Here is a 56234-nt window from a genome sequence, read left to right on the forward strand (position 1 = left end):
TGTTCCACTGCTTGAGCACCGGCGCCACCACGTCCTCCAGGTGTTGACGCAGGTCGTAGATGCCGTGCTTGGCCATCATCACGCCGTTGCGGCGGAAGTTGGGCATGCCCGCGCCCGGCATGACGAAGTGGGTCAGGATCTTGGTGATCGCCATCATCGCCTGATCCGGCACCAGGTCCAGGCCCGCGCCGCACAGGGTGCGATAGAAGATCATGTGCAGGTTCTCGTCGGCGGCGATGCGCTGCAGCATGCGATCGGCGACGGGATCGTTGCACACCCGGCCCGTGTTGCGGTGGGAAACCCGGGTGGCCAGCTCCTGGAAGGTCACGTAGGCAACGTTTTCCAGGAACCCGCCCCAGTTGTCGGGGGAATGCGCGCCATTGGTCATGTGGATCATCCGCGCCTCTTCCAGGGCGACCGGATCGACGCCGCGGGTAACCACCAGGTAGTCCCGCATCACGATGCCGTGCCGGTTCTCCTCGGCGGTCCAGCGGCCCACCCAGGTACGCCACGCGCCGTCGTTGGAGAAGTTCTCCGAGATCTCGCGATGGTAAGAGGGCAGATTGTCCTCGGTGAGCAGGTTGGTGATCATCGCGATCTTGGCCACCTCACTCAGCTTCGACTGCTCCGGCGCCCAGTCCTGTCCGCCCATCGCGGCGAAATTGCGGCCCTGGTCCCACGGGATGTAGTCGTGCGGGTGCCAGTCCTTCGCCAACGCCAGGTGCCGGTTCAGATTCTGCTCGGCCACCGGCTCGAGTTCGGTCAGGATTTCCAGCTGAGTCAGATCCTTGGTCACACATGCCTCCACGGTCGTATTCGGCGACTTTGTACGAGCAGAGCTGCTTACGGACTACAGCTTCGAGCCAGATCGAGCGGAGAACTCCATGCGCGGTTGCGACACACGCAGGCAGACGATTGTGCAGCACGACGCGCTTCGGTGTCAGGCAATTCGGCATCTTCGCGCGGTAGTGTTCCGGCCATGGGTTATCCGGAGGACGTGCTTGCGCCGGAAGAGCAGCTGATTCTTCATCGTCATCCGCATTGGAAAATGCTGTTCTGGCCGATCGTGACGCTGATCGTCGGCACCGCGCTCGCGGGTTTCGCCGGGGGACTCGCTTCGCGCAAAGCTCCCGAGGGCACCGCGCGGACGGCACTGCTGATCGCGGTGCTCGTCATCTGGCTGATCATCGTCGGATGGCGTTGTGTCGCACCGATGCTCAGCTGGAAGTCGACGCATTTCATCATCACCGACCGCCGCGTGCTGGTCCGGCAGGGCGTGCTCACGCACACCGGCATCGACATTCCGATGAGCCGCATTTCCAGCGTGCAGTTCCGGCACGGGATCTTCGACCGGATGCTCGGCACCGGAACGCTGATCATCGAGTCGTCCTCCTCGGAGCCGCTCGAGTTCGACGACATCCCGGCCGTGCAGCAGGTGCACGCGTTGCTCTATCACCAAGTCTTCGACGTCGAACAGGCCGGTAACGGCCGGGACGAGCGCTGGGACGAGCGCGGCGACTACCGATGAACGTTAACCTGGTCATATGACGGCCGTACTGCTTGCAGAAGACGACGAGGCGATTGCCGCGCCGTTGTCGCGCGCACTGGGGCGCGAGGGCTACTCGGTCACCGTCGAGCGGTTCGGCCCCGCCGTGCTCGAGCGGGCCCTGGAGGGCCATCACGATTTGCTCATTCTCGACCTCGGCCTGCCCGGCATGGACGGGCTGGAGGTGTGTCGTCAGGTCCGGGCCCGCGGCGCCGACCTGGCCGTGCTGATGCTCACCGCGCGCACCGACGAGGTCGATTTCGTGGTCGGACTGGACGCGGGCGCCGACGATTACGTCGGTAAGCCGTTCCGGCTCGCCGAGCTGCTGGCCCGGGTACGAGCCTTGTTGCGGCGCAGCGGCATCGGCGACGACACCGTGGAGGTCGGCGGCATCCGGCTCGAGCCCGCCGCGCGGCGGGTGCTGGTGAACGGCGTCGAGATCGGCCTGGCCAACAAGGAGTACGAGCTGCTGAAGGTGCTGATCGACCGCGCAGGCCAGGTGGTGCCGCGAGAGACCATCCTGCGCGAGGTCTGGGGCGACGCCGAGTTGCGCGGCTCCAAGACGCTGGATATGCACATGTCCTGGTTGCGTCGCAAGATCGGGGACGAGGGCCCGATGGCCGAGCGGCGCATCGTCACCGTGCGCGGTGTCGGCTTCCGGCTGAACACCGACTGACGTGCGACGCAGAATCCTGCGGTCCATGCTCACCGTGCTGACCCTCACCACGGTGGTGCTCGGGGTGCCGCTGATCTACACGGCCTGGCTGTGGGTGGAGGACATCACTCGCGACGACCTGCAGAGCAAACTCGAGCGGATCGCGGCCGCGATCATCGTCCAGGAACACGGCGACGGCATGGTGCTCGGCGAACTCGACACCCGAGCGGTGGAACCGCTGATACCGACGGACGGCAAGCTCACCATCATCTATCCGGCCCCGCACGACAACGCCTCGCGCGCGGACGTCGGCGTGGATCAGGTGTCCGACCCGCTGGTGGAGTCACTGTCGATGGGCACAAAGGGCTCACTCCGGCTGGAGGTGCCCGCCGCGCCGATGCACGCCAGGCAGCGTCAGGCCGTCGGCGTGGTAGCGCTGGCGGTGCTCGCCTCACTGGGGGCCGCGGTATCGGTCGCGGTGATCACCGCGCGCCGGGTCGCCGATCCGCTGCGTGATGTGGCGGCCAGGGCGGCCCGGCTGGCCATGGGCGACTTCCGGCCGGATCCGCGCAGGCACGGGATCTCCGAACTCGATCGGGTCTCCGACGTGCTCGACTCGGCCACCGTCGAGATCGCCGGGCGACTGCAACGCGAGCACGCCCTGGTGGCGGATGTCTCACATCAGCTGCGCAGCCGGCTCACCGCGGTCCGGCTGCGGCTGGACGAGTTGTCCACGCACGCCGACCCCGAGGTGGTGCACGAGGCCGAGGAGGCCATGGCGCAGGTGGATCGGCTCACCGAGGCGATCGACGACCTGGTCCGCGCCTCCCGCGACGAGGACGCCGCCGATCTCGATCCGGTGCCGGTGATGGAGGAGTTGCGCGGTGTCGTGGCCGAGTGGACGCATCCGTTCAGCGAGGCGGGCCGCGAGCTGACCCTTATCGGGGACGAGTCGTTGCTCGCACCGATCACCGGATCGCGCCTGCGCGAGGCGGTCGCGGTGCTCGTGGACAACGCGCTCATGCACGGCGGCGGGACCTGCACGGTGTCGGTGCGTACCGTGCGGCCCGGGGTCGATCGGGAACCGCTGGTGTGTGTCGAGGTCGCCGACGAGGGCGACGGGGTGCGTGACGAACTCGCGCCGCACATCTTCGATCGCGGCTTCTCCGCGGGCGGCTCGACCGGGGTCGGGCTGGCGCTGGCCCGAGCGCTGGTGGAGGCCGACGGCGGACGGCTCGAATTGCAGCGGCGCAGGCCCGCGCTGTTCGCGGTGTTCCTCGGCTCGTCCGCGTCGCGCTCGCAGAATTCGGTGGCCGCGGAGCCGCGCTGAGCGGGCCGCTCAATTGCGGCCGAATTCCTCTTCGACCAGGTCTTCGAATTCGGCGGCGATTTCGTTCATCTCATCGGGAAACACCCAGCGGCGCATCGCCCAGAATCGGAACGTCATCTGCAGCAAATTACCGATGATGAAGGCGCTGATGAAGTCCGCGATGTTCTCGACGGTGAAGCTGACGTCGGGCTGGCGCAGATCGAAGACGTAGCTCGAGATCCACAGCGGGATAAAGGCGAGAACCACGCCGACGCCGCTGACCGCGAAGAAAAGCAAGGCCTCGTGATGCCGTTCCCGGCCACCCCGGTTCCGGAACGACCATTCGCGATTCAGGATGTAGGACGCGATAACCGCGATGACACCGGAGATGATCTTCGCGGTGACCGGCTTCTCGGAAAGTACCGTCCATTTCAGCGCGTAGAAGATGCCGCTATCGATCACAAAGGTGGTCGCGCCGACGATGGCGAACTTGATCAGTTCCCGATGCCGGAGCGCGATCCTCGCGAGAGGCTTGGGAAGGACGCTCACCACGTCGTCGACGAATGACACGCGGCCGAGTGTACCGGTACGCGGTCGGCCTGCCCGCGCTCGTCCGAGCGCACGCGGCCCGGAACGGAAGCCTGCTGGCCGCGCCCGCCTGGGGGCATTCGCGCCGGACATGACAATATTGTCCGACGTGAGCAGCGCTCGTTCTTTCGATCCTTCCGCTATGCCCACCGTCACAATGATCGGTGGCGGCCAACTGGCGCGCATGACGCATCAGGCGGCCATCGCGCTCGGCCAACGGCTACGCGTACTCGCCGAGAATCCCGACGACCCGGCCGCACAGGTCAGCCCGGAGGTCGTGCTGGGTAGTCACACCGATCTGACGGCGCTGCGTAAGGCCGCCGTCGGGTCGCACGCGCTGACCTTCGACCATGAGGGCGTGCCGACCGAGCATCTGGCGGCGCTGGTCGCCGAGGGCGTGAACGTGCAGCCGCCGCCGAGCGCGCTGGTCTTCGCGCAGGACAAGCTGGCCATGCGCGTCAAGCTGTCCGAGCTGGGCCTGCCGGTGCCCGCGTTCGCGCCGGTCGCCGCGGTGGCCGACGCGGTGCGGTTCGGCGAGGAGCACGGCTGGCGGATCGTGCTCAAGGCGGTGCGTGGCGGTTATGACGGCCGCGGCGTCTGGATGCCGGAGTCGGCGGACGAGGCCACGGCGATCGTGGCCGAACAACTCGCGCGCGGCGGCCAACTGCTCGCCGAGGCGAAGGTGGATCTGAAGCGTGAGCTGTCGGCGATGGTGGCGCGCTCGCCATTCGGCCAGGCCGCGACCTGGCCGGTGGTGCAGACCGTGCAGCGCAACGGTCAGTGCGCCGTGGTGATCGCGCCCGCGCCGGACCTCGACGACGATCTGGCCGCGGCAGCGGAGACACTGGCGCTGAACCTGGCCAGGCAGCTCGGTGTGGTCGGCGCGATGGCGGTGGAACTGTTCGAGACCCACGACGGCACGCTGCTGGTGAACGAGCTGGCGATGCGGCCGCACAACTCCGGGCACTGGGGCATGGACGGCGCCCGCACCGGGCAGTTCGAACAGCACCTGCGCGCTGTGCTGGACTATCCGCTCGGCGATACCAGCCCGCTGGCCCCGGTGACCGTGATGGCCAATATTCTCGGCGCGGCCGAGGCGCCCGCGATGTCGATGGACGAGCGGCTGCACCACCTGTTCGCGCGGATGCCCGACGCCAAGGTGCACATGTACGGCAAGGGTGAACGCCGGGACCGCAAGATCGGGCACGTCAACATCCTCGGTGACGAGGTCGCCGTGGTGCGGGAAAAGGCTGAGCGGGCGGCACATTGGATGTCGCACGCGGTATGGACCGACGGATGGGATCCCCATCAGTGAGCGAAGCGAGGCGCGGGAATGAGTAACCCACAGGTCGGCCTGATCATGGGCAGCGACTCCGACTGGCCGACCATGGAAGCCGCCGCGGAAGCACTGGCGGAGTTCGGCGTTCGCTTCGAGGTCGGCGTCGTCTCGGCGCACCGCACCCCTCAGCGCATGCTCGACTACGCCCGCGAAGCCGCAGGCCGCGGCCTCCAGGTCATCATCGCGGGCGCGGGCGGCGCCGCCCACCTCCCCGGCATGGTCGCCTCGGCCACCGCCCTCCCGGTCATCGGCGTCCCCGTCCCCCTCAAATACCTCGACGGCATGGACTCCCTGCTCTCCATCGTCCAAATGCCCGCGGGTGTCCCCGTCGCCACCGTCTCCATCGGCGGCGCCCGCAACGCCGGCCTGCTGGCGGTCCGCATCCTCGCCGCCCACGACCCCACCCTGCGCACCCGGATGGAACAGTTCCAGGCAGGCTTGGAAAAAATGGTCCTGGAAAAGGACAACGCCCTCCGCGCCAAACTCCTCGGCTGACCCCGGCCGCCGCTGTTGATCGCACAGAGCCTCCGTACGGTTCACAGCGGCTACAAGCCCGGTGGACCGTATGAAGGCTCTGTGCGACCTGCGCGAGAACGCATCGCCGTGGGCTGGCCCGGAGTGCTCGCGGGTCTCGCTACGGTGGGCGGGTGACTACTGGCGACACACGCCCGCGCAGCGGGGACGACAACACGCGGTTCCGGCTGACGGTTGTCGATCAGGCGTTGCGGTTGTTTGCCGAGAAGGGGTATGAGGCGACGACTGTCGACGAGATCGCGGAGGCGGCGGGGATTTCCCGGCGGACGTTCTTTCGGCAGTTCCGGTCGAAAGAGGATGTGATCTTCGCCGATCACGAGTCGCAGTTGGCGCAGGCGGCGGCGTTTCTCGCGGGGTCGCGGGCAGATCCGTGGGAGACGGTGTGCGAAGCGGTGGTTCAGGTGTTCGAGCGGTTCGCCCAGTGGCGGGAGATCGCGGCGCGGCGGTATCAGGTGGTGCGCCGGGTGCCCGCGCTGCGCGAGCGGGAGATCGTGACGGTGTTCCGGTATGAGCGGCTGTTCACCGACTATCTGCGCGATCAGTTGCCCGAGGTGCCGGATCTGGCGCGGGTGCAGTACACCGCCGCGGTGACCGCGACGCACAACTATCTGCTGCGCCGGATGGTGCGTGGCGAGTCCGATGCCGGTGCGGCAGATCTGCGCGTGGAACTCGCGGCGATTCCGCGCGGCACCGGACGGCGTCCCGGTGCCGACGACCTGGTGGTCGCGGTGTTTCCGCGAGATACCCCACCCCGGCAGGTCGCCGATCTGGTGGCCCGCAAACTCGGTAGTCTTTGATCTAGGTCAACTGCGACCAATCTGACACTGAGTGCCAGGAAGTATCCGCATGTAGCGGGCATTCCTGGGCGTATACTCAAGAACGGTGTGGCACTGAGTGCCGACATGTACCGACGACCAGGAGTGAGCCCCATGGCGGGAAACCCCGATTTCGACCTGTTCAAGCTCGAGGACTTCCACGACGAACTGCGTGCGGCCATCCGCGGTCTGGCGGAGAAGGAGATCGCGCCGCACGCCAAGGACGTCGACGGTAACTCCCGCTTCCCCGACGAGGCGCTGACCGCGCTCAACGCCGCGGGCTTCAACGCGGTGCACGTGCCGGAGGCCTACGGCGGCCAGGGCGCCGACTCGGTGGCCACCTGCATCGTGATCGAAGAGGTCGCCCGCGTCTGCGGTTCCTCCTCGCTCATTCCCGCGGTCAACAAGCTCGGCACCATGGGCCTGATCCTCAACGGTTCCGAGGAGCTCAAGCAGAAGGTGCTCGCCGACATCGTCAACGGTGAGATGGCCTCCTACGCGCTGTCCGAGCGCGAGGCCGGTTCCGACGCCGCCAGCATGCGCACCCGCGCGAAGCAGGAGGGCGACGACTGGATCCTCAACGGCTCCAAGTGCTGGATCACCAACGGCGGCAAGTCTTCCTGGTACACCGTCATGGCGGTGACCGATGCGGACAAGGGCGCCAACGGTATTTCGGCCTTCCTGGTGCACAAGGACGACGAGGGCTTCGTGGTCGGCCCGCTCGAGCACAAGCTCGGCATCAAGGGATCGCCCACCGCCGAACTGTATTTCGAGAACTGCCGGGTGCCGGGTGACCGCATCGTCGGCGAGCCGGGCACCGGCTTCAAGACCGCGCTGCAGACCCTCGACCACACCCGCCCGACCATCGGCGCACAGGCCGTCGGCCTCGCGCAGGGCGCGCTGGACGCGGCCATCGCCTACACCAAGGACCGCAAGCAGTTCGGCAAGCCGATCGCCGACTTCCAGAACACCCAGTTCATGCTCGCCGACATGGCGATGAAGATCGAGGCGGCCCGCCTCATGGTCTACACCTCGGCCGCCCGTGCCGAGCGCGGCGAGAAGAACCTCGGCTTTATCTCCGCCGCCGCCAAGTGTTTCGCCTCGGATGTCGCTATGGAGGTGACCACCAACGCCGTCCAGCTGTTCGGTGGCGCGGGCTACACCACCGACTTCCCGGTGGAGCGCATGATGCGCGACGCCAAGATCACCCAGATCTACGAGGGCACCAACCAGATCCAGCGCGTCGTCATGTCCCGCGCGCTGCTGCGCTGACTCGCGGAAGCTCGCGCGAACGGGTGGTCCGGGGTTCGCCTCGGGTCACCCGTTTTTGCGTGTGATCAGGAGACCAGGTCGGCGTATTCGCGGTGTTCGGCGATGTATTTGTCGACGTACCAGCAGGTGGGGATGACGGAGTAGCCGCCGTCGCGGGAATCCTTCAGCGCGTATTCGACCACTTCGGCCGCCACGCCACGGCCCCGAAATTCGGGGAAGGTCATGGTGTGGTGGAAATCGCGGACCTTCGGGTTGGTGCGCTCGGCGTAATCGGCGTAGCCGGCGAGGGTGTCGTCGATGTAGATCTCGAAGCGGGTGTCCTCGACGTTGTGCTCGATCCTGGTGGTCATGATCTGGTGAAACTCCTTCTCGGTGCGGGATGTTCCGTGCGGGCGGTCACAGGATCGCGCCCGGGTTGAGGATGCCGTGCGGGTCGAGCGCGTCCTTGATCCGGTGGGTCAATGCCATCACGTCGGCGCCGAGCTGATCGGGCAGCCACGCCTTCTTCAGCCGACCGACACCGTGCTCGCCGGTGATGGTGCCGCCGAGCGCGATCGCCAGGTCCATGATTTCGCCGAAGGCGCGATGCGCCCGCTCGGTCATGGCGGCGTCGTTCGGGTCGTGCACGATCAGCGGATGGGTGTTGCCGTCTCCGGCGTGCGCGATCACCGACACCGTCACGTCATTGCGGGCCGCGATCTCGGCGACGCCGGTGACCAGGTCGCCGAGTCGCGGCAGCGGAACACCGACATCCTCGAGCAGCAGCGCACCCAGCTTCTCCACCGCGGGAATCGCGAATCGCCTTGCCGCCGTGAAGGCTTCGCCTTCTTCGGGGTCCTCGGTATGGAAAACCTCTGTCGCGCTCGCTTTTTCGCACGCCGCCACCATGATTTCGGCTTCGCGTAGTGCATATTCGCCCGGTGCGTCCGACCGTGCCACCAGCAGCGCCGCCGCGCCGCGATCCAGCCCCATCCGCAACTCGTTCTCGACCGCGTTGATCGACACCGAATCCATGAATTCCAGCATGGAAGGCCGTAATTCGCCGGTGATCGCGAGGATCGCGTCGATGGCGGCGGGCAAGGTGGCGAAGGTCGCGACGACCGTGCTCTGCGGCGGTTGCGCGGGCAGCAGGCGCAGCGTCAGCTCGGTGATGATGCCGAGCGTGCCCTCGCTGCCGACGAACAGTTTGGTCAGGGAAAGCCCGGCCGAGTCCTTGAGCCGTGGTCCGCCGAGCCGCAGCACCGTCCCGTCGGCGAGCACGACTTCCATGCCGAGCACGTAATCGGTGGTCACGCCGTACTTCACGCAGCACAGCCCGCCCGCGTTGGTCGCGGCGTTCCCGCCGATCGAGCAGATCTCGAACGACGACGGATCCGGCGGATACCAGAGTCCGTGCTCGGCGACCGCGCGTTTCACCTCGGCGTTGAGCAGGCCGGGTTGCACCACCGCGGTCCTGGTGATCGGGTCGACCGTGATCGCCCGCATCCGTTCGGTACTCAGCACGAGCCCGCCGTCGACGGCGGTGGCGCCGCCGGACAGCCCGGAACCCGCGCCGCGCGGGACCACCGGCACCTTCCGCTCGTGCGCCCAGCGCAGCGTCGCCGCGACATCATCGGTACTGGTAGCGCGCACCACCGCGAGCGGCATACCCGCGTCGGGATCCCGCGCCCAGTCCTGCCGGTAAGTCGCGAGCAGGTCAGGGTCGGTAACGACCGCGCCATCGGGTAGCGCCTCGGTCAAGTCATGCAGGTCCACAACACTCCACGCTAGCGGGCACCGGCGGGGAGGCCGCGCAAGCCGCCGAATGCCAGCCGTCCGATTGTAACTTTGCTGATTGATCATCTGACGTACACCTGCCGCTGGCAGGCTCGTGCCGTGCACGAGCCGGCGAGGACCACCGATACCGTCGCGGACCGGTTCACCCGGTGGTGTGAGTCCGTGGTCGCCCGGCTGCCGTGGGGGCTGAATCGCCTTGTCCCGGCGACCTTCCTCGGCTTCGCGCTGATCAACAGCTTCACCTTCGGCGTCGATCTGGTCCTGCTCACCGTGTTCCACGGCTGGTGGGGCCTGCCGGTGTGGCTGTCGGTCACCATTGCCTATGTGTGCGCGTTCGGGCTGAGTTTCGTGCTCAATCGCACCTTCAACTTCCACTCGCACGCACCCGTCGGCAAGCAGGCCGCGGTGTACGGCGTGGTTGTCGTGATCAACTACGTCGCCTTCATCCTCGGTGTCGGCAGCGGCCTCACCGCGCTCGGCCTCGAATACCACCTGGCCAGGTTGCTGGCCGGTGCGTGCGAGGCGGTCTACATGTACAGCGCGATGCGCTGGGTGGTGTTCCGCCGCGACCCGAAGTCAGAACTCGCACCGCACGCGGCGTGAGGTTTTAGCGTCATAGGTGTGGCGAACGAGGTGGCCGCCGCGCACGACTACCTGACCACCGTGTTCGGCATGGAGCCGGGCCGGATCAGCAGGGGCGCGGACGGCACCGTCCACCACGCGGAGGTCACAGCGGCTGTGGTCGTTCATGACCCCGCTGGACTGATCAGCACCTCGGTCCGGTCACCGTCGACGACGATCGCGTCGTCGTCGGTGAGGGCCCAGTGGGCGATGCCCTCCGCGCGATAGAACTCGGCCAGCAGATCGCCTTGGCCGACCGGGTCGGTGGGGGAGTCGATGTGCGGCACGATCCGTCGATCGACCAACCCCAGTCCGTCCCAGAGGGGTTCGATCCCGCAGGTCGATACGACCTCGGCGGGATCGTCCGCCGATTCCAGACCGTGCAGATCGGGCGTCAGCACGCAGGCCCCCGCACTGTAGCCCGCGTACACCAGCGCGTCGGCGGCGAGCAGCCGCGGCAGCACGAGATCGGCGCCGCTGCGGGCGAATTGGGCCCGCAGCACGAAGGTGTTGCCGCCGCGCACCCAGACCATCGGGAAGCTCGCCAGCGTCCGCTCCAATTCCGCTGGACAGCCGATGAAGTCGCGCAGGTCGATCGTCTCCGGTGCGTATCCCAGTTTGCGCAGCGGCACCACATCGCTGGTCACCGCCGACTCCCAGACATCGGGCCAGGAGTCACAAGCGTTGGGGATCAACGCGACTCGGCCCGGCTCGCCGACCAGTGCGGCGAGCCGATCGTAGTGCGCGCCGAACCGGTAGCTGGACAGGAAGAGTCGCATGCTCAGATGGTGAAGGCCAGGTTGTGGACCAGTCGGCGCCCCAGCTCCTGGTCGCCGGTGATGGTGATCGCGTCCAGGTGCTCGTCCGCGGTCGCGCGTCCGCCGCCGAGCCGGACGAAAACCTCGGAGGGCAGCCGGATTTCGACGGTGGCGGGCTCGTCGAACGCGTCGACGTAGTTCGCGCGCCCGGCTACCTGGATGTGCAGGCTCCTGGCCAACGAGCCGGTCAGGGTGAAGGTGATCCGCGAACCGTCCGGTGCGCCACCCTTTTTCACCACCACGCGCGGCACACCACCGAGGAACTCGATGAACGCGAGCTCACCGCGCCGCCCGCCCTCGTCGACCCGGACGCCGAGCGCGTCGGCGAGGTCGAGTTCGTGCATCCAGCAGTCGAACAGCCGCACCCGCATGAACCGGCCGTAGCTGACCTGCCCGATCGGGGACTGGGTTTGCGCCTGCCATTCGTCGTCACCCAGGGCGGCGAGGGCTTTGCGCCTGCGGCCGATGACGTCGTGGAACATTTCCAGCAGCCGCGCGCCGGACAACGGTCGCAGCCGGTCCACCCAGATCTCGTTGAGTACCGCGGTTTCGTTGCGCACGTGCGGCAACGTACGCACGTCGGTTTTCGGCTTGGTCGGATCGTGCGCGGGCGGGCGTTCACCGAGCAGCCACGCTTCGGTACCGACCACGTGCGCCACCACATCGAACACGCTCCAGCCCGGCAGTGCTGTCGGTGCGCGCCACTGGTTTTCATCGATATCGACGACCAGTGCGGCGATCGCGTCCCACTGCTCGGACAATCGGGTCGGCAGCTCGGTCCGGTCCAGCGTCGGATCGGTCATTCCTGGGCTCCTTCTTCCGGGCTTTCCATGCCCAGTCTCGCATCGTGGCCCAGCTTTTCGTCGCGTTCGAGCGCCGCGATCCCGGCCTGGATGGCGGCCGCGGTGGATTGTGCGTCGTGTGGGCGCCGCAGCACGACTCCCGCCGCGAACCGGAACTTGTCGCCGTGCTTGCGCGGGATGACGTGCAGGTGGACGTGCGAGACCGTCTGAAATGCTGCGGTGCCGTCGTTGAGCAGCAGGTTCGCGCCGTCGGCGGCGAGGCTGCTGCGCCGCACGGCCAGCGCGAGCCGATGCCCGGCGCGGAACACGTAGGCGCCGAGTTCGGCATCCAGATCCTCGAGTTCGGCGGCGTGCTGTTTCGGGACCACCAGCATGTGGCCTCGGGCGATGGGCCGGATATCGAGGAAGGCGCAGAGAATGTCGTCCTCGTACACCTTCGTCGCCGGAGCTTCGCCCGCCACGATGCGGCAGAAGACGCAGTCGTTCACAAGGCAGGACCTTACGGCGTACGAGTGCCCCGGGTACACCCCAGCGGTGGAATCCCCATGATGCACGTCACTGTCCCGGCCCGAGACCGCGTCCTGACCTGGTGTCGAACCTGCGGGTAAGTAATGGACCTGCGGGTTCGCTCTTGTCCCGCTCACCTGCGACGACCACCATCAGAACCGGCGCCTTGACGAACAACCGACAGCGCGGGAGGTAACCAGATGTCTGCGAGGACCTTGCGAATCCGGCAAACCGGCGGAATCCGGCATGATCTTGTGACGGGCGTCTCAGCGGACTGCACAAAGCGCCGGGTACAGTTGCGAGGATTTGGGCGACCTTACTCTGAAGTAACATCGTCCGGCCGTCCATCTGATGCCTGAAGCTCAGCACGAGAAGGAACTGACATAGTGGAGACAACGCAGAGCGTAGGCGACGAGTCGCCACGCGGCGCGCGTGTCGGAGTCGTTCGCGAGTCCAACGCGGGCGAACGACGTGTCGCATTGGTGCCGAAGATCATTCCGTCCCTGCTGAAGCAGGGCGTGCAGGTGGTGGTCGAGTCCGGAGCCGGGCTCGGCGCGCTCATTCCCGACAGCGCCTACGAAGCGGCGGGCGCGACGATCGGCGATCCCTGGTCGGCCGAGGTCATCGCCAAGGTCGCGCCGCCCACCGACGCCGAGGTGGCGCGGCTGTCCGCCGGACAGACGCTGATCGGCTTCCTGGCCCCGCGCAACGCGGAAAACCAGATCGGCAAATTGAAATCCGCCGGCGTGCAAGCCTTCGCGGTGGAAGCCATTCCGCGCATCTCGCGCGCGCAGGTGATGGACGCCCTGTCGTCGCAGGCCAATGTCGCCGGTTACAAGGCCGTGCTGCTCGCCGCGTCCGAATCGACCCGCTTCTTCCCGATGCTCACCACCGCGGCGGGCACCGTGAAACCCGCGACTGTGTTGGTGCTCGGCGTCGGTGTGGCGGGCCTGCAGGCGCTGGCCACCGCCAAGCGTCTCGGCGGCCGCACTACCGGTTACGACGTGCGGCCCGAGGTCGCCGATCAGGTGCGTTCGGTCGGTGCGCAGTGGCTCGACCTAGGCATCGACGCCGCCGGTGAGGGTGGTTACGCCCGGGAACTCACCGATGCGGAAAAGGCTGAGCAGCAGCAGGCCTTGGAAGACGCGATCAAGGGCTTCGACGTGGTGATCACCACCGCGTTGGTGCCGGGGCGGCCCGCGCCGCGCCTGGTCACGGCCGCCGCGGTCGAGGGCATGAAGCCCGGCAGCGTGATCGTCGACCTGGCCGGCGAGACCGGCGGCAACTGCGAACTCACCGAGCCCGGCCAGACCGTGGTCAAGCATCAGGTGACCATCGCCGCACCGCTGAACCTGCCCGCGACCATGCCCGAGCACGCCTCCGAGCTGTACTCGAAAAACATTGCGGCGCTGCTGGAACTGATGCTGGTGGACGGGAAGCTCGCGCCCGACTTCAGCGATCAGGTGCTCGCCGATTCCTGCGTGACACGTGAGGTTGATGCCTGATGTATACGGAACTGCTTGCGAATATCGCGATCCTGGTGTTGTCGGGATTCGTCGGGTTCGCCGTCATCTCCAAGGTCCCCAATACCCTGCACACCCCACTCATGTCGGGCACCAACGCCATTCACGGCATCGTCGTGCTCGGCGCGCTCGTCGTGCTGGGTAATACGCAGGATCCCTCGATCTTGACCCAGATCATTCTGTTCGTCGCCGTCGTCTTCGGAACCCTGAACGTCATCGGTGGTTTCGTGGTGACCGACCGCATGCTCGGCATGTTCAAGGGCAAGAAGGCCACCGCGCCGGTTAAGGCGGAGAAGTGATGCATACCTTCGACAATGTGACCTACCTGGTCAACGGCCTCTACATCGTGGCCTTCGGCATGTTCATCTACGGCCTGATGGGCCTGACCGGTCCCAAGACCGCGGTGCGCGGCAACCTCATCGCCGCCGCCGGGATGGTGATCGCCGTTGTGGCGACGCTGATTTCGATCCGGCACACCAACAACTGGATTCTGATCGTCGCCGGTCTGGTCGTCGGTATCGCGCTCGGTGTGCCGCCGGCGAAGTTCACCAAGATGACCGCGATGCCGCAGCTGGTCGCCGCGTTCAACGGTGTCGGTGGTGGCACCGTCGCGCTCATCGCGTGGTCGGAATTCATCAATAGCGACGGCTTCTCACACTTCAAGCACGGCGAGGAACCTACGGTCCACATCGTCATCGGCTCGCTGTTCGCGGCGATCATCGGCTCGATCTCGTTCTGGGGCTCGCTGATCGCGTTCGGCAAGCTGCAGGAGATCCTGCCCGGCCGCCCGATCGGCCTCGGCAAGCTGCAGCAGCCGCTGAACCTGCTGCTGCTCATCGGTGCGATCGCCGCGGCCGTGGTGATCGGCATCGGCGCCACCGACGAGGGCGTCTCCCAGCTGTGGATGATCGCGGTGCTGGTGCTGGCCGGTGTGCTCGGCCTGGCCGTCGTGCTGCCGATCGGTGGCGCGGACATGCCCGTGGTCATCTCGCTGCTCAACGCGTTGACCGGATTGTCCGCCGCCGCAGCGGGCTTGGCGCTGAACAACACCGCGATGATCGTGGCGGGCATGATCGTCGGCGCGTCCGGCACCATCCTCACCAACCTGATGGCCAAGGCGATGAACCGGTCCATCCCGGCCATCGTGGCGGGCGGATTCGGCGGTGGCGGAACGGCTCCCGGCGCCGGTGACGGCGAGCAGAAGACGGCCAAGGCCACTTCCGCCGCGGACGCCGCGATCCAGATGGCCTACGCCAATCAGGTGATCGTGGTGCCCGGCTACGGCATGGCCGTCGCCCAGGCACAGCACGCGGTCAAGGAGATGGCCGCGCTGCTGGAGGCCAAGGGCGTCGAGGTCAAGTACGCCATCCACCCGGTCGCGGGCCGGATGCCCGGTCACATGAACGTGCTGCTCGCCGAGGCCGAGGTCTCCTACGACGCGCTCAAGGAGATGGACGACATCAACGGCGAGTTCTCCCGCACCGATGTCGCCCTGGTGATCGGCGCCAACGACGTCACCAACCCGGCCGCGCGCGAGGACGCCAGCAGCCCGATCTTCGGCATGCCGGTCCTCAACGTCGACCAGGCCAAAAGCGTCATCGTGCTCAAGCGCTCGATGAACTCCGGCTTCGCGGGTATCGACAACCCGTTGTTCTACGCCGACCACACTTCCATGCTGTTCGGCGACGCGAAGAAGTCCGTCGGCGCGGTCACCGAGGAACTGAAGGCGCTGTAGCTACCTGTGCGCCGGTGCCGGAGCGACGATTCCGGCATACCGGCAGCACACCAGCACCGCGATGAGCGGGACGGCCATGGCGGCGGTGAGCGGCACCAGCTCGGTGAGCCAGCCGATCACCGCCGGTCCGGCGAGCAGACCGAGATAGCCGATGCTGAAGACGCGGGACATGTCGGTCGCGGCCTTACCGGAACCGAGATTGCCCGCGGCGGTGAAGATCTGCGGGATGCTGCCGGACAGGCCGAGACCCGTCAAGGCCCACCCGAGCAAGGTCAACGGAACCCACGGCGACACCATGACCAGAGCCAGGCCGAGCGCCGAGACGAGCATGCCGTAGCGGACGACGGCCACCCGGCCGAAGGCGCCGCTCACCCGGTCGGCGGCGAGGCGGCCCGCGGTCATGGTGACCGAGAAGGCACCGAAAGCCAGTGCCGCGGTGGCCGCGTCGGCGCCGAGGTGCTCGCGCATCTGCAAGGTGCTCCAGTCCCCGGCCACGCCCTCGGCGAGCAGTACCGCGAACGCGATCACGGCCAGTGCCAGCACTTTTCGGCTGTGCGCTCGCTCGCCGGAGTTTTTGCCGGTGGCTGGTCGAGGCGCGGACTCGGGGTCGCCGGACGAATCCGCATCGGTTGAGCCGAGGTGTGGCTCCACGGCCTGCTCGGGGTGGGCGTCCCTGAGCAGTCTCGGCACTAGCGCGATGGTCAGCGCCACGCAGCCGAACGCCGCCAGCACCAACGTCATTCGGATATCCCAGCCGGCCCGCAGGGTCGCCGCGCCGAGCAGCGAGCCGAGCAGCCCACCGCCGGAGAACAGCGCGTGGAAGGCCGACATGATCGGGCGTGCATACGCTCGTTCCACATGCACCGCTTGGGTATTCATCGACACGTCCAGTGCGCCGTTGCCGAAACCGAAGCAGATCAACGCGAGCGCCAGCGTGGCCGGGCCGGTAGCCAGACCAGGCCCGACCACCGCCACCGACATGAGGATCGCGGCGGCGGCGACCAGTGTCCGGCTGCCGAACCGGTCGGCGAGCGGGCCCGCGATGCGCATGCCGACGACACCCGCCCCGGCCATCAGCAGGATGAACATGCCGAGCGTCGATTTCTCGATGCCGGTTCGATCGGTGATCACCGGAATGTGCACGACCCACATGGCCAGCAGCAACCCGTTCAACCCGAACACCGCGAACACGGCAGCACGGGCGACCCGGATGGGGCGATCGATGCTCGGACGCGACATCAGTCCGACGGTACCGATGATCGTTCCGGTGCGCCCACCCCCCTCCGTGCCGATGCGAGGCGTGGCCCCGCGGAATCCGGGCCAGGACATCGTCGGCCTGGTGCGTCCGGATAACCGGATCGCGTCGTTGCGATCGGTTCCCGCGGGTGGTCTGCACAGCCTCTGCTCGTTCCAACCGCGCACCGGCGCTAGATGTTCCAGACTTCCGAGGCGGCGGTCTCGCGTGCGTATTCGGTGAAATCCTTTGGCTCCCGGCCCAAGGCGCGTTGCACGCCGTCGGCGGTCTTGCTGTTCCTGCCGTCGAGCACCGTGCCGAAGAGATAGTCGAGCAGGCTCACCGCGTCGGCGGGCACCTGGTAATCGGTCAGTGCCGCAACGAATTCCGTCCGGGATATGGGAATGAAGGCGATGTCGCGCCCGGTCGCCTCGGCGATCTCCGCGACCGCCTCGGTGAAGGTGAGCGCACGCGGCCCGGTCAGCTCGTAGATCTCGCCGTGGTGCCCGTCCTCGGTGAGTGCGCGGGTGGCGACGTCGGCGATATCGTCGGCGTGCACGAACGGTTCCGGCACGTCACCATTGGGCAGCGCGACTTCTCCGGCCAGGATGTATTCGGTGAACGCGCCTTCGCTGAAGTTCTGCGCGAAGAAGCTGCACCGCAGGATGGTCCAGTCGAGGCCGGATTCCTGCACGATCTCCTCGCATTCCACCGCCTCCGGCTCGCCACGACCGGACAGCAGCACCAACCGGCGCACGCCGCTCCGCTTCGCCACGGCCGCGAACGCGCGCAGCGTTTCGGGAGCGCCGGGCACCGCGAGGTCGGGCTGGTACGCCAGGTAGGCGGCCTGCACGCCGGCCAGGGCCGCGGGCCAGGTGTCGCGGTCCGCCCAGCTGAACGGGATCTCCGCCGAGCGCGAGCCGAGGCGGATCGGGTAGCCCGCCGCGGTGAGCCGGGTAGCGACCCGGCTGCCGGTCTTGCCGGTGCCGCCGGTGACGAGGGTGAGGTGCTGGGCTGTGGTGCTGTTTGTCATGGTTCGAGTACACCGGGGTCAGCCGAGACGGAACATGGTTCAGCAGCTCATGACCATGCGTGATCGTCTACTGTTGGGGGCGTGGATGCGCTCGCCAGTCTGCTCGAAGGTCCACGTGCCCGGGGCGCGTTTCTGATGTGCTCGTTGCTGAAGCCGCCGTGGTCGCTGCGCGTTCAGGACGAGGCTCCGCTCACCGTGGTGGCGATGGTCCGTGGCGGCGCCTGGGTGATGATGGGCAAGAACGCCCCGCGGCAGTTGAGCGAGGGTGACGTCGCGATATTCCGCGGTCCCGATCACTACACGGTCGCCGACGCGCCGTCCACCGAGCCGCAGATCATCATCCATCCCGGCAATGTCACGAAGACGCCGGATGGCGAAGTCCTTTGCGAGACATTGAGTCTCGGCGTTCGCCAGTGGGGCACCGACGCCGACGGCGCCACCATGCTGGTCACCGGAACCTACGAGTCGGCCGGTGCGGCCAGCCAGCGCCTGCTGCGCGCCCTGCCGCCACTGATCGTATTGCAGCGCGGCGACTTCGACACCCGCCTGCTCGACATCCTGGTCGACGAAACCGTTCGGGACGAGCCCGCCCAGGGCGCCGTGCTCGACCGGCTGCTGGACATGGTGCTGATCGCCGCCCTGCGCGCCTGGTTCGCCCGCAACGACGCCCCCGCCTGGTACCACGCCTACAGCGACCCGCTGGTCGGTAAGGCGCTGCGGCTGCTGCAACACAATCCCGCGCACGGCTGGACCGTGGCAGGCCTGGCCGAGGCCGTCGGGGTGTCCAGGGCCGCGCTCGCCCGCCGGTTCACCGATCTGGTCGGCGAGCCGCCGATGTCCTTCCTCACCGAGTGGCGGCTCGCGCTGGCCGCCGATCTGCTCGCCGAATCCGACGCCACCATCGAATCCATCGCCCGCCAAGTCGGTTACGGCAGTGCCTTCGCCCTGAGCACCGCGTTCAAACGCCACTTCGGGGTGAGCCCGCGCGACCACCGGCAGGGCGCCACCCCGGCTGAGCTATCGTCGGCCGGGTGACGCAGCAGTATCCGGTGCTCTGGCCGATGCCGACCCGCTGGGCCGACAACGACCACTACGGGCACGTGAACAACGTGACGTACTACTCGTACTTCGACACCGCGGTCAACGCGTGGTTGATGCACGCCACCGGCACCGACATCCGTGAGCTGCCCGCACTCGGCGTCGTCGCGCAGACCTCGTGCCAGTACGTCGGGTCCCTCAGCTTCCCGGACCAGTTGCGGGTCGGCCTGCGCATCTCCCGCCTCGGCCGCTCCAGCATCACCTACGACCTGGCGATCTTCCGGGAGGCCGACGGCGACCTCGAACTCGCCGCCACCGGCACCTTCGTGCACGTCTACGTCGACGCCGAAACCCGCAAACCCGTCGAAATCCCCGACGTCATCCGCACCGCCGCCACCGCACTCGTCACCGACTGATCGCAATCAGATGCGGCTCAGCAGGGTGAGGGGGTCCTCGAGCAGGCTCGCGGCGGTGGCGAGGAAGCGGGCGGCGAGTTCGCCGTCGATCATCCGGTGATCGAAGCTGATGCCGAGCGTGGTGACCCAGCGGATCGCCAGTTCGTCGCGGAATACCCAGGGGCGCTTGCGAATCGAGCCCAGGCAGAGAATCGCCGCCTCGCCCGGATTGACCAGCGGCACGCCGGTGTCCACCCCGAATACGCCGACATTGGTAATGGTGAAGGTGCCGCCGCGCAGGTCGGTCGGGCTCGCGGCACCCGAGCGGGCGGTTTCGGCCAGCCAGCCGATCTCGCGGGTCAGGTCACGCAGGCTCAGTGACTGCGCCTCTTTGATGTTCGGCACCAGCAATCCACGATCGGACGCGACCGCGATGCCCAGATTCACATAGTGCTTGGTGACGATCTCCTGGTTCGCCTCGTCCCAGGAGGTATTGATGCCGGGGAATTCGGCGATTGCCGCCAGCGCGGACTTCGCCACCAGGGCCAGCGGTGTAAGTGTGAGTCCGGCAAAGGATTTGGTCGTTCGCAGGTGGTCGAGCAGCTCCATCGACGCGGTGCAATCAACGGTGACGAAGGTGCTCGCCTGCGGGATGGTGCGGGCACTGGCCAGCATGGCCGCCGCCGTGCGCTTGCGAATGCCGCTGACCGGTGTGCGCACCTCGCGCGCGGGTGGGCTGACACCGTCGCCGGAAGGGGTGACGGCGGATGGGGTTGCGGTCGACCCGGCCCGACTCGCCTTCGTGCGCGATTGCGATACCGGGACCGCGCCGCGCACGTCCTCGACGGTGACCGCACCGTCCGGCCCGGAGCCCGCGACGAACCAGAGATCGATGCCGAGCTCGCGCGCGAGCTTGCGGGCGGCGGGGGTCGCGGCTGGCCTGGTGGGGGACAGTTGCGGCCGCGCGTTTTCCGACATGGTCTCCGCGGCAGGGGATTCGGCGGGTTGCGGACTCTGACTGGACGCGGTCTCCGGTGAATCCGATGGCGCGGCAGCGGTTTCCGACGACAGCTCCGCCGATGTATCGGGTTTCGGAGCCGCGGGCTTGCGTCGCCGTGACGCGGTCTCGCCTTCCGGCCCATAGCCCACCAGCACCGCCGTTCGCCCGGTGCCGTTCGTCTCGTTCCCGTTGGCCGGGCTGTCCTGGCTCGTCGCCTGCGCCGTCCGGCTCACGTCCGGCTGCCCTGTAGCGGCAGGCGCTTCCCCGTTCTGCACCCGGATCAGCGGCGCCCCGACCAGCACGGTGTCCCCGGGTTGTGCGAGCAATTCGACCACCCGACCGGCGAACGGCGACGGCAGCGCCACCACCGCCTTCGCCGTCTCGACCTCGGCGATCGTCTGATTCAAGGCCACCTCGTCGCCGACGCCGACCGACCAGGACACCAACTCGGCGTCGGCCAGTCCTTCGCCGAGGTCGGGTAGCCGGAATTCCAGGACGTTCCCCTGGCTTTGCTGGGGTGCGCGATCTTCCACGGTGGAGCCTTTCCCTACGGCGGACCGGCGTCAGGCGGCGAGCGTTCGATCGACCGCGGCGAGGATGCGGTCGGGGTCGGGCAGATGGAACTTTTCCAGCTTGGCCGGGGGATACGGGATGTCGAACCCGCCGACGCGCAGCACCGGCGCCTCCAGGTAGTAGAAGCAGCGTTCGGTGATCCGCGCGGCGATTTCCGCGCCGAGACCGGCGAAAACGGGCGCCTCGTGGGTGATCACCAGTCTGCCGGTCTTGGCGACCGATTCCGCGATCGTGTCGAAATCGATCGGCGACAGGCTGCGCAGATCGATCACCTCGAGCGAATGCCCCTCCTCTCCAGCGATTTTCGCGGCGGAGAGCGCGGTGGCCACGGTGCCGCCATAGGCGACGATGGTGGCGTCGGTACCGGTGGCGCACACCCGGGCGCGGTCGGCGGGCAGTCCGCCGTCCCGGTCGAGTGCGACGAAGTCGACGTCCGCCTTGTCCCAGTAGCGCCGCTTGGGTTCGAAGAAGATCACCGGGTCGTCCAGCGCGATCGCCTGGCGGATCATCGAATACGCGTCGGCGGGCGTGCTCGGCGTCATCACCCGCAACCCGGCGGTGTGCGCGAAATAGGCTTCCGGCGATTCCGAGTGGTGCTCCACCGAGCCGATCCCGCCGCCGAACGGAATGCGAATCGTGATGGGCGCGGTCACCTTTCCCTGCGTCCGGTAGTGGATCTTCGCCACGTGCGAGACGATCTGATCGAAGGCCGGATAGACGAAACCGTCGAACTGGATCTCACACACCGGCCGGTATCCCCGCAGCGCCATGCCGAAAGCCGTTCCCACGATGCCGGATTCGGCAAGCGGGGTGTCGACGACCCGATTGTTGCCGAAGTCCTTCTGCAAGGCGTCGGTCACCCGGAACACACCACCGAGGCGGCCGATGTCCTCGCCCATGAGAATGACCTTGGGGTCGTCCTCCAGGGCGCGGCGCAGCCCGGTGTTCAGTGCGCCGGCGAAGGTCGTGATCATGAAGGGACTCCTTCCGGTCGCGCGGCAGCCTCGCTGGGATCGCCAGCCAAGTACTCCGCGTATGCCCGCCGCTCTTCGGTGATGAGCGCGTGCGGGGCGGTATAGACGTGCTCGAACAGGTCCATCGGTCCTGGGTCCGGCATTTCGATGGTCGAGGTGCGCACCTGGCGGGCCACCTCGTCGGCCCGGTCGGCGACCGCGCGTTCGAACGCGGAGTCGAACAGCGACTCGCGTTCCAGCAGCCGGCGCAGCCGGTCGATCGGATCGCGGCGCGCCCACTGCTCGGTCTCCGCGGACGAGCGGTAGCGGGTGGGGTCGTCGGCCGTGGTGTGCGGGCCCATCCGGTAGGTGATCGCCTCGATGAAGGACGGGCCGCCGCCGGAGCGGGCGCGCGCCACCGCCTGCCGCGTCACGGCGAGCACCGCGAGCGCGTCGTTGCCGTCGACCTGCACGCCGGGAATGCCGTAGCCGTACGCGCGGCGCACGATCGGCGTCTGACTCTGCACCCGGACCGGTTCGCTGATCGCCCAGTGATTGTTCTGGCACAGGAACACCACCGGGGCGCTCCAGCTCGACGCGAAGCCGAGCGCTTCGGCGATGTCGCCCTGGCTGCTCGCGCCGTCACCGAAGTAGGCGATGGTCGCGATCTCGGCGCCGTCCAGGTGGGCGGCATAGGCGTAGCCGGTCGCGTGCAGGCCCTGTGAGCCGACGATGATGTTCGGATTGGTCATATTGACCGCGCTCGGATCCCAGCAGGAATGTGCGACGCCGCGCCACAGCCGGGTGATCTCGCTGGGATTCACCCCGCGGCAGTAAGCGACGGCGGCCTCGCGATAGCTGCAGAACACGTAGTCGTCGGGGTGCAGGGCGTGCGCCGAACCCACCTGGGTGGCCTCCTGTCCGAGCAGCGGAGCCCATAGACCGAGTTGGCCCTGCCGCTGCAACGCGGTCGCCTCGGTGTCGATCCGCCGGGTGACGACCATGTCCTCGTACATCGTGCGTAGCAACTCGGGCCCGACGTCCGCGACCAGGGCGGCGTGCTCTCGATCGAGCACACGGCGACCGTCGGGCTGGACCAATTGCACCGGATAGTCGACCTTGTCTGGCATCGGTGACCGCCTCCTCACCTGACCCGCGAATACGCGTGTGTCCTACCTCACAGCATCCACGAGAATGCGATGTGCGCAAGTGATCGACGCGGAAATGCGCAGAATGCTCAATTCTTACCCGGACCCGAATGTCATACTGCGTTGTATGACCAGAGAGACGGTCGACGTGACCTTGGACGCCACCGACGCCAGGCTCTTGCTGGAATTGGTCGCCAATCCCAGAGCCACCGGCGTGGAACTGGCCGCCCGGCTGGGGCTGTCCCGCAACACCGTCCAGGCCCGGCTGGCGCGCTGGGAGGCGGGTGGGGTGCTCGGCAGTTTCGAGCGCCGGGTGCAGCCGCGCGCGCTGGGGTATCCGTTGGCCGCGTTCGTCGCGGTAGTCGTCGATCAACACCAATTGGATTCGGTGGTAGAGGAACTCGGCAAAGTGCCCGAGGTGACCGAGGTGTGCGGCATGACCGGACTCACCGATTTGACGGTCCGCGTGGTCGCCAGGGATGCCGACGATCTGTATCGAATCGCCGGGCAGATATTGAAGATTCCCGGGGTAGAGCGCACCAACATGGCGCTGGTGATGCGCGAGCTGGTCGGGCCGCGTACCGCGCCGCTGCTGGATCGACTATCCCGCGGCGGCTGATTTCCGCGGTGCGGTGGCGGTGCCTCGGTGCGGCGATAGGGTGCGGGAATGGAGATTTCGGGCAAGGTTGCGATCGTCACGGGGGCCGGAGCGGGGATCGGTGCGGCGTTGGCCCGCAAGCTGGTCGCCGACGGAGCACGGGTGGTGCTGGCCGATCTCGATGCCGACGGCGCGACGCGGGTTGCCGAATCCCTCGGCGGCGCAGCGGTCGCGGTCGGCGGAGACGTTGCCGACGAGCAGGTGATCCGCGGCTTGATCGAGCGCGCCGAGGCCGAATTCGGGCCGGTGGATCTGTATTTCGCGAACGCGGGCATCGGCGGAGGCGGCGGACTCGACAGCACTGATGCGCAATGGGCGGCGGCGTTGGAGGTCAATGTGCTCGCCCACGTCCGCGCCGCGCGGCTGCTGGTACCCGGCTGGCTGGCCCGGGGGACCGGCTACTTCGTGTCCACCGCCTCGGCGGCGGGTCTGCTCACCCAGCTCGGTTCCGCACCCTACGCGGTCGCCAAGCATGCCGCCGTCGGGTTCGCCGAATGGTTGTCGGTCACCTACGGGGACAAAGGTATTCGAGTGAGCTGCGTATGCCCGATGGGTGTGGACACGCAATTGCTGCACACCGGTCTCGTCCCGGCTGAGCAGGCCGCCGACGCGGAACTCGCGGTCAAGGCGGTGACCACCGCGGGCGCGGTGCTCTCCCCGGATCAGGTCGCCGAGGTCGTGGTCGCCGGTGTCGAAGCCGAACACTTCCTGATCCTGCCGCACCCCGAGGTCCTGAAGATGTACCGCTACAAGGGCTCCGACTACGACCGCTGGCTCGACGGCATGCGCCGCTTCCAAGCCGCGCTGCGCGGCTGAGTCGCGCACTGTCCGCTGTGATGTCACGCGGGCGAAACATTGCGGGGGTTGCGCGTAAAGAACGGCGGCTAGTTCTGTAGCTATGGCAGTTGTAGCGCATCCCGTCGATACCAGGTTGCCGTTCGGGCGGCAGCTCGCCTTCGGCATTCAGCACGTTCTGATCATGTACACCGGGTGCGTCACGGTGCCGCTGGTGTTCGGCGCCGCCGCGGGGCTGGACCGGGGCACCGTCGGGCTGCTGATCAGCGCGGATCTGCTGATCGCCGGGGTCATCACGCTGGTCCAGAGCCTCGGCGTGGCCAAGCTCGCCGGTGCGCGGTTGCCGATCGTCTGCGGCGCCACCTTCGTCGGGCTCAACCCGATGATCCTGATCGCCGAGGAGTACGGGTTGGCGGCGGTCTACGGGTCGATGCTGGTCGGCGGTGTGGTCGGCGTGGCGCTGGCCTGGCCGTTCGCCAGGATGGTGCGGTTCTTTCCGCCGTTGGTCACCGGGACCGTGCTGACCGTGGTCGGCATCTCGCTGATCGGGGTGGCCGGTGGGTTGATCATCGGCACCGACCCGAAGGCGGCGTCGTTCGCCGCGCCGTCGCATATCGGGTTGGCCGCCGTGGTGGTCGTGATCGCCGTGGGATTCCTGTGCCTCGGCCGCGGTGTGTGGTCGCAACTGGGTGTGCTGATCGCCCTGGTGGCCGGGATCGTGATCGCCGTACCGATGGGATTGGTGGACACCGGCGGCATCGGGACCACCGACTGGGTGGGCCTGCCGAGCCCGTTCCACTTCGGCGCGCCGGAGTTCCCGATCACCGCGGTGGTCGCGATGAGCATTGTGATGGCGGTGGTGTTCGCCGAGTCCACCGCGAGCATGCTGGCGATCAGCGAGATCACCGGAAAACCGCTCGGCAAGGGCGATTTGGCGCGCGGCCTGGTCGGTGACGGACTCTCCGGCGTACTCGGCGGCATCTGCACCGCGTTCATCGACACGATCTTCAACCAGAACGTCGGCTCCGTCGCGGCGACCCGGGTGTACAGCCGCTATGTCACCGCCACCAGCGGCGCCATCCTGGTGCTGCTCGGTGTGCTGCCCCGATTCGGCGCGATCGTCGCGGCGGTACCCGAACCGGTGGTCGGCGGTGTCGGCCTCGTATTGTTCGCCACCGTCGCGATCGTCGGCGTCGACACTTTGCGCAAGGCCGATCTCGCCGATCGGGTCAACGCCACCATCGTCGCCACCGCCCTCGGTGTCGGTCTGCTGCCGGTCATGGCGAAGGATATGTTCGTCAAGTTCCCCGACTCCGCGCAAATCCTGCTTACCAGCGGCGTAACCTTGGGCGCGGCAACAGCTTTCGTGCTCAACCTGCTGTTCAATCACACCAGGCTCGGTGTCCTCGCCCGTGGCGTTGTGCCGCGGCGACTTTCGTTGTGACGCGGTCAGTCGCGGTGCGTCAGTACCTTGCGGACTACCAGTCCGGCGAGCAGCGCCCAGAAAGCCGCGCCGATGCCGAGGAAACCCACGCCGGAGGCGGCGATCAGGAAGGTGACCACGCCCGCTTCGCGGTGCTGTTCGGACCGCAGGGCGCCGGTCAAGGCGGCCGCCAGGGTGGCCAGGAGGGCAAGGCCCGCAACAGTTTCCAGGGTGCCTTTGGGAGCGGCGGCGATGAGGGTGACCAAGGCTGCTGAGCCGAGGGCGAGCACCAGGTAGCCCGCGCCCGAGGTGAAGGACGCGATCCAGCGCTTCTTCGGATCGGGGTGGGCCGCGGGGGCCGCCGAGAGCGCGGCGCTGATCGCGGCCAGGTTGATCGCGTGGCCGCCCGCGGGGGCGCCGACAATGGTGCCGATGCCGGTGACGGTCATCGCCGACCGCCACGGGACTTCGTAGCCGAAGGACTTCATGACCGCGGTTCCCGGAATGTTCTGCGAGGCCATGGTGACGATGTAGAGCGGTATCGCGACGCCGATCATCGCCTGCCAATTCCACTGCGGCAGCGTCAGTTCCACCGATGGCACCATCGCGGCGACGTCGAGGTGCCGGTGCTGCACGGCGATGCTGATGCCCGAGCCGACTGCCGCCGTGGCGAACGCGGCGATCACCGCCCAGCGCTTGGCCACCCGCTGCAGCACCAGCCACACCAGGATCACCGGAACGACCACCGCCGGACTGGACTGCACCGCCTGCACCGGCGCGAGGCACAGCGGCAGCAGCACCCCGGCCAGCATGGCCTGCGCGATCTCCACCGGTATCGCGGCGACCAGATTCCCGAGTCGCTGCCACAGGCCGGTGACCACGATCAACACCCCGGCGAGCGCGAACGCGCCGACCGCGGCGGGCCAGCCACCGGCCACCGCACCCGTGCTCGCCAGCAGCGCGGCGCCGGGGGTCGACCAGGCCAGCGTGATCGGCATCCGATACCGGTAGCTGAGCAGCATCATGCCGACCGCCTGCGTCACGCACACCGCCAGCAGTCCCGACGCCGCCTGCGCCGGGTTCGCGCCGACGGCGGTGAGCCCGCTGAGCACCACGGCGAACGCGCTGGTGAACCCGACGAGTGCGGTAACGACACCGGCGCCGAGCGGCTGGGCGAGCCCGGCCGCGGGAGCGACCGCGGATTCGGGGTCGGGGGTGACGGGTGCCTCGGGCGCCGAGGAAACGTTCGACATTGTGGCGATCCTGCCCGCAACTGGACTGCTTCGTCACGGGCCAGTCGGCCGAAACTGGACCGAATTGGCGGTGCTGGTCCGGGCGGGCCGCGCTCGATGGTTCGTCCGACCGGGCCGCCGTCGCTACCGGCGAGTAGCGCTGGGGTGCAGCCACATTCCCCTGTTCAGGTGCGTAGTCTGAGGGGTATTCGGTGCGCGAGGGTGCGATTCTGAACTAGGAGCTGGGTTGAGCGCGGTACTGATCTCGCCGGAAGAGCTTCGGGAAGTGTTGTCGGACAAGCGGGTTCGCCTGCTGGATGTCCGATGGGCGCTAGGTGACCCGGACGGCCCGCAACATTATCTGGACGGCCACATCCCGGGCGCGGTGTTCGTCGACATGGAAACCGAGCTGGCCGCGCCGCCCTCGCCGACCCGCGGCAGGCATCCGCTGCCCGACATCGCGCAGCTGGAGAAGTGCGCGCGCAGCTGGGGCATTCGCAACGGCGATCCGGTGGTCGTCTACGACGCGACCGGCGGGATGGCGGCCGCCCGCGCTTGGTGGCTGCTGCGCTGGGCGGGCATCGCCGACGTGCGGCTCCTCGATGGTGGCCTGCCCGCCTGGACCAACTCCGGCGGCGAGCTCGCCACCGGCACCGAACCCGACCCCGAGCCCGGCGATGTCGAGCTCAGCCCCGGACACCTGAAAGTCATCGATGCCGACGCGGCCGCCCGCTGGCGTGGCGTGCTGCTCGATGCCCGCGCGGGCGAGCGCTACCGCGGCGAGGTCGAGCCGATCGATCCGCGGGCCGGTCACATCCCCGGCGCCATCAGCGCACCCACCGCCGAAAACCTGGATGCCCAAGGGCGTTTTCGCGACCCAACCGAATTGCGCGAGCGTTTCGCCGCATTCGGCACCGGACCGATCGCGGTCTACTGCGGCTCCGGCGTCACCGCGGCCCATCAGGTGGCCGCCCTGGCGGTGGTCGGTATCGACGCCGCCTTGTATCCGGGCTCGTGGTCCCAGTGGTCGAACGATCCGAAGCGGCCCGTCGCGACCGGAAGCTGAATCCGATTCGGTGCACCCGATATTCAAGGACAGTTCCGGGCGACCCCCTGCAACGCCATGGTGTCGGCGGTGGTCAACGGCAGGTCGTAGTGGACGGCTGCGGTGAGGTATTTGCCCGCGTAGAAGCAGTGGTTCGCGCGGGCGGGCGGTAGCCAGTCCTCGGGCGTTTTGTCGCCCTTGGCCTGGTTGATCCGTCCTTCGGTGGCGAGCAGGTTGAAGTCGACGTCGTTGGCGAACCGGATCCGGCGCTCCGGCGGCCAGAAGGCCGCGCCCATGTCCCAGGCGGCGGCCAGCGAATACACGTGGTCGATCTGCACCTGGTCGGCGTCGGCCTTGGTGAAGGGGATCTGCTTGCCCGTGTACGGATCGTTCAAGGTGCCGCCGACCACCACACAGTCATTGGTTCCCGGCCGGAAACTCACCCCGATGAGCTGCTCGGCCAGCACGTTGTTGCGGGTGTCGCAGCCGTCGTGCCCGCCTGGACCGTCGTAGTCGTCGGTCCAGGCGGGTCCGAACACGCATTTCTGTCCGGCCTTGCAACCACGGTCGTAGCCGCCGGGATGCGGCCGGTCCGGGATGACCCGAACACCGGCCAGCAGCCGCTCCAACTCGACCCGGGTCGGACTACCCGGCGCGGGCGCCACCGGGGCCGTACCGAATTGGGCGCACCCCGCCGCGGACAGCACGACGAGCACGCCGACGAGCCATCGCCGAATGTCCGCACCCATGGCGCCAGGTGTACACGGATGGACCGACATGCGTAGAACCCGAAGAAAGAGCAGTTGTCAGGAGCGGAGTGGAACACCCCTCACAGCCAGGCACGCGCGAGCAGGTCGTCGTCGGCGACCTCACTCGCCCGCGGCGGGAACCGGGTGGCCGAAATCGACTCGGTGTTCGCGCCGTCGTGCCCGATCAGCCACGAGCCGCCGCGTTCCTCGCACTCGGCGAGCTTGGCGAAGGTGGCGAGCAGGAAGGTGATGGCCTCGTTCGGGTCGAGAGTTCGAGCCAGGCGCTGGGATTCACCAGGGCGGGACAGGTCCAGCCACACGCCGGACTGACCGTCCAGGCGCATACCGACGATCTTCTCGGCGTTGATGAAGGTGAATTTGCGTCGCTCCCACGGCGTCGTCGGCGTGAAGCTCTGCTCGAGAACCTGGAGCAGAATCGTCATGATTGCCTCCGTTGACCAGCGGATATTCAAGTATGTTCCGCCCGGCCCCAGAAATCCATAGCGGCAGGGTCGCCGCCGCTGGATCGCTGTCGGACCCACCTGCTTGGATGGGCTGATGCTGCACGGTCTGTGGTCGCCGGGATCCGGGTTGCTGCTCTGGCACGACGCACCCCTCACCGCGCTGCCCGACCCGTTGGGCAGCGTGTTGAGCGCGTCCAAATTCCGGCACCGGGCCGATGTGCTGGTCAGCGGTCCGGACGGCACCGCGACCGAACAGGTCCGCGCGCACGCGATGGTCCCGGCGGCTGCGGCGGAGGCACTGCGGCAGCGCCTTCCCGCGGCGGCGGTGGCCGGTGATCTGCGCTTCCTGGCGCACGTCGCGCACGGTGTCGAGCGGTGGGTGCGGGCCGGCCGGATCGTGCCGGAACTGCGCCGGGAAGACGGTCAGTGGTGGGTGCGCTGGCGGCTGGTCGGTGGCGAGCGGCAGCGCGCCTGGCTGGCCGAGTTGGCGGTGGCCATGCCCGCCGCGTTGCGGGTGGCGGGTCGGCCGACCGTGCTGCTCGATGACCTGGTCACCGAACTCACCGACCCGATCGCGCGGGCGTTGATCGACCTGCCGGACTCGTCGCATCCGCTGGTCGATGCCCTGGTCCGCGATGTCCCGCTGGACGGCGGCAGCTACCAGGTGGCCGAGGTGCTGGAGCGGTGGCGGGCCACCCTGACCGGCGACGAGCCGGAACTGGTGCTTCGTCTGCTCGAGCCGGACGGCGAGGTCGGCACCGCGGACGAGTCGGTGGCGCTGTGGCGGCTGCAGGTCTGCCTGCGGGTCGACGGCGAGGCCCCGAATCCCGTGCTGTTGCAAGGTGATCCGAATCTGCTCCGAAACGCGGTGGAGCAGCTCGGGGAGGCGCAGCGGGCCTATCCGCGGCTGCGTGAACTGCCGAGCGACCCACAATCGCTGGATCTACTGCTGCCGACCGAGGTCGTCGTCGATCTGGTCGAACATGGGGCGCACGCGTTGCAGGCGGCGGGGGTCCCGTTGCTGCTGCCACGCGCCTGGAATGTCAGCGCGCCGACCATGCGGCTGCGAGTGGAGAGCGCGGTGCCCGCGGCCGAGAGCATCGTCGGCATGCCGGGACTCGTCTCCTACCGGTGGGAACTCGCGCTCGGCGACACCGTCCTGACCAAGGCGGAGATGGAACGGCTGGTCCGCAGCAAGTCGGACCTGGTCCAGCTGCGCGGCGACTGGGTGCAGGCCGACCACAAGGTGCTGGCCGCCGCCGCCCGTTACGTCGCCGCGCACGCCGACACCTCCGAAATCACCTTCGCCGACCTGATCGGCGAACTCGCGGGCGGTCGCGTCGAGCAGGTACCGATCACCGAGGTCACCGCCACCGGCTGGGCCGCCGACATTCTGGATCGGACCCGCGAGCTGGCCCCGATCGCGCCCCCGGTCGGGCTGAAGGCGCAGCTGCGGCCCTACCAGGAACGCGGCCTCGCGTGGTTGGCGACCATGAGCCACATGGGTTTCGGGGCGATCCTGGCCGACGACATGGGCCTAGGTAAGACCGTGCAGGTGCTCGCGCTGTTGGTGCACGAGCGCGAGACGGCCCGCACGGTGCGGGACCAGCGGGCCGGAAATGACCAGGCAGCGTCGACGAGTCGGGTTCGCACCTCGGCGGATGCGAATACCGAAGACGCGGTGGTCATTTCGCTCGACGCCGCGCGGCGTCGCAAGGCCGGGGTTTCCGACGACGGGGTCGACCGGCAGCACGCCCTCCGGCAGCCGAGGCAAGACTCGCGTCCGGACGGGATGCCCGGGCCCACCTTGCTGGTGTGCCCGATGTCGGTGGTCGGCAACTGGCAGCGGGAGACCGAGCGTTTCGCGCCGGATCTACGCGTATGGGTCCACCACGGCGCGGGCCGCCGCTCCGGCGCGGAGCTGGACGCGGCGGTCGCCGAGGCGGATCTGGTGATCACCACGTATTCGCTGCTCGCGCGCGATCTCGACGAGTTGAAGCGGCAGACCTGGGACCGCATTGTGCTGGACGAGGCACAGCACATCAAGAACGCCGGCACCAGACAGGCACGCGCGGCGCGTGCGCTGCCCGCACGACATCGGCTGGCGCTCACCGGAACTCCGGTGGAGAACCGGCTCGAGGAATTGCGCTCGATCATGGATTTCGCGGTGCCGAAGGTGCTCGGCAGCCCGCAGACCTTCCGCGCCCGCTTCGCCGTGCCCATCGAACGCGAGCGGGACGAGAACGCGATCAGCAGGCTGCGGATGATCACGCAACCGTTCGTGCTGCGCCGGGTGAAGACCGATCCCGCGGTGATCTCCGATCTGCCGGACAAGCTGGAGATGACGGTGCGCGCCAACCTGACCGTCGAGCAGGCCGCGCTGTACCAGGCGGTGGTCGACGACATGCTGGCCAAGATCAAGGACGCGAAGGGCATGGCCCGCAAGGGCGCCGTGCTCGGCGCGCTGACCAGGCTGAAGCAGGTGTGCAATCACCCGGCGCACTTCCTCGGTGACGGCTCCGCCGTGTTGCACCGCGGCGGCCATCGCTCCGGCAAGCTCGCCCTGGTGGAGGACGTGCTCGACGCGGTGCTCGCGGACGGCGAGAAAGCGTTGCTGTTCACCCAGTTCCGCGAGTTCGGCGAGCTCATCGCGCCCTACCTGGCCGACCGGTTCGGCACCGACATCCCGTTCCTGCACGGCGGGGTGCCGAAGCAGCGGCGCGACACCATGGTCACCCGGTTCCAGGAGCCGGACGGCCCGCCGCTGATGCTGTTGTCGCTCAAGGCCGGTGGCACCGGACTGAACCTCACCGCCGCCAATCATGTTGTGCACCTGGATCGCTGGTGGAACCCGGCGGTGGAGAACCAGGCCACCGACCGCGCGTACCGGATCGGTCAGCAGCGCAATGTTCAGGTGCGCAAACTGGTCTGCGTCGACACCATCGAAGAGCGGATCGACGAAATGATCAAGGGTAAAAGGCAACTCGCCGATCTGGCGGTCGGTGCGGGGGAGAACTGGATCACCGAGCTCAGCACCGACGACCTGCGTGAGTTGTTCACCCTCGGGGCGGAGGCGGTCGGCGAGTGAGCATCGGAGGGCAGGAGCGAAGCGACTCGGGAAAGAGGTTCAGCATCGACTACAGCGAGTACGGCAAACGCCGCCCGGTGCGGGGTGGCGTCGAAGCACGCAGTCGGCGTGGCGGTTTCGGGCGCACCTGGTGGGGTAAGGCGTTGATCGACGCGGTCGAGCAGATGGCCGATGGCGGACGCATGTCGCGCGGCCGCACCTACGCCCGGGCCGGGCAGGTGGTCAGCTACCGGATCGAGCCGGGCTCGGTGACCGCGGAAGTGCAGGGCAGTCAACCCCGGCCGTTCACCGCGGTGTTCACGGTCCGGCCGCTGCGTGCGGAAGAAATCGAACTGCTCATCGAGACGATCCGCGACGCGCCGGGCATGCTCGCCGAGATCGCTTCCGGCGCATTGCCGACCGCACTCGGTCCGCTGCTGCTGCCGACCACGGCGGCCGATCTGGATTTCACTTGCAGCTGCCCCGATCCGGGTTGGCCGTGCAAGCATGTGGCCGCGGTCTGCTACCTGCTGGCCGAACGGCTCGACGAGCGCCCCCGCGAGATTCTCGCGCTGCGCGGCCTCGACTTGGACACCCTCATCGGTGGTATCGAACGTGACTTGCGCGCAACGGATTCCGCTGATCCATACGGAAACGAAGCCGAGCTGCCGAACCTGCCGAAGGTCGAATTCCGTCCTGCCCCCGAGGATCTGGACCCGCTGCTGTTGCGCAAGGCGATGCGGATGACCTCGGCCGAGGAGTCGATCGCCGCGGCCGGGTTGCGCGAATTCACCGCGCTGTATCGCATGTTCGACGGCTGAGCCGGCTGTGGTGGGCACCCGGCGTCGGGGCTTACGGTTGCCGCCGGACTCTTTGGGGCGGGATCAGGTCCGGCTGCACAGGGACCGGGACTTCCCGACACCGGATGCCTCACCCAGTCTGCGCGTGCCGGACCCGCCCCGGAACTGCCCGAGGGTTGCCCGATCACTGCCCCTGCATCGAAGGCGGGGCAGTGTTCAGGCCGTCCGGGGGTTACCTGCCACCAGCACCGCCGCGAAGCACAGCGTGGCAAGTCCGGACGCCACGATGGCCAGCTCGGGGAAATACAGGCAGGCGATCCAGCACATCCCGCCCGCCGCTGCCAGGCAGATCGCGTTGAACAGCGACCATCGGGCGATCAGCTGTGGCGCAGCACGCACCGCGACGATCGCCAGCAGGCCGAAAAGCAGGGCGAGCAGCCCCATTCCGACGCTGTAGCCGGTGTTCAGGCCGAAGACGGTCACCTGCCTGCTGCCGTCGAACATCGATGTGGATACCTGCGCCGACAACTCGTTGACGACCTCTTCGGCCGGTGAGTCGTTGCCGTTGAAGACGTGCAAGCCCAGCAGGTGCGCCAGGCCGATGAAGCCGAGCAGCGCGGACCCGGTGAGGTGGACCGGGGTGGCCCAGCGGGCGGAGCGGATGGTGGACGAGGGTGTCATCGCGGTCATCGCGACCTCCGTAACTCGGGCCGAGCTAGCATTCCGCCGAACAGAACAAAAGTTACGTTATAGGCTCGCGAACGTGGCAGGCAAGAGTTCATGGCTGGAATCCGGTCTGATGATTCTCGGTGCGGCCGGACCGGCGGGGCTGACGCTGGACAAATTGGTCGCGGCGACCGGGCTGAGTACCGGCTCGTTCTATCACCACTTTTCGGGCATGTCCGGATACAAAACGGCATTGCTCGCGCACTTCGAGGAGGTGCACACCACCCGGCATCTGCGTGCGGTGGCGGCCGCCGAACAGCTCGACGCCAGGGGACGGCTGGAGTTGCTGCTCGACCTCGTGCTGCGCGACGAGGAACCGGCCCGTTTGGAAATGGCGATCCGTTCCTGGGCGATCGACGACGCGAACGCGGCCGAGGTCAAGGCCCGCGTCGACGCGGCCCGGCTGGGCTTCCTACGAAACCTGTTGGGGGAGAGCGGATACGACGATTCCGCTGCGGGACAGCTGGCGCAGATCCTCTACCTGCTGGTACTCGGCGCGGACTGCATGCTTCCCGCGGTGCCGCCGGATGAATTGCGCCTCCTCGCCCTCCGGGTCCTGTCATGACCGGTAGCGATGATCTGGGCACCGCTGTGGCACTCACCGAACCGCCGCGCCGGGTGGTGTCCCTGGTGCCCTCGTTGACCGAGGCGGTGGCCGCGACCTGCCCGGAACGTCTGCTTGCTGCAACCGAATGGTGCACGCAGCCAAAGGATCTCGCTGTCGAACGGGTACGCGGCACGAAGAATCCGGATGTCCGCCGCATCATCGAGCTCGCGCCCGACCTGGTGCTGTGCAACAAGGAGGAGAACCGGCGCATCGATGTCGACCGTCTCCGCGCTGCCGGAATTCCGGTGTGGGTCACCAGAATCGAAACGGTGGACGAGGCGCTCGCTTCGCTGGCCCGGCTCTTCACCGTCGCCCTCCGCACCGGCATACCGCCCTGGCTCACCGCGGCCGAATTCGTCTGGGCGCCACCGCCGCCGACACCGCCGCGCAATGCGGTGATCCCCATCTGGCGCAATCCCTGGATGGTGGTCGGCCGCAACACCTTCACCGGCGACCTGGCCGGGCGCCTCGGTCTGCGCCTCGTGCACGCGGACCGCCCGGACCGTTATCCCCGCCTCACCCAGGACGAACTGACGGCTGGAATCGACCTCGCCGTCCTGCCCGACGAGCCGTACGTCTTCACCAGAACCGATGGCCCCGACGCCTTTCCGGGAACACCGGTCGCCCTGGTGGAAGGCCGCAGCCTCACCTGGTACGGCCCGTCCTTGGTCACCGCGCGGGAAACCCTCACCCGGCAACTCGCCCAGGCTTTTCTCCCCTGAGCCCGGCCGCTGGAGTGTGTGGCGCTAAGCCGACGTCGCGAACCGGTAGTCGGCCAGGTCGAAATGTCCACTGCGCCAAGCCGCCTCGACCGTGGTCGACGGCCGCAACGGCACATCGCCGTGCTTGTCGAAGTAGTAGCTGTTGGACAGCGCGCAGCTGTCCTGCCAGAACACCTGGCCGCCACGGCGGGCGAGCATTTCCCGGAAATACCGGTCGTTGGCCTCGCGGGTCACTTCGACGACTGTCGCATTGCCCGCCCGGGCGTGGCGCAGACAGCGCAGGATGTGTCTGGTCTGGTTCTCGATCAGCGCGAAGTAGGACGAGCCGTTGTAGCCGTACGGCCCGATCATCGAGAAGAAGTTCGGGAAGCCGGGAACGCTGACACCCTCGTAGGCCTGCAGCCGGTTCTCGTCCCACCACTTCTCCAGGTCGAGGCCGCCGAGGCCGCGCAGGCGGTAGGTCGGCATGTTGCCGGACTCCATCACCTTGAAACCGGTCGCCAGAATCAAGACGTCGACCGGGTATTCGGCGCCGGTGGCGGTGCGCACGCCGGTGCTGGTGATCTGTTCGATCGGGTCGGTCTCCAGCACGACATTGCCGCGGTTGAACGTGGCCAGGTAGTCGTTCGAGAAGCTGGGTCGCTTGCAGCCCAAAGCGTAACGCGGCGTGAGCTTTTCGCGAACGACCGGATCTTTCACCTGACTGCGCAGGAAGGACAGGCCCAGCCGCTCGCCGAGCGCGGCCGTCGGCAAACTCTTGTGATAGTGCGCGGCGATCGGGAAGGTGAGCTCGACGTATGTCTGGCTGATCAGCCGGGTCAATGACCGCGCGCCGGGCACCCGCAGCGCCCACTGCACCGGCTTGGGCAGCGGCAGGTCCAGCCGGGGCAGGCACCAGATCGGCGTGCGCTGGAAGACGACGAGTTGCTCGACCTCCGGCGCCGTCTCCGGAATCACCTGCACCGCGGACGCTCCCGTGCCGATGATGGCCACTCGCTTGCCGCGCAGGTCCTGCCGATGATCCCAGCGCGAGGTGTGCATGGTGACCCCGGCGAAGTCCTCGACGCCCGGGATCTCGGGCAGCTTGGGCCGGGTCAGCACCCCGGTGGCACTGATCACGAACCGGGCCCGCAGCTCGCCGCCGTCGGCGGTGTGCAGCCGCCACCGGCAGCCGACCTCGTCGAACTCGGCCTCGGTGATGTTGGTGTTGAACCGGATTCGGGGTCGCAGCTGGTACTTGTCCACGCAGGATTCGGCATAGGCCTTCAGCTCATGGCCCGGCGCGTAGGTCCGGGACCAGCCCGCTCGTTGCTCGAAGGAGAACTGATAGCTGAACGACGGGATATCCACGGCGATACCGGGGTAGGTGTTCCAGTGCCACGTTCCACCGACGCCGTCGGCCTCGTCGACGATGAGAAAGTCGTCGAACCCGGCCTCCCGCAACTTGATCGCGACGCCGATCCCGGAGAACCCGGCGCCCACGATGATTACCTCATGATCGACACCATTGCCGTTCATGCCACCTCCTGGATCCGGTGCGGCGTCCCGCCCGCGGTAACTGGCCGCACATGCCACCAATTAGGCGCGCGGTGCGGTACTTTGTCAACCATGAGCTTGCGCGTACCGGCCCGCACCTGGGGCGGCCGCACTACCGAGGAGCGGCGTGCCGAACGCCGGACGCGGCTGATCGATGCCGCCCTCGACATCTGGATCGAAAACGGCTGGGCGGCGGTGACAATGCGTGGCGTCTGCCAGCGCACCGCGCTCAACGACCGCTACTTCTACGAACACTTCGCCGACCGTGACGCACTGCTCGGCGATGCCTGGGACGCCGTGTGCGCCGAGGTCTACGCCGACCTGGCGGCGATCGTCGCCGAACACATCGAGCAGCCGCCGCTGGAGATCTTGCGTGCGGCGGTGACCGGCGTAGTGCGCCTACAGTCCGACGATCGCGGGCCCGCCCGCATCCTGCTGGCCGATCACGCGGGCAGCGCCGTGCTCGAGCAGCGCCGCAAGACAATGCTCACCGACGCCACCGACCTGCTCATCGCCACCGCACGGCCGTACCTGCGCCCGGATACCGACGAGAGCGAGTTCCGGATGAGCACGCTTGTCGGCATCGGCGGCTTCATCGAACTGCTCACCGCATGGCGCACCGGCGCGCTGGATATCGACGGCGCCCGCATCGTCGAACACATCTGCCGGATCGGCGCGCTGCTCGGTACGCAGTATCTGCCGCCGGAGGTCATTCCGCCTGCGCGATAAGGGGTTTCATCGAAAGCCTCAGCTGGGCGGGTCGTCGATTCGATACACGCGTCGAGCGGTATTTCGGAAGATCTGCGCCAGTTCCGGCTGTCCGCCGCCATGTGCGGTGACCGCCGCGGCAACCGTCTCGACACTGTTGGCGATGCTGGTAATCGGTTTGTCCACCGGGAAATTCGAGCCCCACAGCAGCCGGTCGGCACCGAAGAATTCGAGGGCGTGCCCGATCATCGGCCCGATGCGGTCGAGCAGCACCGGAACGGGAGTGGCGGTGCCGCGCGGCGGCACCGGATGGCCGAGAATCGGCATCGTCAGGCCACTCACCTTCGCGACCACGTTGGCATTGGCGGCCACGGCGGCGAGATCGTCGCGCCAGCGCACGAATAACTCGCGGCGCAGGCTCGGGTTCGTTCCGGTGTGTTTGCCGACGGGGCCGAAAATGCCTGCGGGGGTGCCGAGATGGTTGAGCACGATCGGGACCTGGGGGTAGCGCTCGGCGAGTTCGGCGACGTCGGGAAGCTGGTGCGAGTACACCCAAGCCTCGAACGAGAGGTCCTGCTCGGCCAGGTGCGCGAAGCCGTCCAGAAATTCCTTGCTGACGAGGGCGTGCTCGGTCTTGGTGAACGGCCGGACACCCGGGTCCGGATGCAGTGCGGTCAAGGTTCGGATCCCGCGCAGCAGCGGCGAGGCCGACCGGTGGGCGTCGAGCAGTTCGGCGAACCCGGCCGCTGACGGATCACCCGAGCCGATGATCGCGCCGAGCGCGGGAGTGTCCACGCCGAACGGCAGGCTGGCCACCCACCTGGTCTCATTGGCCTGGGCGGTGCCGCCTTTGTCCGACCAATCGGCCTCGATGTGCACGATCGCCTCGACCGGCATGTCGCCGGCGTCCGCGCGATAGTTCGCGGGCAGGTACGGCTGCGCGTACGCCGTGGGATCGCCGACGAACTGCCGGTCGCGGCGGGGTGCGAGCCGGGCAGCGACATCGAGGGGGATCGGCAGCACCCGGAATACCTTCGCCATGCTGCTGAAGACCCGTGGCGTCGTGAACGGGTCCCACTGATGGATGTGTGCGTCGATGATCCGAATACCGCTGAGATCCATGTCCGCCGTCCCAACTCGCGCCGATGGCTCTGACCCGGCGATTGTCACACGGTGGTGGTAAGCCCGGCCCGGGTTCAGCGGGATCCGAGCCGAGCGGTGTCAGACGTTTCGGCGGTATTGGCCGCCGACGGTGAAGAAGGTGTCGGTGACCTGCTGCAGGGTGCAGACGCGGGCGGCGTCCATCAGTACCTCGAAGATGTTGTCGTCGGTGCGGGCGACGGCCTCGAGGCGGGCGAGGGCGGCATGCGCGGCATCGCGGTGCCGGTGCTGGAATTCGCGGACCCGACGCAGCTGGGACTGCTTCTCCGCCTCGGTGCCGCGGGCCAATTCGATGTCGTGGTGCGGCTCGCCGTGCGGGTTGCGGAAGGTGTTGACACCGATGATGGGCAACGAGCCATCGTGTTTGCGGTGCTCGTAGCGCATCGACTCGTCCTGGATCTTGCCGCGCTGGTATCCGGTTTCCATCGCGCCGAGTACGCCGCCGCGTTCGCTGATCCGGTCGAATTCGACCAGCACGGCCTCCTCCACCAGATCGGTGAGTTCGTCGATGAGAAAGCTGCCCTGCAAGGGGTTTTCGTTCATCGCCACGCCCCACTCGCGGTTGATGATGAGCTGGATGGCCAGCGCACGGCGCACCGAATCCTCGGTGGGAGTGGTCACCGCCTCGTCATAGGCGTTGGTGTGCAGGCTGTTGCAGTTGTCGTAGATGGCGATGAGCGCCTGCAGCGTCGTGCGAATGTCGTTGAAGCTCATTTCCTGCGCGTGCAGCGACCGGCCCGAGGTCTGGATGTGGTACTTCAGCTTCTGCGAACGATCGTTGGCGCCGTAGCGATCGCGCATCGCGATGGCCCAGATCCGCCGGGCGACCCGCCCGATCACCGAGTACTCCGGATCCATGCCGTTGGAGAAGAAGAACGACAGGTTCGGCGCGAAATCGTCGATCTTCATGCCGCGCGCGAGATAGGCCTCGACATAGGTGAATCCATTGGCGAGGGTGAAGGCGAGCTGGCTGATCGGGTTCGCTCCGGCCTCGGCGATGTGGTATCCGGAGATCGAGACCGAGTAGAAGTTTCGAACGCCGTTGCGCACGAACCATTCCTGGATGTCGGCCATCATCCGCAGGCTGAATTCGGTGGAGAAGATGCAGGTGTTCTGGCCCTGATCCTCCTTGAGGATGTCGGCCTGCACCGTGCCGCGCACCGTCGCCAGGGTTTTCGCCCGGATCTCGGCGGCCTCGTCCGCAGTCGGCTCCCGACCCTCGGTAGTCGAGAACCGTTCCAGCGCTTGGTCTATCGCGGTATTCAGGAAGTAGGCCAGGATGGTCGGCGCCGGTCCGTTGATGGTCATCGACACCGAGGTCGTCGGTGCGGTCAGGTCGAAGCCGTCGTAGAGCACCTTCATATCGTCGAGCGAGGCGATCGACACACCCGAGGTGCCGACCTTGCCGTAGATGTCGGGTCGTTCGGCGGGATCGTGGCCGTAGAGCGTCACCGAGTCGAAGGCGGTGGACAGCCGTTTCGCCTCGGAATGTTCGCTGAGCACCTTGAAGCGCCGGTTGGTGCGGAACGGGTCACCCTCGCCGGCGAACATCCTGGCCGGGTCCTCGTTGTCCCGCTTGAACGGGAAAACGCCCGCAGTGTACGGGAAGCGACCCGGCAAGTTCTCCGCACGCAGGAACCGCAGCAGCTCACCGTGATCGGTGAAGCGGGGCAGCGCGACGCGCGGGATCGAATTGCCGGACAGCGACTCCCGGCGCAGCGGCGTGCGGATTTCGCGGTCGCGTACCCGTACCACCTGCTCGTCGCCCCGGTAGGACTCGGCGAGTGCGGGCCACTCGGCGAGCAATGCGGCATTCTCGGTGGTCAGCTCCGCGCGGGCCGCGTCGGCCAGCTCGGCGACGGCGCGATCGTCGGGCAGTTCCGCCGCCACCTGTTCGATGCGCTGCACCCGTTGTGCCGCAACGATTTGCGCGGCCGTCTGCGCGTGATAGTCGCGCACGGTCTCGGCGATCTCGGCCAGGTAGCGCACCCGGGCAGGCGGAATTATCTGCGCGAACCGGGTGGACACCCGGGTGTCCACCCTGGGCAGCGCACCCTGCTCCAATCGCAACCCGTGGTCGGCCAGTAGTCCGGCCAGGTGCTGGTACAGCGCGGTGACGCCGTCGTCGTTGAATGTCGCCGCGCTGGTGCCGAATACCGGCATGTCCTCCGGCGCGGCGGTGAAGTCCTCACGATTGCGGATCAACTGGCGCGACACATCCCGCAGCGCGTCGGCGGCACCGCGGCGCTCGAACTTGTTGATCGCCACCACATCCGCGTAATCCAGCATGTCGATCTTCTCCAGCTGGGAGGCGGCGCCGAATTCCGGTGTCATCACATACATGGACACGTCGACGTAGTCGGTGACCGCCGCGTCGCCCTGGCCGATACCCGGGGTTTCCAGGATCACCAGGTCGTAACCCGCTGCCTTGCAGGCGGTAACGATCAGCTCGATATTGTTCGGCAGTTCCCGCCCACCCCTGGTGGCCAGCGAACGGAAGAAGATGTGGTCGCCGTCGAGGGCGTTCATCCGGATGCGGTCGCCCAGCAGCGCGCCGCCGCCGCGTCGCCTGGTCGGATCGACCGCGAGGATCGCCACGCGCAGCTTGTCCTGCTGGTCCGACCGCAGTCTGCGCACCAATTCGTCGGTGAGTGAGGACTTTCCGGAGCCGCCCGTGCCGGTGATGCCGAGTACCGGAACGGTGCGCGCGGCCGCCGCCTGCGTCAATGCCTGCCGGTCGGTGTCGGGCAGCGCGTCCTGCTGGATGCAGGTGATCGCGCGGGCCAACGCGGCGCGTTCGCCGGACAGCACCGCGTCCAGGATCGGCGGTTCGGTGGAAAGGTCGATGTCGCAGGCGCGAATGAGCTGATTGATCATTCCCGGCAGGCCGAGTCGCTGGCCGTCTTCGGGGGAGAAGATGGTCACGCCGGATTCGGCGAGTCGCGCGATTTCCTCGGCCACGATGACGCCGCCGCCACCGCCGAATATCCGAACGTGTTCCGCCCCGGCCTTTTTCAGCGCGTCGGCGAGGTATTCGAAGTACTCGACATGCCCGCCCTGATAGGAGCTGACCGCCACCCCCTGCGCGTCCTCGGTGAGCACCGCGTCGACCACTTCGCTGACCGCGCGATTGTGTCCGAGGTGGATCACTTCCGCGCCTTGCGCCTGCAGGATGCGGCGCATGATGTTGATCGCCGCGTCGTGCCCGTCGAACAGGGCCGCGGAGGTCACGAAACGAACGGGGTTGGTCGGCGTATGAAGTGCGCTGCTGTCGGCCACGGGTTCCTCCCGGCAATCCAGTTGGCGCCCGATACTAGGACGTCAAACTAATCCTACGGTGATGCCGATCACAGCGCCAGCGAGAACACGCCCGGTCGATTCGGCGGAGTCGGCGGTGCGGATTCCGCTCATGGTGAATGCAAAGGGCGACAACGGTCCGGACTCGGGTTCCGATGGGACGCGATGCCCTAAAACCGAAATCTATTTGCGCAAATCCACCAAAGGACACTCCATGGGACGGAACTCTTATCGGCTCACCGCCGCGGTAGCCGCCCTCGCCCTCGGCACGCTCGCGGCACCCTTCGCGCATGCCGAACCCGCGCCACTGAACGGGCTGTTCGCGCTGGCCCCCGGTGTCTGCTCGGGCGGCGCGGTGACGGGCAGTTTCTTCCGGATGATCCTGCCGACGGGTGACGCGGGCGGTCCCTACTTGGCGAACAGCGACTCGGGTTGCAGCGACCAGACGGTGACGACGCTGTCCGCGGGCAGCGACGGCGGTCTGGTCAGCGGCAGCTACCAAGCACAGCCCGCCGCGGCCTTCGACGGCGCGGGCAATGCCCAGTCGGGCCGGGTCACCAGGCCGGTCCGCTTCTACGGCGTCGACTTCGCCACCGCGACCAACCCCACCGATCCGCAGACCGGCGGCGGCACCGGGGTGCCGCGGCTGTTCTCCGACGGCGGGCAGCTCTCCGGCGATCTGAGCAGCCTCGGGGTCACCTGGAACAACCAGGTGTTCAACCAGGGCGCACCGAAACCGGGTGGCGGGCTGCCCGGCAAGACCAGTCCGGTGCACGGCACCATCGACGGCGCGGGCAATTTCGTGATCGAGTGGACGAGTCAGATCGTCGGCGGGCCGTTCAACAATTTCACCGGGTTGTGGCATCTGGCCGGGCAATACCGGGGCGGCAGTGTTCCGCAGGCCGCACCGGCGGCCGCACCGATCGCACCAGCGCCCGGCGCGCCCGCCCCGCCCGCTCCCGGCGCTCCGGCCGCACCGGCTCCGCCCGCCGCGCCTGCTCCGGCGGCCGTGCCTGCTCCGGCGGCCGTGCCGGTGGCACCGGGTCAGGCACCGGCCGCGCGCACCGATCCGGTGCTGGCGGCCAAGACGATCGAGGTCCCGCGCGGACGGCACATCCCGGTCTGGGTGGTGCCGACGCTGTTCGTCGTGGCGGTCGCCGCGGCCGGAGTGTTCTTCAACGCGGACCGGATCGTCCGTCGGCAACGGCAGTGACCACCGTGTCGGGGCTGCCCATCTATTCGGAGTTCGTCTCGAATCCGGAACCCGCGCCCCCACGGCCCGCGAAGCGGTGGCCGTTCGTGCTGATCATCGTGCTCGGCGCGCTCTTGGCCCTCGTTCCCATCGTCACCGGCATGTTCCCGCGAGCGGCCAAGGGGGAGGCCATGATCGACGCGTTCGGGCCGTATATGACACGGGCGAGTATCGACGGCTACCGCCACGACCTCCAGGTGCTCGACGACGCCAGAACGAACGTGGTCACGCTGCGGCAACGTGACCAGCAGCCGGGGAGCTACGACCGGGTCGACCAGTTCGTCCGCGACTACCCGGAGATCCACTACCACATGTCCGGGATGATCGGCGCGATCGATGACAATCGGAACAATTACGAAAAGCTGGCCGGGGTAGTGCCTTTCGGCACGCTACCGTGGTTGTTCGCGCTGCCCGGTGTGGTCCTCGTCGGTGCGGGTGTGCTGGGATTTCGGCGTGCGCAGGCCGGTAAGCAGGCCTTGGCCTGGCGTTCGTTCGCCGCGTTCGCCGCGCTCGGCTTGATCGCCGTGCCGCTGTTCGGTGGGCTGTTCCCCGCTTCGCCCGCGGCCCAACCGCTGATCAATGACCTGCGCCCGATCCTTACCCACGACGAGGTCCGAAAATTGCAGGGCTACTTCGTCACGCTCGTCGCGGCCGACGGCGAACTCAACAGCCGCTACACCGCCGCCGTCCGCGCCGCTCACCCGGATGCCGACCTCACCGGCATCACCACCCTCGAAACCCATTGGCAGCCGATGACTTCCCGGTTCGCCGCGCTCATCGGCGCGATGAACGACAACGTCCGCAACTTCGATGCCGTTGTCGCGCTCAACGACTCGACCCGTCCCTTGGGCTTCGGGGCGTTTCGCGGTTTGGGCTTCTGCTATCTGGTTCCGGGCATCTTCGCGCTCGCCGCCACGGTGGAGGGTCTTCGGCTGCCGAGCCGATCGAGGGGCAACGGCGGCACGGCCGTGGCCGACGCGACGAGCGAGCCGACTCCGACTGGCGGTGAGCGGAAATGAGCACCGTCGATACCGAACGAAACAGGAGGCGATCCGGCATGAGCGCACGGCAATTGATCGCGGTGACCATGCTTGCCGCACTGGCGCTGGTGGTGTCCGGATGTTCGAGTGGTGATGACGCTTCCTCGTCGAACGGTCCCGAGCCGCTGGTCGGCTTGCTCCGGTTGACACCGGGTTCGGTGTCCGGGGACAGCGTCGCCGGTACCTGGTTCCGGATGGTTCAGCCAGGTGGCACGCCGGAGAAGGGCCCCTACATGCCCAACGGTGATTCGCCCGCGCAGGGCGGCTCGACCACTCTGCTCGAGCCGGGCACTGCGGGCGGCCTGCGTACCGGCGGATATCAGAGCGAACCGAAGCCCGGTTTCGCACAAGGGAATTCGTTATCGGCGTCGATCACCAAGCCGACCAAGTTCTTCGCGGTCGAATTCGGCATCTCCACCAATCCGGTGGACCCGCAGACCCAACGCAGGGTGCCGCCGCCGACGGTGACCAACGATGGCGGCAAGTTGACCGCGGACGTGTCGTCCTGGGCGGCCTCGTGGAACGACCAGGAGTTCAACCAGGGCGCCCCGAAGCCGCCGGAGAAGCAGGACGCCCAGGTGGCGGGCGCCGAGCAGGTGCAGAAGGTGTGGGACTGGGTCGCCAAGCAGTGGTTCGACAAGCCGACATCCGATGCCGCCCAAGGCCCTTCGGGCACCGGCAGTTACGACTCGAAAACTCGCAAGTTCACCCTCCAGTGGACCAGCCTCATCGTCGGCGGGCCGTTCAACGGCTTCACCGGCGTCTGGCACCTGGAGGGCGTATTCGAACCAGCCGCCGCCGCGCCGAATTCGCCTGCGCCGTCGGTCAAATAGACATCAGAAGGAGTACGGTCCGATGAGTTCTCGCACGACGACCCGGCCGGCGCTGGCCAGCGCCATTCGCGCGGTGGCCGCGCTGACGGTCATCGGCAGCGCCGTCGCGGCTACCGCGCTGACGGTCCGCCAAGACGACGACGTCACCACCGTGGTGGTCACCCAGGAGCAGACGGCCGCCGCGCGGCCCGCAGCGCCGCAGGCGCCCGCCGATACACCGGGCGCTCCGGCTCCGGCAGCGCAGGGTCCGAACGCCCCCGCTCCGAACGCCCCGGCTCCGGGCGGGCCCGCGCCTGCTGCCTCGGTACCGCTGGGCTCGGGCGGTACACCCGCCGCCGTCGCCATCAACCCAGGTGCGGGCACACCCGCCGCGCCGTCGGCACCTGGTGCCGGTGCGCCGAACAGTTCCGTACCGCTGGGCGCGGGCGCGCCGAACAGCTCCGTCCCGCTCGGCGGCTCGGGTGCCGCCGACCCGTTCGCGGCCGCGCCGGTCGGCACACAGCCCGCGTGCCCCCTCGGCTGGCCCGCCCCGAAGCAGCAGGGCGGGCTCGCCTCCCTGATCGGGCTCGCTCCGCTGGCCGGTCCGTTCTCCTCGGAAGCATTCGCGCTCGGCTCGGTCTACCAGCCGATCCTGCAGCTGGCGGGCCCGGTCCTGGCGGAGGCCGCCCCGGTGATCGCGCACTACCAGCCCGCGATCGATCCGTTCATCACCCAGGTGCAGGGCGTGGAAGCCGTTGTCCTGCAAGCGATCCTGCCCTACTACGGGCCCTACCGGGACCAGCTCATCGCCGCCGAGGGCGAGCTCGCCAAGGTGCTGGCCCCCATCCTCACCCGCGCCTACAACAGCGAAATCGCCGCCTGCTTCGTCGCCTGGCAAGGTCAGATCATCGACCAGGCCAAGGGCGGCCACATCACCGTCGCCTCCCTCGCCCACCCCGGCACCGTCGTAGAACTCGGCCCCGAGTCCTGACCCCGCGCACCTCGTGGTGTCCCGCGCACGAATTCGTCGTACATTTCGGCCGCCGCGTGACGGAACGTGCGCGTGCGACGGTGCTGGTGCGCGACGGTGCTGGTCTGCGAGATCGGTGATCTCCGGTTGCGGCGCGGGTAGCCGGACATAATGGGCGCATGGCGACAGACCATCGGGTGGCTGTGCGAAAGCTGGTCGAGCAGGGCGTGCTGACCGAGGCGCAGTTCGAGGCGGTCATGGGGGCGCTGGCGGCGGACGAGCAGCGGCCGCGCGGGAAGATTGTCGCCGAGATCGCGGCGTATATCGGGGCCGGTCTGGTGTTCGGTGGGATCGCACTGGTGATCGGGTCGTCCTGGGACGGCCTTTCCCGCGCTGGACAGGTCGCGGTGCTGATCGCGGTGTCGATCGGGCTCGTCCTCGGTGCGCTCGCGCTGGTCGGCGGGCCGTCGCAGCTGTTCGGGCGGGCCGCGCCCGGCTCCCGGGTTCGGCTCGCGGCGGCCTTGCTCGCGCTCGCCACCGGGTCGATCGCCGGGACGGTGGGGACCGCGTTGGACAACGGTTCCACCGACGCGGGGAAGTGGGCGGTGCTCGCCGGTTCGGCGGCGGCCGTGCTCGGATATGCCGCCGTGCCGTCGGTGATCGGCATGCTCGTCTGCGGGGTTTTCAGCGCCGCGGTGATTCCGAGCGTGCTCGGTGATCGGACAGGCGTCGCCGAGGTGTGGATCGGACTCGGCATGCTCGTGGTCGGCGGAATATGGTTCGCGCTCAGCCGGATCGGCGCTTTTGTCGAGACCTGGCTGGGATATGCGATCGCGGTCGGCATCTCGCTGATCGGCGCGCTGGTCGTCGATGTCGATGACTGGTGGTGGGCGTTCCTGCTCAGCCTGCTCGTGGCCGCGGTCTGCTTCGCGCTGTTCGCTCAGCAGCGTTCGACGGTGCTCGTCGTCGGTGGCGGCCTCGCGGTCGCGCTCGCGACGGGTCAGGCGGTCACCGAGTGGACCGACAGCGTGCTGGCCGCCGCGGTCGCGGTGCTGGTGGTCGGCGCCGTGGTGCTCGGGATCGGCGCGTACCTACTCACCAAGGCGCCGAAACCGGCGGCCTGACGACTGTTTGCCGCCGGACGTGGGATGAATCACATCGGTTATATACATGGACGTCCAACTATAGGATGACCGCATACCGCTCTGCGGTGTCATGGTCGGCTAGAGACAGGACTGGCATGGTTCGCGAACTCACTCACTTCATCGGCGGGCAGCACGTCGCGGGTACCTCCGGCAACTTCGGTGACGTCTTCGACCCGAATCTCGGCCAGGTGCAGGCACGCGTGCCGCTGGCGAGCAAGGCCGAGGTCGCGGCGGTCGTCGCCGATGCCGAAGCGGCGCAGCAGGTGTGGGCCGCGTTCAACCCGCAGAAGCGGGCCCGGGTGCTGATGCGTTTCCTCGCGCTGGTGCAGGACGAGATGGATTCGCTCGCCGCGCTGCTCTCTTCGGAGCACGGCAAGACCATCGCCGACGCCAAGGGCGATATCCAGCGGGGTCTGGAAGTCATCGAGTTCGCCACCGGCATCCCGCACCTGCTCAAGGGTGAGTACACCGAGAGCGCGGGCACCGGCATCGACGTCTATTCGATGCGCCAGCCGCTCGGCGTCGTCGCGGGCATCACCCCGTTCAACTTCCCCGCCATGATCCCGCTGTGGCAGGCGGGCCCCGCGCTGGCCACCGGAAACGCGTTCGTGCTCAAGCCGTCCGAGCGCGACCCGTCGGTGCCGCTGCGGCTGGCCGAGCTGTTCCTCGAGGCCGGACTGCCGCCCGGTGTGTTCAACGTCGTCAACGGCGACAAGGTGGCCGTCGACGCGCTGCTGCACGACCCGAGGATCAAGGCCGTCGGCTTCGTCGGCTCCACCCCGATCGCCCAGTACATCTACGAGACCGCGACCGCGAACGGTAAGCGCGCCCAGTGCTTCGGCGGCGCCAAGAACCACGCGATCGTCATGCCGGACGCCGACCTCGACGATGTCGCCGACCAATTGATCGGCGCCGGTTACGGTTCCGCGGGCGAGCGCTGCATGGCCATCTCGGTGGCCGTGCCGGTCGGCGAGGAGACCGCGGACCGCCTGCTGGCCAAGCTCACCGAGCGGGTGCACAAGCTCAACATCGGCCGCTCCGACGATCCCGGCGCCGACTACGGCCCGCTGGTCGGCCAGGACGGCGTGGACCGGGTGAACAACTACATCCAGATCGGCATCGATGAGGGAGCCGAGCTGGTGGTGGACGGTCGGGGCGTGACCGTCGCCGGCGCCGAGGACGGGTACTTCGTCGGCGCGACGCTGTTCGACAAGGTCACCCCGGAAATGCGGATCTACCGGGAGGAGATCTTCGGCCCCGTGCTGGCCGTGGTCCGGGCCAAGGACTACGAGGAAGGCCTGCGCCTGGCCAACGAGCACGAATACGGCAACGGCGTAGCGATTTTCACCCGCGACGGCGACACCGCCCGGGACTTCGCCGCCCGCGTGCAGGTCGGCATGGTCGGCATCAATGTGCCGATCCCGGTCCCGATCGCGTACTACACGTTCGGTGGGTGGAAGCGTTCCGGCTTCGGCGACCTCAATCAGCACGGCCCGGACTCGATCCGCTTCTACACCAAGACCAAGACCGTCACGCAGCGCTGGCCCTCCGGTCTCAAAGAGCTCGGGCCGATAGGTCGTTCCGCGGGCTCCACTCCCAACGCGTTCGTCATCCCGACGATGGACTGATCGCATGTTCACCCTCGACGAAGACGAGAAGGCGATCCGCGACACCGCACGCGGTTTCGCAAACGAGTTCCTCGCGCCGAACGCGCTGGAATGGGATGAGCAGAAGCACTTTCCGGTCGACGTGCTGCGCAAGGCGGGGCCGCTGGGCCTCGGCGGCATCTACGTCCAGGAGGACGTCGGCGGATCGGGCCTGCGCAGGCTCGATGCCGTGCGCATCTTCGAGCAGCTCGCCACCGGTTGCCCGGCCATCGCGGCTTACATCTCCATCCACAACATGGCCAGCTGGATGATCGACAGTTACGGCAACGACGCGCAGCGCCAGCACTGGCTGCCGCGGCTGACCTCGATGGAGCTGCTGGCGAGCTACGCGCTGACCGAACCAGGCGTCGGCTCGGACGCGGCGGCGCTGAGCACCAAGGCCGTTCGGGACGGCGACGCCTACATCTTCAACGGCGCAAAGCAATTCATCTCCGGCGCGGGCGCCACCGACGTGTACGTGGTCATGGCGCGGACAGCCGACGCGGGCGCACGCGGCGTTTCGGCGTTCATCGTGCCCGCCGATACTCCGGGAGTCTCGTTCGGCGCCAACGAAAGAAAGATGGGCTGGCACGCACAGCCCACCCGTCAGGTGCTCTTCGACGACGCCAGGGTGCCCGCGGCGAACCTCCTCGGCGCCGAGGGCGACGGCTTCCGCATCGCGATGAACGGCCTCAACGGCGGGCGGTTGAATATCGCCGCCTGCTCGGTCGGCGGTGCGCAGGCGGCGCTGGACAAGACCGTGCCGTATCTGGCCGAGCGCCGCGCGTTCGGCAAGCCGTTGCTGGACAACGACGCACTGCGGTTCGACCTCGCCGATATGCGTACCGAATTGGAGGCCGCCCGCACCCTGCTGTGGCGGGCCGCGGCGGCGCTCGATGCCGACGCGCCGGACAAGGTCGAATTGTGTGCCATGGCCAAATTGTTCGCGACCGACGCCGGCTTCGACGTCGCCAACAAGGCGCTTCAACTGCACGGCGGCTACGGCTACCTGGCCGAATACGGCCTGGAGAAGATCGTCCGGGATCTGCGGGTGCACCAGATCCTCGAAGGCACCAACGAAATCATGCGGGTGGTTGTCTCCCGCGCGGTGGCAGGAGCGGCATGACCGAACCGGAAGTTCTCCTCGAGAAGCAGGATGGGCTCGGGCTCATCACGTTGAACCGGCCCAAGGCCATCAACGCGCTCAATCACTCGATGGCCCTTGCCATCAGCGATGCGCTGCGGGCGTGGGCGGTGGATCACGAGGTGCGCACCGTCGTCGTCACCGGGGCCGGTGAGCGCGGGTTGTGCGCGGGCGGTGACATCGTCGCCATTCACACCGACGCCAAGAGCGGTGCGGCGGGGGCAGATTCGCCCACCGGCCGCTTCTGGCGCGACGAGTACGTGCTCAACGCACTGATCGGCCGCTACCCGAAGCCCTACGTGGTGGTGATGGACGGCATCGTGATGGGCGGCGGGGTCGGCCTGTCCGGCCACGGCAGCCACCGGATCGTCACCGAACGATCCAAGATCGGTATGCCCGAGGTCGGCATCGGCTTCATCCCGGATGTCGGTGGTACCTACCTACTTTCGCGCACGCCCGGTGAGATCGGCACGCACGTCGCGCTGACCACCGCCCGGATGGGTGCGGGTGATGCCATCGCGGCCGGCTTCGCCGACTACTACGTCGCCTCCGAACACCTTCCGGCACTGCTGGACACGCTGCGCACCGAGCCCGCGGAGATCGCGATCGCCAAGTTCGCCACCGCCGCACCGGAATCCGGCTTAGTCGCCCAGCGGGACTGGATCGACGCCTGCTACTGCGCCGACAGCGTCGAGGAGATCGTCGCCCGGTTGCAGGCGCACGATTCGCCGGAAGCCGCCAAGGCGGCCGCCGATATTCTCTCGAAATCGCCTGTCGCGTTGAAGGTCACGCTACGGTCGTTGCGCTCGGCGCGGACCGCGCCGAGCCTGGAGGCGGTGCTGAACGAGGAGTACCGGGTCTCCGTCGCGGCGCTGTCCTCGTCCGATCTGGTGGAGGGCATCCGCGCGCAGGTGATCGACAAGGACCGCAACCCGCGGTGGTCGCCGGCGAGTCTCGCCGACGTCAGCACCGCGCAGGTCGACGCATACTTCGCCGAATTGGACGATCAGGAACTGGGTTTGGTGAGCAATGACTGAGAAGATCGGATTCCTCGGCCTCGGCCACATGGGCGCGCCGATGGCGGCGAACCTGGTCAGGGCCGGATATGAAGTGCTGGCCTACGATCCGGTGCCCGCCGCGCAGGAGCAGGCCATCCGGGACGGCGCCACCGTGGTGAGCACGGCCGTCGAAGCGGCGGACGCCGGTGTCGTCATCACCATGCTGCCCAACGGGAAACTGGTTCTCGACGTCTACGCCGAACTGCTACCCGCCGCCAAGCCGGGCACCCTGTTCATCGACTGTTCCACCATCGACGTCGCCGACGCCAAGTCGGCCGCCGTCCTCGCCATCGGCGCGGGCCACCGTGCCCTGGACGCGCCCGTCTCGGGCGGCGTCGCCGGTGCGGCGGCGGGCACCCTCACCTTCATGGTCGGTGGTGGCGCCGAAGACTTCGCCGCGGCCCTGCCGCTGCTCGAGGTGATGGGTGGCAAGGTCGTGCACTGCGGCGGCTCCGGCGTCGGGCAGGCCGCCAAGATCTGCAACAACATGCTCCTCGGCGTCTCCATGATCGCGCTGTCCGAAGCCCTGGTCCTCGGCGAGAAACTCGGCCTGAGCCACCAGTCCTTCTTCGACGTCGTCTCCACCGCCTCCGGCCAGAGCTGGGCGCTGACCAGCTACTGTCCCGTCCCCGGCCCGGTCCCCACCAGCCCCGCCAACTACGACTACCGGCCCGGTTTCGCCACCGCGCTGATGAACAAGGACCTCGGCCTCGCCGCAAACGCGTTGCGCGAGAACGGTATCGACGGCCAGGTCGGCCTGCTCGCCGCGGAGATCTACAACCGGTTCAACCAGACGTCCGGCGGACGGGACTTCTCCGCTATCGTCGAGGAAATCCGTAACCGTTCCGACCGAGAAGGTGCCTAAAAGATGGACGCATCGCGTAGCGATTCTGTGGGGGACGGGCCCGAGTTCGAGACGATTCTGCTGGAGCGCAAGGGCCGGGTCGGCTGGATCACGCTGAACCGCCCGAAGGCGCTCAACGCGCTCAACGCGCAGGTCCTCGACGACGTGATCGCCGCGTTGGACGAGCTGGAGCGCGATGACGAGATCGGAGCGGTGGTCATCACCGGGTCGGACCGGGCCTTCGCGGCCGGTGCCGACATCAAGGAGATGCAGCCGAAGTCGTACATGGACATGTTCCTGAACGACTACTTCGCGCGCTGGGACCGGCTCGCCCAGTTCCGCAAGCCGACCATTGCCGCGGTCGCCGGGTACGCCCTCGGCGGCGGCTGTGAGCTGGCCATGATCTGCGACATCCTGATCGCGGCGGACACGGCGAAGTTCGGCCAGCCGGAGATCAAGCTCGGCGTCATTCCCGGCATCGGTGGCTCGCAGCGGCTCACCCGCGCGGTCGGCAAGGCCAAGGCGATGGATCTGGTGCTCACCGGTCGCAATATGGACGCCGAGGAGGCCGAGCGCGCGGGGCTGGTTTCGCGCATCGTGCCCGCCGCTGAACTGCTCGACACCGCGCTCGAGGTGGCCGAGACGATCGCGTCGATGTCGTTGCCGGTCACCATGATTGCGAAGGAGGCGGTCAACCGTTCCTTCGAGACCACGCTCGCCGAGGGGCTGCGCTTCGAACGCCGGGTGTTCCACTCGCTGTTCGCCATCGATGATCAGAAGGAAGGCATGACCGCCTTCGTGGAGAAGCGTCCGGCGAAGTTCACCAACCGCTGATCGGTGCTCCGCCCGTCCGGGTTGCCGCCGGGCGGGCGGGGGCAAGCACCCCGCAAGTCGTGGGCAGTTGCGCGAAAGCCGGGCAGCCCCGGCAGAATTCCGATCCACTTAGCTCGGGATGTGCGCCGCTATCCGAAATGCGACGGCGACGGCACGACGATCTCCATCGGCGTCGGTGTGGTGCCATGGTTCGGTTCGGCCGAACTCTTGTCCATGGCAAGGATTCCCGCGATGGTCGCGCCGAGCGCCGCCGTCACCGCGACGGCGGCGATGAGCTTGCGGCGGTCGACCGGGCCGTGCACCAGCGAGGCGGACAGCGCCGCACCCGCGCGGGCGCGCGGCATCCGCACGTCGCCACTGTGCCGCTCCGCGGCGAGCAATACCGCACCGCGCGCCGAAACATAGTCCGGCTCCGGGTCATAGATGATCGGCAGGTCGATCAGCTCGGCCAGCTCCTCGCGAATGCTCGGATTGCGGGTGCAGCCGCCGAGTAGCACCAGCGCCTTGGGCTCGACGCCGCTCTCCTCGATCAGCTGGTGCACGAACGACGCCGAATGATGAATGCTCGCGGCGCACAATTCCGCCAGGTCACTGCGGGTGACCACTTCGCGTCCGCCGGAAATCGGGTCGATCGCGGTGACCACCCGCTCGCTGCTCAGCGCCTCCCGATGCCTGCGGCTGGTCAGCTTGTCGGTGAGCACGCCGCCACGCGCGAGCTGCCAGCGCAGCAGGGCGTCGTAGCCGTCGCCGCCGAGCACGGTACTGCGCTTGCCTGCCAGGATGGTGTCGGTACGGCAGTCGGCATGGGTGATGGTCAGCCCGGACGTGCCGAGGTCGTAGAGGAGCACCGAGCCGTCGTCGGGCAACTGCCCGGTGAATCGTAGATAGCGCAGCTGGGCCAGCGGTTCGTCGACGATGGTGAGGCGGTTGCGGCCCGCGACGGATCGGACGGCGTCGGCGTGCATGGTGCAGCGGCAGGTCACGGCGGTTCCGGTGACCAATTCGTCGCGCCGGTCCGCGGCGGCACGCATCTGGCGGATCGCCTCGAAAACGGGTTCTTCGACGCCGCCACCGGCGCGGCGCGGTACCTCGCAGCGGTCGATCGGGGGGAGGTGTGGCTGATCGGAATGCGTCAGCATCGCGCGTGCGCCGCCAGCGCCCGCCGACACCCCCAAGACCAGCACCATGGTTTACATGGTGAACCCTTTCGGGCCCGCTGCCAAGACAACAGGCTGGGAAATTCGCTAGTTGGATGCCGGACCGTTACCGGTTGGTCAATCGGAGCCTGTATTGGACCGTCCAGTACGGCCGTCGCGTTTCGGACTAGGTCGCGGACCAGTGTGCCTGTTCATTGCCGGTATCGAAGTCGCCTGCGGCATGTCGGAATTCCGCCAGTAGCTGCAGCAGGGTGTGCAGCCGATCCGGCGGCAGGCCGGGCAGCGCGAAGACCTTGGTATTGAGTTCCTCTGTCGCCTGCGCGACCAATTCCCTTCCGGCATCGGTGATCTCGATCAAGGTCGCGCGCCGGTCGGTGGGATGGGGCACCCGCTCGACCAGCTTCGCCGCCTCGAGTCGATCGACGGTATTGGTCACGCTGGTGGGGTGCACCTGCAACCGCGCGCTCGCCTTCGCCATCGGCAGCGCGCCGGTCTTGCTGAAGCTCAGCAGCATGAGCAGTTCGTATCGGGAGAAGGTCAAACCGGTCGGTTTCAGCGCCTCGTCCACCCGGGCCATCACGATTTGCTGGGCCCGCACGAGGGAGGTCACCGCGGCCATGCCGTCGGCCACGTCCCCCCAGCCGTGGCCGACCCATTGGCGATGGGCCTCCTCGATCGGATCGAGCGGAAGTGGGCGTGGCCGAGACATGTTCCGATCATTCCATGCGGGTGGGCGCGGGTCGGGGACATCCAGGGGGACTTCGGATCACACTGTCTTCGAATCGAGCGCGTTCTTCGAATCAGAGTGAGCGCAAGGGTGGGGCCGGGTGCCTGCTCAGGGCACTATCAATGGCGAGGCGGGCGTGGCTGAGTGGTTGAGGCAACGGTCTGCAAAGCCGTTTACGCGGGTTCAATTCCCGCCGCTCGCTCCAACAGGGGCTCGAGGGTCGCCTCAGGCGACGACGCTCGATTCGGCGTACGCCACCGCCGAACCGAGCACCTCGAGTCGCACGCGCTGGCCGGCGGCCGGGGCGGCGACGCTGGCCCGGCGCACGCGTACCGCGTCGCTGCGGCCATCCAGTGCGATGGTGAGCATCACGTCGGCGCCGCGGAATTCGACCTCCCGGACCACGCCGCTGTCCGCGTCGCCATTCGAAACAACATGGGCGACAAGCTGTTCCGGCCGCATCATGATGGTCGCCTGGCCGCTGGGCGCGGACTTCTGCACGGGAATCCGGCCGAGCACGCACTCGGCCACTTCGCCGTCCACCACCGCGTCCAGCAGCACGCAGTCGCCGAGGAAGCGAGCGGTGAACAGGTCCGTCGGCGCGGCGTAGACCTGTTCCGGCGCGCCGACCTGGGTGAACCGGCCGTCCCGCATCACCGCGACCTGCTCGGCGAAGCACAGTGCCTCTTCCTGGTCGTGGGTGACCAGGATGCTGGTCATTCCCGCCGCGCGCAGCGTGTCGGCGACGGCCTGCCTGGTCGTCGCGCGCAGTCCGGCGTCGAGCGCGCTGAACGGCTCGTCCAGCAGCATCACGTCGGGCTTGCGGGCCAGTGCGCGGGCCAGTGCGACGCGCTGTTGCTGACCGCCGGAGAGCTGGTGCGGTCGGCGGTCGGCGTAGGCGGGGTCCAGCGAGACCATCTCCAAGAGCTCATCGACCCGGCGCTTGCCGCCGCGCCACCCGGCGAACCCGGTGCGCAGTCCGTAGGCGATGTTCTGGCCGACCGTCAGATGCGGAAACAACGCGCCGTCCTGGGCGACGTAACCGATATTGCGGCGCTGCGGCGGCACCGAGAAACCGTCGCGGGCAACCATTTCCGAACCGATCGCGACCGATCCCGCGTCCGGCGTCTCGAATCCGGCAACGACCCGCAGCAGCGTCGTCTTCCCGCAGCCGGAGGAGCCCACCACCGCGGTCGACGTCCGATCCGGCACTGCGAGGGTGATCCCGTCGAGCACCCGGTGCTGGCCGAACGTCTTCGAAATATTCTCGACGACAAGCTGACTCATATACCGGCCGCCTTCCGGGATTGGGTGAACAGCAGATAGGTCACCGGCACCGCCGCGATGATCATGATCAGCGCATAGGGTGCCGCAGCCGCGTAGTCCAATTCACCGGACAG

Annotated in this window: 55 protein-coding genes and 1 tRNA gene (2 of these 56 running past the window's edge); 33 read left to right on the plus strand and 23 right to left on the minus strand. The window is 67.8% G+C overall.

What is annotated here, in order from left to right:
- Positions 1–796, minus strand: partial view of an acyl-ACP desaturase gene (locus tag ACFK0J_RS06850; protein WP_378737573.1) — the 5' portion only. The gene continues 158 nt to the left of window position 1, outside the view; 796 of the gene's 954 nt are visible here — the first part of the coding sequence; the start codon lies at positions 794–796; its stop codon lies beyond the left edge, outside the window.
- Between the two features lie 183 nt (positions 797–979).
- Here ACFK0J_RS06850 and ACFK0J_RS06855 point away from each other — a divergent pair, with 183 nt between their 5' ends.
- Genes ACFK0J_RS06855 through ACFK0J_RS06865 form a run of 3 tightly spaced genes read left to right on the plus strand, consistent with a single transcriptional unit; the run spans position 980 to position 3531 of the window.
- Positions 980–1528 (plus strand): PH domain-containing protein, encoded by a 549-nt coding sequence (locus ACFK0J_RS06855; RefSeq protein WP_378737575.1) that lies wholly within the window; start codon positions 980–982, stop codon positions 1526–1528.
- A 16-nt stretch (positions 1529–1544) separates the two neighbouring features.
- Entirely contained in the window at positions 1545–2222 is a 678-nt protein-coding gene (locus ACFK0J_RS06860) for a response regulator transcription factor (protein ID WP_150408010.1), read from the plus strand.
- Between the two features lies 1 nt (position 2223).
- Positions 2224–3531 carry a sensor histidine kinase gene (locus ACFK0J_RS06865; RefSeq protein WP_378737578.1) on the plus strand — a complete coding sequence of 436 codons (1308 nt, stop codon included), beginning with the start codon at positions 2224–2226 and terminating at the stop codon, positions 3529–3531.
- A 9-nt stretch (positions 3532–3540) separates the two neighbouring features.
- Here ACFK0J_RS06865 and ACFK0J_RS06870 read toward each other — a convergent pair whose 3' ends face one another.
- Positions 3541–4080 (minus strand): GtrA family protein, encoded by a 540-nt coding sequence (locus ACFK0J_RS06870; protein ID WP_378737580.1) that lies wholly within the window; start codon positions 4078–4080, stop codon positions 3541–3543.
- Between the two features lie 109 nt (positions 4081–4189).
- Here ACFK0J_RS06870 and ACFK0J_RS06875 point away from each other — a divergent pair, with 109 nt between their 5' ends.
- The 4 genes from ACFK0J_RS06875 to ACFK0J_RS06890 all read left to right on the plus strand — a co-directional run bounded on the left by ACFK0J_RS06875 (position 4190) and on the right by ACFK0J_RS06890 (position 8058).
- The gene (locus tag ACFK0J_RS06875; protein ID WP_378737582.1) at positions 4190–5413 is read left to right on the plus strand and encodes a 5-(carboxyamino)imidazole ribonucleotide synthase; all 1224 of its coding nucleotides are present in this window, start codon (positions 4190–4192) and stop codon (positions 5411–5413) included.
- An 18-nt stretch (positions 5414–5431) separates the two neighbouring features.
- The gene (purE, locus tag ACFK0J_RS06880; RefSeq protein ID WP_378737584.1) at positions 5432–5932 is read left to right on the plus strand and encodes a 5-(carboxyamino)imidazole ribonucleotide mutase; all 501 of its coding nucleotides are present in this window, start codon (positions 5432–5434) and stop codon (positions 5930–5932) included.
- A gap of 152 nt (positions 5933–6084) precedes the next feature.
- Positions 6085–6768 carry a TetR/AcrR family transcriptional regulator gene (locus ACFK0J_RS06885; RefSeq protein WP_378737586.1) on the plus strand — a complete coding sequence of 228 codons (684 nt, stop codon included), beginning with the start codon at positions 6085–6087 and terminating at the stop codon, positions 6766–6768.
- 132 nt (positions 6769–6900) lie between these two features.
- Entirely contained in the window at positions 6901–8058 is a 1158-nt protein-coding gene (locus ACFK0J_RS06890) for an acyl-CoA dehydrogenase (RefSeq protein ID WP_378737588.1), read from the plus strand.
- Between the two features lie 65 nt (positions 8059–8123).
- Here ACFK0J_RS06890 and ACFK0J_RS06895 read toward each other — a convergent pair whose 3' ends face one another.
- Entirely contained in the window at positions 8124–8408 is a 285-nt protein-coding gene (locus tag ACFK0J_RS06895) for a GNAT family N-acetyltransferase (protein WP_378737590.1), read from the minus strand.
- Positions 8409–8454: 46 nt separating this feature from the next.
- Entirely contained in the window at positions 8455–9813 is a 1359-nt protein-coding gene (locus ACFK0J_RS06900; RefSeq protein WP_378737592.1) for an FAD-binding oxidoreductase, read from the minus strand.
- A gap of 120 nt (positions 9814–9933) precedes the next feature.
- Between ACFK0J_RS06900 and ACFK0J_RS06905 the strand changes: the two genes are divergently transcribed.
- Entirely contained in the window at positions 9934–10437 is a 504-nt protein-coding gene (locus tag ACFK0J_RS06905; protein WP_378737594.1) for a GtrA family protein, read from the plus strand.
- 143 nt (positions 10438–10580) lie between these two features.
- Here ACFK0J_RS06905 and ACFK0J_RS06910 read toward each other — a convergent pair whose 3' ends face one another.
- From ACFK0J_RS06910 to ACFK0J_RS06920, 3 genes are read right to left on the minus strand one after another with little or no spacing between them, the layout of a single operon-like run.
- On the minus strand, positions 10581–11234 hold the full coding sequence (locus tag ACFK0J_RS06910) for a Type 1 glutamine amidotransferase-like domain-containing protein (protein ID WP_378737596.1): 654 nt from the start codon (positions 11232–11234) through the stop codon (positions 10581–10583).
- A 2-nt stretch (positions 11235–11236) separates the two neighbouring features.
- On the minus strand, positions 11237–12076 hold the full coding sequence (locus ACFK0J_RS06915) for a maleylpyruvate isomerase family mycothiol-dependent enzyme (protein ID WP_378737598.1): 840 nt from the start codon (positions 12074–12076) through the stop codon (positions 11237–11239).
- Complete coding sequence (locus tag ACFK0J_RS06920; protein ID WP_378737600.1) at positions 12073–12564, minus strand: HIT family protein; 492 nt, start codon at positions 12562–12564, stop codon at positions 12073–12075. Before ACFK0J_RS06920 ends, ACFK0J_RS06915 begins: the two co-directional genes overlap by 4 nt.
- Before the next feature lie 405 nt (positions 12565–12969).
- Between ACFK0J_RS06920 and ACFK0J_RS06925 the strand changes: the two genes are divergently transcribed.
- Genes ACFK0J_RS06925 through ACFK0J_RS06935 form a run of 3 tightly spaced genes read left to right on the plus strand, consistent with a single transcriptional unit; the run spans position 12970 to position 15841 of the window.
- Positions 12970–14088 (plus strand): Re/Si-specific NAD(P)(+) transhydrogenase subunit alpha, encoded by a 1119-nt coding sequence (locus ACFK0J_RS06925; RefSeq protein WP_378737602.1) that lies wholly within the window; start codon positions 12970–12972, stop codon positions 14086–14088.
- The gene (locus tag ACFK0J_RS06930; RefSeq protein ID WP_378737604.1) at positions 14088–14405 is read left to right on the plus strand and encodes an NAD(P) transhydrogenase subunit alpha; all 318 of its coding nucleotides are present in this window, start codon (positions 14088–14090) and stop codon (positions 14403–14405) included. Before ACFK0J_RS06925 ends, ACFK0J_RS06930 begins: the two co-directional genes overlap by 1 nt.
- A 17-nt stretch (positions 14406–14422) precedes the next feature.
- Positions 14423–15841 carry an NAD(P)(+) transhydrogenase (Re/Si-specific) subunit beta gene (locus ACFK0J_RS06935; RefSeq protein WP_378742683.1) on the plus strand — a complete coding sequence of 473 codons (1419 nt, stop codon included), beginning with the start codon at positions 14423–14425 and terminating at the stop codon, positions 15839–15841.
- Here ACFK0J_RS06935 and ACFK0J_RS06940 read toward each other — a convergent pair whose 3' ends face one another.
- Together ACFK0J_RS06940 and ACFK0J_RS06945 are read right to left on the minus strand one after the other, a co-directional pair.
- Positions 15842–17080 (minus strand): MFS transporter, encoded by a 1239-nt coding sequence (locus ACFK0J_RS06940; RefSeq protein WP_378737606.1) that lies wholly within the window; start codon positions 17078–17080, stop codon positions 15842–15844.
- Between the two features lie 188 nt (positions 17081–17268).
- Positions 17269–18108 carry an SDR family oxidoreductase gene (locus tag ACFK0J_RS06945; protein WP_378737608.1) on the minus strand — a complete coding sequence of 280 codons (840 nt, stop codon included), beginning with the start codon at positions 18106–18108 and terminating at the stop codon, positions 17269–17271.
- Between the two features lie 81 nt (positions 18109–18189).
- Here ACFK0J_RS06945 and ACFK0J_RS06950 point away from each other — a divergent pair, with 81 nt between their 5' ends.
- Positions 18190–19143 carry an AraC family transcriptional regulator gene (locus ACFK0J_RS06950; protein WP_378737610.1) on the plus strand — a complete coding sequence of 318 codons (954 nt, stop codon included), beginning with the start codon at positions 18190–18192 and terminating at the stop codon, positions 19141–19143.
- Positions 19144–19169: 26 nt separating this feature from the next.
- Positions 19170–19562 carry an acyl-CoA thioesterase gene (locus tag ACFK0J_RS06955; protein ID WP_378742685.1) on the plus strand — a complete coding sequence of 131 codons (393 nt, stop codon included), beginning with the start codon at positions 19170–19172 and terminating at the stop codon, positions 19560–19562.
- Between the two features lie 6 nt (positions 19563–19568).
- Here ACFK0J_RS06955 and ACFK0J_RS06960 read toward each other — a convergent pair whose 3' ends face one another.
- The 3 genes from ACFK0J_RS06960 to pdhA are packed head-to-tail and all read right to left on the minus strand — an operon-like array spanning position 19569 to position 23197.
- Entirely contained in the window at positions 19569–21074 is a 1506-nt protein-coding gene (locus ACFK0J_RS06960; RefSeq protein ID WP_378737612.1) for a 2-oxo acid dehydrogenase subunit E2, read from the minus strand.
- Between the two features lie 30 nt (positions 21075–21104).
- Positions 21105–22088 (minus strand): alpha-ketoacid dehydrogenase subunit beta, encoded by a 984-nt coding sequence (locus ACFK0J_RS06965; RefSeq protein WP_378737614.1) that lies wholly within the window; start codon positions 22086–22088, stop codon positions 21105–21107.
- A complete protein-coding gene (pdhA, locus tag ACFK0J_RS06970) occupies positions 22085–23197 on the minus strand; it encodes a pyruvate dehydrogenase (acetyl-transferring) E1 component subunit alpha (RefSeq protein ID WP_378737616.1) in 1113 nt (370 codons plus the stop codon). The genes ACFK0J_RS06965 and pdhA overlap by 4 nt, the downstream gene beginning before the upstream one ends.
- Positions 23198–23342: 145 nt before the next feature.
- Here pdhA and ACFK0J_RS06975 point away from each other — a divergent pair, with 145 nt between their 5' ends.
- The 3 genes from ACFK0J_RS06975 to ACFK0J_RS06985 all read left to right on the plus strand — a co-directional run bounded on the left by ACFK0J_RS06975 (position 23343) and on the right by ACFK0J_RS06985 (position 26112).
- Positions 23343–23834 (plus strand): Lrp/AsnC family transcriptional regulator, encoded by a 492-nt coding sequence (locus ACFK0J_RS06975; RefSeq protein WP_378737618.1) that lies wholly within the window; start codon positions 23343–23345, stop codon positions 23832–23834.
- A gap of 48 nt (positions 23835–23882) precedes the next feature.
- Entirely contained in the window at positions 23883–24689 is an 807-nt protein-coding gene (locus ACFK0J_RS06980; protein WP_378737619.1) for an SDR family oxidoreductase, read from the plus strand.
- Positions 24690–24771: 82 nt separating this feature from the next.
- Positions 24772–26112, plus strand: a complete 1341-nt coding sequence (locus ACFK0J_RS06985; protein ID WP_378737621.1) for a uracil-xanthine permease family protein — start codon at positions 24772–24774, stop codon at positions 26110–26112.
- A 5-nt stretch (positions 26113–26117) separates the two neighbouring features.
- Here the strand turns inward: ACFK0J_RS06985 and ACFK0J_RS06990 are convergent, their stop codons facing one another.
- The gene (locus ACFK0J_RS06990; RefSeq protein WP_378737623.1) at positions 26118–27344 is read right to left on the minus strand and encodes a benzoate/H(+) symporter BenE family transporter; all 1227 of its coding nucleotides are present in this window, start codon (positions 27342–27344) and stop codon (positions 26118–26120) included.
- Positions 27345–27570: 226 nt separating this feature from the next.
- Between ACFK0J_RS06990 and ACFK0J_RS06995 the strand changes: the two genes are divergently transcribed.
- The gene (locus tag ACFK0J_RS06995) at positions 27571–28389 is read left to right on the plus strand and encodes a sulfurtransferase (protein WP_378737625.1); all 819 of its coding nucleotides are present in this window, start codon (positions 27571–27573) and stop codon (positions 28387–28389) included.
- 23 nt (positions 28390–28412) lie between these two features.
- Here the strand turns inward: ACFK0J_RS06995 and ACFK0J_RS07000 are convergent, their stop codons facing one another.
- Together ACFK0J_RS07000 and ACFK0J_RS07005 are read right to left on the minus strand one after the other, a co-directional pair.
- Positions 28413–29117, minus strand: coding sequence for an HNH endonuclease family protein (locus tag ACFK0J_RS07000; protein WP_378737627.1), 705 nt, complete (start codon positions 29115–29117; stop codon positions 28413–28415).
- A gap of 80 nt (positions 29118–29197) precedes the next feature.
- On the minus strand, positions 29198–29560 hold the full coding sequence (locus tag ACFK0J_RS07005) for a hypothetical protein (RefSeq protein ID WP_218474309.1): 363 nt from the start codon (positions 29558–29560) through the stop codon (positions 29198–29200).
- Positions 29561–29675: 115 nt separating this feature from the next.
- Between ACFK0J_RS07005 and ACFK0J_RS07010 the strand changes: the two genes are divergently transcribed.
- Both ACFK0J_RS07010 and ACFK0J_RS07015 read left to right on the plus strand, forming a co-directional pair.
- Positions 29676–32669, plus strand: coding sequence for a DEAD/DEAH box helicase (locus ACFK0J_RS07010; RefSeq protein ID WP_378737629.1), 2994 nt, complete (start codon positions 29676–29678; stop codon positions 32667–32669).
- 2 nt (positions 32670–32671) lie between these two features.
- Positions 32672–33469 carry an SWIM zinc finger family protein gene (locus ACFK0J_RS07015; protein WP_378742687.1) on the plus strand — a complete coding sequence of 266 codons (798 nt, stop codon included), beginning with the start codon at positions 32672–32674 and terminating at the stop codon, positions 33467–33469.
- Between the two features lie 195 nt (positions 33470–33664).
- On the opposite strand, the gene ACFK0J_RS07020 is transcribed toward ACFK0J_RS07015, so the two are convergent.
- Positions 33665–34138, minus strand: coding sequence for a hypothetical protein (locus tag ACFK0J_RS07020; RefSeq protein WP_378737631.1), 474 nt, complete (start codon positions 34136–34138; stop codon positions 33665–33667).
- Between the two features lie 73 nt (positions 34139–34211).
- Between ACFK0J_RS07020 and ACFK0J_RS07025 the strand changes: the two genes are divergently transcribed.
- Both ACFK0J_RS07025 and ACFK0J_RS07030 read left to right on the plus strand, forming a co-directional pair.
- Entirely contained in the window at positions 34212–34739 is a 528-nt protein-coding gene (locus ACFK0J_RS07025) for a TetR/AcrR family transcriptional regulator (RefSeq protein ID WP_378737633.1), read from the plus strand.
- Positions 34736–35503, plus strand: coding sequence for a helical backbone metal receptor (locus ACFK0J_RS07030; RefSeq protein WP_378737635.1), 768 nt, complete (start codon positions 34736–34738; stop codon positions 35501–35503). Before ACFK0J_RS07025 ends, ACFK0J_RS07030 begins: the two co-directional genes overlap by 4 nt.
- A gap of 24 nt (positions 35504–35527) precedes the next feature.
- Here ACFK0J_RS07030 and ACFK0J_RS07035 read toward each other — a convergent pair whose 3' ends face one another.
- Positions 35528–37021 carry a flavin-containing monooxygenase gene (locus ACFK0J_RS07035; RefSeq protein ID WP_378737637.1) on the minus strand — a complete coding sequence of 498 codons (1494 nt, stop codon included), beginning with the start codon at positions 37019–37021 and terminating at the stop codon, positions 35528–35530.
- Positions 37022–37111: 90 nt separating this feature from the next.
- On the opposite strand from ACFK0J_RS07035, the gene ACFK0J_RS07040 reads away from it, so the two are divergent.
- Positions 37112–37768: a TetR/AcrR family transcriptional regulator gene (locus ACFK0J_RS07040; protein WP_378737639.1), complete on the plus strand. Its 657-nt coding sequence runs from the start codon at positions 37112–37114 to the stop codon at positions 37766–37768.
- Positions 37769–37786: 18 nt separating this feature from the next.
- Here ACFK0J_RS07040 and ACFK0J_RS07045 read toward each other — a convergent pair whose 3' ends face one another.
- Together ACFK0J_RS07045 and icmF are read right to left on the minus strand one after the other, a co-directional pair.
- The gene (locus ACFK0J_RS07045; RefSeq protein WP_378737641.1) at positions 37787–38869 is read right to left on the minus strand and encodes an amidohydrolase family protein; all 1083 of its coding nucleotides are present in this window, start codon (positions 38867–38869) and stop codon (positions 37787–37789) included.
- Between the two features lie 99 nt (positions 38870–38968).
- On the minus strand, positions 38969–42187 hold the full coding sequence (icmF, locus tag ACFK0J_RS07050) for a fused isobutyryl-CoA mutase/GTPase IcmF (protein WP_378737643.1): 3219 nt from the start codon (positions 42185–42187) through the stop codon (positions 38969–38971).
- Between the two features lie 232 nt (positions 42188–42419).
- Between icmF and ACFK0J_RS07055 the strand changes: the two genes are divergently transcribed.
- From ACFK0J_RS07055 to ACFK0J_RS07100, 10 genes are all read left to right on the plus strand, one after another.
- Complete coding sequence (locus ACFK0J_RS07055; RefSeq protein ID WP_378737645.1) at positions 42420–43418, plus strand: hypothetical protein; 999 nt, start codon at positions 42420–42422, stop codon at positions 43416–43418.
- Entirely contained in the window at positions 43415–44476 is a 1062-nt protein-coding gene (locus ACFK0J_RS07060; RefSeq protein ID WP_378737647.1) for a hypothetical protein, read from the plus strand. The genes ACFK0J_RS07055 and ACFK0J_RS07060 overlap by 4 nt, the downstream gene beginning before the upstream one ends.
- 38 nt (positions 44477–44514) lie before the next feature.
- Positions 44515–45330 (plus strand): hypothetical protein, encoded by an 816-nt coding sequence (locus ACFK0J_RS07065; protein ID WP_378737648.1) that lies wholly within the window; start codon positions 44515–44517, stop codon positions 45328–45330.
- Between the two features lie 22 nt (positions 45331–45352).
- Positions 45353–46300, plus strand: a complete 948-nt coding sequence (locus ACFK0J_RS07070; protein ID WP_378737649.1) for a hypothetical protein — start codon at positions 45353–45355, stop codon at positions 46298–46300.
- A 158-nt stretch (positions 46301–46458) separates the two neighbouring features.
- Positions 46459–47403, plus strand: a complete 945-nt coding sequence (locus ACFK0J_RS07075; protein WP_378737650.1) for a DUF2157 domain-containing protein — start codon at positions 46459–46461, stop codon at positions 47401–47403.
- A 116-nt stretch (positions 47404–47519) separates the two neighbouring features.
- The gene (locus ACFK0J_RS07080; protein WP_378737651.1) at positions 47520–49052 is read left to right on the plus strand and encodes a CoA-acylating methylmalonate-semialdehyde dehydrogenase; all 1533 of its coding nucleotides are present in this window, start codon (positions 47520–47522) and stop codon (positions 49050–49052) included.
- Positions 49053–49056: 4 nt separating this feature from the next.
- Positions 49057–50196, plus strand: coding sequence for an acyl-CoA dehydrogenase family protein (locus tag ACFK0J_RS07085; protein ID WP_378737652.1), 1140 nt, complete (start codon positions 49057–49059; stop codon positions 50194–50196).
- On the plus strand, positions 50193–51251 hold the full coding sequence (locus ACFK0J_RS07090; RefSeq protein ID WP_378737653.1) for an enoyl-CoA hydratase/isomerase family protein: 1059 nt from the start codon (positions 50193–50195) through the stop codon (positions 51249–51251). The genes ACFK0J_RS07085 and ACFK0J_RS07090 overlap by 4 nt, the downstream gene beginning before the upstream one ends.
- Positions 51244–52137 carry a 3-hydroxyisobutyrate dehydrogenase gene (gene mmsB, locus ACFK0J_RS07095; protein ID WP_378737655.1) on the plus strand — a complete coding sequence of 298 codons (894 nt, stop codon included), beginning with the start codon at positions 51244–51246 and terminating at the stop codon, positions 52135–52137. Before ACFK0J_RS07090 ends, mmsB begins: the two co-directional genes overlap by 8 nt.
- A 3-nt stretch (positions 52138–52140) precedes the next feature.
- Positions 52141–52950 (plus strand): enoyl-CoA hydratase, encoded by an 810-nt coding sequence (locus tag ACFK0J_RS07100; RefSeq protein ID WP_378737657.1) that lies wholly within the window; start codon positions 52141–52143, stop codon positions 52948–52950.
- Between the two features lie 128 nt (positions 52951–53078).
- On the opposite strand, the gene ACFK0J_RS07105 is transcribed toward ACFK0J_RS07100, so the two are convergent.
- Positions 53079–54137, minus strand: a complete 1059-nt coding sequence (locus ACFK0J_RS07105) for an Hsp70 family protein (RefSeq protein ID WP_378737659.1) — start codon at positions 54135–54137, stop codon at positions 53079–53081.
- Positions 54138–54273: 136 nt separating this feature from the next.
- Positions 54274–54816, minus strand: a complete 543-nt coding sequence (locus tag ACFK0J_RS07110) for a MarR family winged helix-turn-helix transcriptional regulator (protein WP_378737661.1) — start codon at positions 54814–54816, stop codon at positions 54274–54276.
- A 148-nt stretch (positions 54817–54964) separates the two neighbouring features.
- On the opposite strand from ACFK0J_RS07110, the gene ACFK0J_RS07115 reads away from it, so the two are divergent.
- Positions 54965–55039 (plus strand) — tRNA-Cys (locus tag ACFK0J_RS07115).
- Positions 55040–55059: 20 nt separating this feature from the next.
- Here the strand turns inward: ACFK0J_RS07115 and ACFK0J_RS07120 are convergent.
- Complete coding sequence (locus tag ACFK0J_RS07120; protein WP_378737663.1) at positions 55060–56121, minus strand: ABC transporter ATP-binding protein; 1062 nt, start codon at positions 56119–56121, stop codon at positions 55060–55062.
- Positions 56118–56234: the 3' portion of an ABC transporter permease gene (locus ACFK0J_RS07125; RefSeq protein WP_378737664.1), read on the minus strand. 1437 nt of this gene lie beyond the right edge of the window; 117 of the gene's 1554 nt are visible here — the last part of the coding sequence; the start codon falls outside the window, past its right edge; its stop codon occupies positions 56118–56120. Before ACFK0J_RS07125 ends, ACFK0J_RS07120 begins: the two co-directional genes overlap by 4 nt.

Origin of the sequence: Nocardia brasiliensis, assembly GCF_042691675.1 — a bacterium.
GTDB lineage: Bacteria > Actinomycetota > Actinomycetes > Mycobacteriales > Mycobacteriaceae > Nocardia > Nocardia brasiliensis_D.

Bases quoted from the DNA above. Each gene is read 5' to 3' on its own strand.
- ACFK0J_RS07055 (WP_378737645.1), top strand. From the start codon at position 42,420: ATGGGACGGAACTCTTATCGGCTCACCGCCGCGGTAGCCGCCCTCGCC.
- ACFK0J_RS06875 (WP_378737582.1), top strand. From the start codon at position 4,190: ATGACAATATTGTCCGACGTGAGCAGCGCTCGTTCTTTCGATCCTTCC.
- ACFK0J_RS07065 (WP_378737648.1), top strand. From the start codon at position 44,515: ATGAGCGCACGGCAATTGATCGCGGTGACCATGCTTGCCGCACTGGCG.
- ACFK0J_RS07105 (WP_378737659.1), bottom strand. From the start codon at position 54,137: ATGGTGCTGGTCTTGGGGGTGTCGGCGGGCGCTGGCGGCGCACGCGCG.
- ACFK0J_RS06895 (WP_378737590.1), bottom strand. From the start codon at position 8,408: ATGACCACCAGGATCGAGCACAACGTCGAGGACACCCGCTTCGAGATC.
- ACFK0J_RS07035 (WP_378737637.1), bottom strand. From the start codon at position 37,021: ATGAACGGCAATGGTGTCGATCATGAGGTAATCATCGTGGGCGCCGGG.
- ACFK0J_RS06955 (WP_378742685.1), top strand. From the start codon at position 19,170: ATGCCGACCCGCTGGGCCGACAACGACCACTACGGGCACGTGAACAAC.
- ACFK0J_RS07020 (WP_378737631.1), bottom strand. From the start codon at position 34,138: ATGACCGCGATGACACCCTCGTCCACCATCCGCTCCGCCCGCTGGGCC.
- ACFK0J_RS06975 (WP_378737618.1), top strand. From the start codon at position 23,343: ATGACCAGAGAGACGGTCGACGTGACCTTGGACGCCACCGACGCCAGG.
- ACFK0J_RS07010 (WP_378737629.1), top strand. From the start codon at position 29,676: ATGCTGCACGGTCTGTGGTCGCCGGGATCCGGGTTGCTGCTCTGGCAC.
- ACFK0J_RS07075 (WP_378737650.1), top strand. From the start codon at position 46,459: ATGGCGACAGACCATCGGGTGGCTGTGCGAAAGCTGGTCGAGCAGGGC.
- ACFK0J_RS06915 (WP_378737598.1), bottom strand. From the start codon at position 12,076: ATGACCGATCCGACGCTGGACCGGACCGAGCTGCCGACCCGATTGTCC.
- ACFK0J_RS07120 (WP_378737663.1), bottom strand. From the start codon at position 56,121: ATGAGTCAGCTTGTCGTCGAGAATATTTCGAAGACGTTCGGCCAGCAC.
- ACFK0J_RS06945 (WP_378737608.1), bottom strand. From the start codon at position 18,108: ATGACAAACAGCACCACAGCCCAGCACCTCACCCTCGTCACCGGCGGC.
- ACFK0J_RS07090 (WP_378737653.1), top strand. From the start codon at position 50,193: ATGACCGAACCGGAAGTTCTCCTCGAGAAGCAGGATGGGCTCGGGCTC.
- ACFK0J_RS06910 (WP_378737596.1), bottom strand. From the start codon at position 11,234: ATGCGACTCTTCCTGTCCAGCTACCGGTTCGGCGCGCACTACGATCGG.
- ACFK0J_RS07000 (WP_378737627.1), bottom strand. From the start codon at position 29,117: ATGGGTGCGGACATTCGGCGATGGCTCGTCGGCGTGCTCGTCGTGCTG.
- ACFK0J_RS07110 (WP_378737661.1), bottom strand. From the start codon at position 54,816: ATGTCTCGGCCACGCCCACTTCCGCTCGATCCGATCGAGGAGGCCCAT.
- ACFK0J_RS06930 (WP_378737604.1), top strand. From the start codon at position 14,088: ATGTATACGGAACTGCTTGCGAATATCGCGATCCTGGTGTTGTCGGGA.
- mmsB (WP_378737655.1), top strand. From the start codon at position 51,244: ATGACTGAGAAGATCGGATTCCTCGGCCTCGGCCACATGGGCGCGCCG.
- ACFK0J_RS06985 (WP_378737621.1), top strand. From the start codon at position 24,772: ATGGCAGTTGTAGCGCATCCCGTCGATACCAGGTTGCCGTTCGGGCGG.
- ACFK0J_RS06860 (WP_150408010.1), top strand. From the start codon at position 1,545: ATGACGGCCGTACTGCTTGCAGAAGACGACGAGGCGATTGCCGCGCCG.
- ACFK0J_RS07030 (WP_378737635.1), top strand. From the start codon at position 34,736: ATGACCGGTAGCGATGATCTGGGCACCGCTGTGGCACTCACCGAACCG.
- ACFK0J_RS07080 (WP_378737651.1), top strand. From the start codon at position 47,520: ATGGTTCGCGAACTCACTCACTTCATCGGCGGGCAGCACGTCGCGGGT.
- ACFK0J_RS07005 (WP_218474309.1), bottom strand. From the start codon at position 29,560: ATGACGATTCTGCTCCAGGTTCTCGAGCAGAGCTTCACGCCGACGACG.
- ACFK0J_RS07045 (WP_378737641.1), bottom strand. From the start codon at position 38,869: ATGGATCTCAGCGGTATTCGGATCATCGACGCACACATCCATCAGTGG.
- purE (WP_378737584.1), top strand. From the start codon at position 5,432: ATGAGTAACCCACAGGTCGGCCTGATCATGGGCAGCGACTCCGACTGG.
- ACFK0J_RS06855 (WP_378737575.1), top strand. From the start codon at position 980: ATGGGTTATCCGGAGGACGTGCTTGCGCCGGAAGAGCAGCTGATTCTT.
- ACFK0J_RS06990 (WP_378737623.1), bottom strand. From the start codon at position 27,344: ATGTCGAACGTTTCCTCGGCGCCCGAGGCACCCGTCACCCCCGACCCC.
- ACFK0J_RS07085 (WP_378737652.1), top strand. From the start codon at position 49,057: ATGTTCACCCTCGACGAAGACGAGAAGGCGATCCGCGACACCGCACGC.
- ACFK0J_RS07070 (WP_378737649.1), top strand. From the start codon at position 45,353: ATGAGTTCTCGCACGACGACCCGGCCGGCGCTGGCCAGCGCCATTCGC.
- ACFK0J_RS06890 (WP_378737588.1), top strand. From the start codon at position 6,901: ATGGCGGGAAACCCCGATTTCGACCTGTTCAAGCTCGAGGACTTCCAC.
- pdhA (WP_378737616.1), bottom strand. From the start codon at position 23,197: ATGCCAGACAAGGTCGACTATCCGGTGCAATTGGTCCAGCCCGACGGT.
- ACFK0J_RS07100 (WP_378737657.1), top strand. From the start codon at position 52,141: ATGGACGCATCGCGTAGCGATTCTGTGGGGGACGGGCCCGAGTTCGAG.
- ACFK0J_RS06940 (WP_378737606.1), bottom strand. From the start codon at position 17,080: ATGTCGCGTCCGAGCATCGATCGCCCCATCCGGGTCGCCCGTGCTGCC.
- ACFK0J_RS07040 (WP_378737639.1), top strand. From the start codon at position 37,112: ATGAGCTTGCGCGTACCGGCCCGCACCTGGGGCGGCCGCACTACCGAG.
- ACFK0J_RS06980 (WP_378737619.1), top strand. From the start codon at position 23,883: ATGGAGATTTCGGGCAAGGTTGCGATCGTCACGGGGGCCGGAGCGGGG.
- ACFK0J_RS06965 (WP_378737614.1), bottom strand. From the start codon at position 22,088: ATGATCACGACCTTCGCCGGCGCACTGAACACCGGGCTGCGCCGCGCC.